The organism is Variovorax paradoxus NBRC 15149 (genome assembly GCF_001591365.1).
GTDB classification, from domain to species: domain Bacteria; phylum Pseudomonadota; class Gammaproteobacteria; order Burkholderiales; family Burkholderiaceae_C; genus Variovorax; species Variovorax paradoxus.
Map to the genome: position 1 here is coordinate 1 of NZ_BCUT01000009.1, position 54,693 is coordinate 54,693.

At 68.1% G+C, this 54,693-nt stretch carries 57 protein-coding genes, 1 tRNA gene and 1 riboswitch (1 of these 59 only partly in view); of the genes, 24 read left to right on the forward strand and 34 right to left on the reverse strand.

The window, feature by feature from the left end; all coding sequences use genetic code 11:
- The first annotated feature begins 222 nt into the window (after positions 1-222).
- On the forward strand, positions 223-1,026 hold the full coding sequence (locus tag VPA02S_RS30210; RefSeq protein WP_062367176.1) for an ABC transporter permease: 804 nt from the start codon (positions 223-225) through the stop codon (positions 1,024-1,026).
- A gap of 7 nt (positions 1,027-1,033) precedes the next feature.
- Here the strand turns inward: VPA02S_RS30210 and VPA02S_RS30215 are convergent, their stop codons facing one another.
- The 3 genes from VPA02S_RS30215 to VPA02S_RS30225 form a co-directional block, all read right to left on the reverse strand.
- Positions 1,034-2,662 carry a peptide chain release factor 3 gene (locus VPA02S_RS30215; RefSeq protein ID WP_018906178.1) on the reverse strand — a complete coding sequence of 543 codons (1,629 nt, stop codon included), beginning with the start codon at positions 2,660-2,662 and terminating at the stop codon, positions 1,034-1,036.
- A 77-nt stretch (positions 2,663-2,739) separates the two neighbouring features.
- Entirely contained in the window at positions 2,740-3,228 is a 489-nt protein-coding gene (gene phaP, locus VPA02S_RS30220) for a TIGR01841 family phasin (RefSeq protein WP_062367178.1), read from the reverse strand.
- A gap of 147 nt (positions 3,229-3,375) precedes the next feature.
- Positions 3,376-4,023 carry a hypothetical protein gene (locus VPA02S_RS30225; protein WP_015867445.1) on the reverse strand — a complete coding sequence of 216 codons (648 nt, stop codon included), beginning with the start codon at positions 4,021-4,023 and terminating at the stop codon, positions 3,376-3,378.
- 117 nt (positions 4,024-4,140) lie between these two features.
- Positions 4,141-4,209, forward strand: a riboswitch (S-adenosyl-L-homocysteine riboswitch).
- A 66-nt stretch (positions 4,210-4,275) separates the two neighbouring features.
- Between VPA02S_RS30225 and ahcY the strand changes: the two genes are divergently transcribed.
- From ahcY to VPA02S_RS30245, 4 genes are all read left to right on the forward strand, one after another.
- Entirely contained in the window at positions 4,276-5,715 is a 1,440-nt protein-coding gene (ahcY, locus tag VPA02S_RS30230) for an adenosylhomocysteinase (protein WP_062367181.1), read from the forward strand.
- Positions 5,715-6,506 (forward strand): TlyA family RNA methyltransferase, encoded by a 792-nt coding sequence (locus VPA02S_RS30235; RefSeq protein WP_015867443.1) that lies wholly within the window; start codon positions 5,715-5,717, stop codon positions 6,504-6,506. Before ahcY ends, VPA02S_RS30235 begins: the two co-directional genes overlap by 1 nt.
- Before the next feature lie 9 nt (positions 6,507-6,515).
- Complete coding sequence (gene metF, locus VPA02S_RS30240; protein ID WP_018906181.1) at positions 6,516-7,340, forward strand: methylenetetrahydrofolate reductase [NAD(P)H]; 825 nt, start codon at positions 6,516-6,518, stop codon at positions 7,338-7,340.
- An 89-nt stretch (positions 7,341-7,429) separates the two neighbouring features.
- A complete protein-coding gene (locus VPA02S_RS30245; protein WP_062367267.1) occupies positions 7,430-8,032 on the forward strand; it encodes a septal ring lytic transglycosylase RlpA family protein in 603 nt (200 codons plus the stop codon).
- A gap of 21 nt (positions 8,033-8,053) precedes the next feature.
- Here the strand turns inward: VPA02S_RS30245 and VPA02S_RS30250 are convergent, their stop codons facing one another.
- Entirely contained in the window at positions 8,054-9,004 is a 951-nt protein-coding gene (locus tag VPA02S_RS30250; RefSeq protein WP_062367183.1) for a 23S rRNA (adenine(2030)-N(6))-methyltransferase RlmJ, read from the reverse strand.
- A 192-nt stretch (positions 9,005-9,196) separates the two neighbouring features.
- Between VPA02S_RS30250 and rplM the strand changes: the two genes are divergently transcribed.
- From rplM to mdtD, 4 genes are all read left to right on the forward strand, one after another.
- Positions 9,197-9,628 (forward strand): 50S ribosomal protein L13, encoded by a 432-nt coding sequence (rplM, locus tag VPA02S_RS30255; RefSeq protein ID WP_015867439.1) that lies wholly within the window; start codon positions 9,197-9,199, stop codon positions 9,626-9,628.
- 12 nt (positions 9,629-9,640) lie between these two features.
- A complete protein-coding gene (gene rpsI / locus VPA02S_RS30260; RefSeq protein ID WP_015867438.1) occupies positions 9,641-10,033 on the forward strand; it encodes a 30S ribosomal protein S9 in 393 nt (130 codons plus the stop codon).
- Between the two features lie 179 nt (positions 10,034-10,212).
- The gene (gene erpA / locus VPA02S_RS30265; protein WP_007827949.1) at positions 10,213-10,578 is read left to right on the forward strand and encodes an iron-sulfur cluster insertion protein ErpA; all 366 of its coding nucleotides are present in this window, start codon (positions 10,213-10,215) and stop codon (positions 10,576-10,578) included.
- Positions 10,579-10,679: 101 nt separating this feature from the next.
- Positions 10,680-12,110 (forward strand): multidrug transporter subunit MdtD, encoded by a 1,431-nt coding sequence (gene mdtD / locus VPA02S_RS30270; RefSeq protein ID WP_062367184.1) that lies wholly within the window; start codon positions 10,680-10,682, stop codon positions 12,108-12,110.
- Between the two features lie 16 nt (positions 12,111-12,126).
- On the opposite strand, the gene VPA02S_RS30275 is transcribed toward mdtD, so the two are convergent.
- Complete coding sequence (locus VPA02S_RS30275) at positions 12,127-13,254, reverse strand: anhydro-N-acetylmuramic acid kinase (protein ID WP_062367186.1); 1,128 nt, start codon at positions 13,252-13,254, stop codon at positions 12,127-12,129.
- A 31-nt stretch (positions 13,255-13,285) separates the two neighbouring features.
- Entirely contained in the window at positions 13,286-14,626 is a 1,341-nt protein-coding gene (locus VPA02S_RS30280; RefSeq protein WP_015867435.1) for a M23 family metallopeptidase, read from the reverse strand.
- Positions 14,627-14,783: 157 nt separating this feature from the next.
- Between VPA02S_RS30280 and tyrS the strand changes: the two genes are divergently transcribed.
- Positions 14,784-16,016 carry a tyrosine--tRNA ligase gene (gene tyrS / locus VPA02S_RS30285; RefSeq protein WP_062367188.1) on the forward strand — a complete coding sequence of 411 codons (1,233 nt, stop codon included), beginning with the start codon at positions 14,784-14,786 and terminating at the stop codon, positions 16,014-16,016.
- A gap of 34 nt (positions 16,017-16,050) precedes the next feature.
- Here the strand turns inward: tyrS and VPA02S_RS30290 are convergent, their stop codons facing one another.
- A complete protein-coding gene (locus VPA02S_RS30290; protein ID WP_062367189.1) occupies positions 16,051-16,668 on the reverse strand; it encodes an OmpA family protein in 618 nt (205 codons plus the stop codon).
- Complete coding sequence (locus VPA02S_RS30295) at positions 16,665-17,171, reverse strand: FecR family protein (protein ID WP_062367191.1); 507 nt, start codon at positions 17,169-17,171, stop codon at positions 16,665-16,667. The genes VPA02S_RS30290 and VPA02S_RS30295 overlap by 4 nt, the downstream gene beginning before the upstream one ends.
- A 140-nt stretch (positions 17,172-17,311) precedes the next feature.
- Between VPA02S_RS30295 and VPA02S_RS30300 the strand changes: the two genes are divergently transcribed.
- Positions 17,312-18,226 (forward strand): cation diffusion facilitator family transporter, encoded by a 915-nt coding sequence (locus VPA02S_RS30300; RefSeq protein WP_174545108.1) that lies wholly within the window; start codon positions 17,312-17,314, stop codon positions 18,224-18,226.
- The gene (gene dtd, locus VPA02S_RS30305; RefSeq protein WP_015867430.1) at positions 18,223-18,663 is read left to right on the forward strand and encodes a D-aminoacyl-tRNA deacylase; all 441 of its coding nucleotides are present in this window, start codon (positions 18,223-18,225) and stop codon (positions 18,661-18,663) included. Before VPA02S_RS30300 ends, dtd begins: the two co-directional genes overlap by 4 nt.
- Before the next feature lie 18 nt (positions 18,664-18,681).
- Here dtd and ybeY read toward each other — a convergent pair whose 3' ends face one another.
- Both ybeY and VPA02S_RS30315 read right to left on the reverse strand, forming a co-directional pair.
- Positions 18,682-19,140 carry an rRNA maturation RNase YbeY gene (gene ybeY / locus VPA02S_RS30310; RefSeq protein WP_015867429.1) on the reverse strand — a complete coding sequence of 153 codons (459 nt, stop codon included), beginning with the start codon at positions 19,138-19,140 and terminating at the stop codon, positions 18,682-18,684.
- Between the two features lies 1 nt (position 19,141).
- The gene (locus VPA02S_RS30315) at positions 19,142-20,092 is read right to left on the reverse strand and encodes a PhoH family protein (RefSeq protein ID WP_174545109.1); all 951 of its coding nucleotides are present in this window, start codon (positions 20,090-20,092) and stop codon (positions 19,142-19,144) included.
- A gap of 20 nt (positions 20,093-20,112) precedes the next feature.
- Here VPA02S_RS30315 and ruvA point away from each other — a divergent pair, with 20 nt between their 5' ends.
- The gene (ruvA, locus tag VPA02S_RS30320) at positions 20,113-20,685 is read left to right on the forward strand and encodes a Holliday junction branch migration protein RuvA (protein ID WP_062367195.1); all 573 of its coding nucleotides are present in this window, start codon (positions 20,113-20,115) and stop codon (positions 20,683-20,685) included.
- A 28-nt stretch (positions 20,686-20,713) separates the two neighbouring features.
- On the opposite strand, the gene VPA02S_RS30325 is transcribed toward ruvA, so the two are convergent.
- Genes VPA02S_RS30325 through VPA02S_RS30355 form a run of 7 tightly spaced genes read right to left on the reverse strand, consistent with a single transcriptional unit; the run spans position 20,714 to position 27,199 of the window.
- Entirely contained in the window at positions 20,714-21,304 is a 591-nt protein-coding gene (locus VPA02S_RS30325) for a YdeI/OmpD-associated family protein (RefSeq protein ID WP_062367270.1), read from the reverse strand.
- Positions 21,301-22,254 carry a phosphatidate cytidylyltransferase gene (locus VPA02S_RS30330; protein WP_062367197.1) on the reverse strand — a complete coding sequence of 318 codons (954 nt, stop codon included), beginning with the start codon at positions 22,252-22,254 and terminating at the stop codon, positions 21,301-21,303. The genes VPA02S_RS30325 and VPA02S_RS30330 overlap by 4 nt, the downstream gene beginning before the upstream one ends.
- Entirely contained in the window at positions 22,251-22,931 is a 681-nt protein-coding gene (locus VPA02S_RS30335) for a lysophospholipid acyltransferase family protein (protein WP_080642545.1), read from the reverse strand. Before VPA02S_RS30335 ends, VPA02S_RS30330 begins: the two co-directional genes overlap by 4 nt.
- 47 nt (positions 22,932-22,978) lie before the next feature.
- Positions 22,979-23,419 carry a hypothetical protein gene (locus VPA02S_RS30340; RefSeq protein WP_062367199.1) on the reverse strand — a complete coding sequence of 147 codons (441 nt, stop codon included), beginning with the start codon at positions 23,417-23,419 and terminating at the stop codon, positions 22,979-22,981.
- On the reverse strand, positions 23,412-24,761 hold the full coding sequence (locus tag VPA02S_RS30345; protein ID WP_062367201.1) for a phosphatase PAP2/dual specificity phosphatase family protein: 1,350 nt from the start codon (positions 24,759-24,761) through the stop codon (positions 23,412-23,414). Before VPA02S_RS30345 ends, VPA02S_RS30340 begins: the two co-directional genes overlap by 8 nt.
- 19 nt (positions 24,762-24,780) lie before the next feature.
- Positions 24,781-26,553: a bifunctional alpha/beta hydrolase/class I SAM-dependent methyltransferase gene (locus tag VPA02S_RS30350; RefSeq protein ID WP_062367203.1), complete on the reverse strand. Its 1,773-nt coding sequence runs from the start codon at positions 26,551-26,553 to the stop codon at positions 24,781-24,783.
- A gap of 43 nt (positions 26,554-26,596) precedes the next feature.
- The gene (locus VPA02S_RS30355; protein ID WP_062367204.1) at positions 26,597-27,199 is read right to left on the reverse strand and encodes a CDP-alcohol phosphatidyltransferase family protein; all 603 of its coding nucleotides are present in this window, start codon (positions 27,197-27,199) and stop codon (positions 26,597-26,599) included.
- A gap of 86 nt (positions 27,200-27,285) precedes the next feature.
- Here VPA02S_RS30355 and ruvB point away from each other — a divergent pair, with 86 nt between their 5' ends.
- The 3 genes from ruvB (at position 27,286) to VPA02S_RS30370 (ending at position 30,276) form a co-directional block, all read left to right on the forward strand.
- Positions 27,286-28,350, forward strand: coding sequence for a Holliday junction branch migration DNA helicase RuvB (ruvB, locus tag VPA02S_RS30360; protein ID WP_062367206.1), 1,065 nt, complete (start codon positions 27,286-27,288; stop codon positions 28,348-28,350).
- Positions 28,351-28,356: 6 nt separating this feature from the next.
- Entirely contained in the window at positions 28,357-29,316 is a 960-nt protein-coding gene (gene dmeF, locus VPA02S_RS30365; RefSeq protein ID WP_062367208.1) for a CDF family Co(II)/Ni(II) efflux transporter DmeF, read from the forward strand.
- A 90-nt stretch (positions 29,317-29,406) separates the two neighbouring features.
- Positions 29,407-30,276 (forward strand): UDP-2,3-diacylglucosamine diphosphatase, encoded by an 870-nt coding sequence (locus VPA02S_RS30370; protein WP_062367209.1) that lies wholly within the window; start codon positions 29,407-29,409, stop codon positions 30,274-30,276.
- Positions 30,277-30,295: 19 nt separating this feature from the next.
- On the opposite strand, the gene VPA02S_RS30375 is transcribed toward VPA02S_RS30370, so the two are convergent.
- From VPA02S_RS30375 to VPA02S_RS30385, 3 genes are read right to left on the reverse strand one after another with little or no spacing between them, the layout of a single operon-like run.
- Positions 30,296-31,585 (reverse strand): c-type cytochrome, encoded by a 1,290-nt coding sequence (locus VPA02S_RS30375; RefSeq protein WP_062367210.1) that lies wholly within the window; start codon positions 31,583-31,585, stop codon positions 30,296-30,298.
- A 7-nt stretch (positions 31,586-31,592) separates the two neighbouring features.
- Positions 31,593-32,324: a c-type cytochrome gene (locus VPA02S_RS30380; protein ID WP_062367212.1), complete on the reverse strand. Its 732-nt coding sequence runs from the start codon at positions 32,322-32,324 to the stop codon at positions 31,593-31,595.
- The gene (locus VPA02S_RS30385; RefSeq protein WP_015867414.1) at positions 32,321-32,509 is read right to left on the reverse strand and encodes a DUF2970 domain-containing protein; all 189 of its coding nucleotides are present in this window, start codon (positions 32,507-32,509) and stop codon (positions 32,321-32,323) included. The genes VPA02S_RS30380 and VPA02S_RS30385 overlap by 4 nt, the downstream gene beginning before the upstream one ends.
- Before the next feature lie 101 nt (positions 32,510-32,610).
- Here VPA02S_RS30385 and VPA02S_RS30390 point away from each other — a divergent pair, with 101 nt between their 5' ends.
- From VPA02S_RS30390 to VPA02S_RS30400, 3 genes are all read left to right on the forward strand, one after another.
- Positions 32,611-34,065 carry an aminotransferase-like domain-containing protein gene (locus VPA02S_RS30390; protein WP_062367214.1) on the forward strand — a complete coding sequence of 485 codons (1,455 nt, stop codon included), beginning with the start codon at positions 32,611-32,613 and terminating at the stop codon, positions 34,063-34,065.
- A complete protein-coding gene (gene alkB / locus VPA02S_RS30395) occupies positions 34,062-34,724 on the forward strand; it encodes a DNA oxidative demethylase AlkB (RefSeq protein WP_062367216.1) in 663 nt (220 codons plus the stop codon). The genes VPA02S_RS30390 and alkB overlap by 4 nt, the downstream gene beginning before the upstream one ends.
- Positions 34,725-35,075: 351 nt before the next feature.
- Positions 35,076-37,028 (forward strand): 3'-5' exonuclease, encoded by a 1,953-nt coding sequence (locus tag VPA02S_RS30400; protein ID WP_062367217.1) that lies wholly within the window; start codon positions 35,076-35,078, stop codon positions 37,026-37,028.
- Between the two features lie 239 nt (positions 37,029-37,267).
- Here the strand turns inward: VPA02S_RS30400 and VPA02S_RS30405 are convergent, their stop codons facing one another.
- The 3 genes from VPA02S_RS30405 to VPA02S_RS30415 form a co-directional block, all read right to left on the reverse strand.
- A complete protein-coding gene (locus VPA02S_RS30405; RefSeq protein WP_062367219.1) occupies positions 37,268-38,566 on the reverse strand; it encodes a hypothetical protein in 1,299 nt (432 codons plus the stop codon).
- Between the two features lie 173 nt (positions 38,567-38,739).
- Complete coding sequence (locus tag VPA02S_RS30410) at positions 38,740-39,255, reverse strand: GNAT family N-acetyltransferase (RefSeq protein ID WP_244883822.1); 516 nt, start codon at positions 39,253-39,255, stop codon at positions 38,740-38,742.
- Between the two features lie 140 nt (positions 39,256-39,395).
- Positions 39,396-39,638 (reverse strand): helix-turn-helix domain-containing protein, encoded by a 243-nt coding sequence (locus tag VPA02S_RS30415; protein ID WP_062367220.1) that lies wholly within the window; start codon positions 39,636-39,638, stop codon positions 39,396-39,398.
- A gap of 290 nt (positions 39,639-39,928) precedes the next feature.
- Here VPA02S_RS30415 and VPA02S_RS30420 point away from each other — a divergent pair, with 290 nt between their 5' ends.
- Both VPA02S_RS30420 and VPA02S_RS30425 read left to right on the forward strand, forming a co-directional pair.
- Entirely contained in the window at positions 39,929-40,543 is a 615-nt protein-coding gene (locus VPA02S_RS30420) for a zinc metalloprotease (protein ID WP_062367222.1), read from the forward strand.
- A gap of 13 nt (positions 40,544-40,556) precedes the next feature.
- The gene (locus VPA02S_RS30425; RefSeq protein ID WP_018906225.1) at positions 40,557-40,976 is read left to right on the forward strand and encodes a hypothetical protein; all 420 of its coding nucleotides are present in this window, start codon (positions 40,557-40,559) and stop codon (positions 40,974-40,976) included.
- 201 nt (positions 40,977-41,177) lie between these two features.
- Here VPA02S_RS30425 and VPA02S_RS30430 read toward each other — a convergent pair.
- Positions 41,178-41,254 (reverse strand) — tRNA-Met (locus VPA02S_RS30430).
- 148 nt (positions 41,255-41,402) lie between these two features.
- On the opposite strand from VPA02S_RS30430, the gene VPA02S_RS30435 reads away from it, so the two are divergent.
- Together VPA02S_RS30435 and VPA02S_RS32265 are read left to right on the forward strand one after the other, a co-directional pair.
- Positions 41,403-42,071 (forward strand): sigma-70 family RNA polymerase sigma factor, encoded by a 669-nt coding sequence (locus VPA02S_RS30435; RefSeq protein WP_018906226.1) that lies wholly within the window; start codon positions 41,403-41,405, stop codon positions 42,069-42,071.
- A complete protein-coding gene (locus VPA02S_RS32265; RefSeq protein WP_244883823.1) occupies positions 42,068-43,330 on the forward strand; it encodes a hypothetical protein in 1,263 nt (420 codons plus the stop codon). Before VPA02S_RS30435 ends, VPA02S_RS32265 begins: the two co-directional genes overlap by 4 nt.
- 10 nt (positions 43,331-43,340) lie before the next feature.
- On the opposite strand, the gene VPA02S_RS30445 is transcribed toward VPA02S_RS32265, so the two are convergent.
- Genes VPA02S_RS30445 through VPA02S_RS30460 form a run of 4 tightly spaced genes read right to left on the reverse strand, consistent with a single transcriptional unit; the run spans position 43,341 to position 47,914 of the window.
- Positions 43,341-44,120 (reverse strand): enoyl-CoA hydratase, encoded by a 780-nt coding sequence (locus VPA02S_RS30445; RefSeq protein ID WP_015867408.1) that lies wholly within the window; start codon positions 44,118-44,120, stop codon positions 43,341-43,343.
- A 58-nt stretch (positions 44,121-44,178) separates the two neighbouring features.
- The gene (locus VPA02S_RS30450; RefSeq protein ID WP_062367224.1) at positions 44,179-46,035 is read right to left on the reverse strand and encodes a M61 family metallopeptidase; all 1,857 of its coding nucleotides are present in this window, start codon (positions 46,033-46,035) and stop codon (positions 44,179-44,181) included.
- Positions 46,035-46,757 (reverse strand): DsbC family protein, encoded by a 723-nt coding sequence (locus tag VPA02S_RS30455; protein ID WP_018906230.1) that lies wholly within the window; start codon positions 46,755-46,757, stop codon positions 46,035-46,037. The genes VPA02S_RS30450 and VPA02S_RS30455 overlap by 1 nt, the downstream gene beginning before the upstream one ends.
- 20 nt (positions 46,758-46,777) lie before the next feature.
- Positions 46,778-47,914 (reverse strand): FAD-dependent monooxygenase, encoded by a 1,137-nt coding sequence (locus tag VPA02S_RS30460; RefSeq protein WP_018906231.1) that lies wholly within the window; start codon positions 47,912-47,914, stop codon positions 46,778-46,780.
- A gap of 97 nt (positions 47,915-48,011) precedes the next feature.
- Between VPA02S_RS30460 and VPA02S_RS30465 the strand changes: the two genes are divergently transcribed.
- Positions 48,012-48,893, forward strand: a complete 882-nt coding sequence (locus tag VPA02S_RS30465) for an MOSC domain-containing protein (RefSeq protein ID WP_062367227.1) — start codon at positions 48,012-48,014, stop codon at positions 48,891-48,893.
- A 10-nt stretch (positions 48,894-48,903) separates the two neighbouring features.
- Here VPA02S_RS30465 and rbsD read toward each other — a convergent pair whose 3' ends face one another.
- The 6 genes from rbsD to VPA02S_RS30495 form a co-directional block, all read right to left on the reverse strand.
- A complete protein-coding gene (gene rbsD / locus VPA02S_RS30470) occupies positions 48,904-49,302 on the reverse strand; it encodes a D-ribose pyranase (RefSeq protein ID WP_018906233.1) in 399 nt (132 codons plus the stop codon).
- On the reverse strand, positions 49,299-50,273 hold the full coding sequence (rbsK, locus tag VPA02S_RS30475) for a ribokinase (protein WP_062367229.1): 975 nt from the start codon (positions 50,271-50,273) through the stop codon (positions 49,299-49,301). Before rbsK ends, rbsD begins: the two co-directional genes overlap by 4 nt.
- A complete protein-coding gene (locus tag VPA02S_RS30480) occupies positions 50,270-51,343 on the reverse strand; it encodes a LacI family DNA-binding transcriptional regulator (protein WP_062367231.1) in 1,074 nt (357 codons plus the stop codon). The genes rbsK and VPA02S_RS30480 overlap by 4 nt, the downstream gene beginning before the upstream one ends.
- Positions 51,344-51,369: 26 nt before the next feature.
- Positions 51,370-52,353 carry an ABC transporter permease gene (locus VPA02S_RS30485; protein ID WP_062367233.1) on the reverse strand — a complete coding sequence of 328 codons (984 nt, stop codon included), beginning with the start codon at positions 52,351-52,353 and terminating at the stop codon, positions 51,370-51,372.
- Complete coding sequence (locus tag VPA02S_RS30490; protein WP_062367235.1) at positions 52,350-53,981, reverse strand: sugar ABC transporter ATP-binding protein; 1,632 nt, start codon at positions 53,979-53,981, stop codon at positions 52,350-52,352. The genes VPA02S_RS30485 and VPA02S_RS30490 overlap by 4 nt, the downstream gene beginning before the upstream one ends.
- Positions 53,982-54,090: 109 nt before the next feature.
- Positions 54,091-54,693, reverse strand: the 3' portion of a protein-coding gene (locus VPA02S_RS30495) for a sugar ABC transporter substrate-binding protein (RefSeq protein ID WP_062367237.1). 354 nt of this gene lie beyond the right edge of the window; 603 of the gene's 957 nt are visible here — the last part of the coding sequence; the start codon falls outside the window, past its right edge — the gene reads right to left on this strand; the stop codon is at positions 54,091-54,093.

The following is a 54,693-nucleotide window of genomic DNA, read 5'->3' on the forward strand; positions in this document are numbered from 1 at the left end:
GCAAGGCACCCCATCGACGGGAGCGTTATGCGGAGCAGTCGTTGATCAGCGATGCACACCGAGCGTGCCCCAGTGCACAGGGCATCGGGTGCTCCCCGCAGCGAAATCAAGGAGGAGCCCGAAGGGCGGGGGACATTCGCGGAGGGGAGTACCCGGTGGCCTGTGCACGCGCCCTGAACAAGAACAGCAGCGCAAAAAACACAACCAGCGGAAGCCACTGAAATGGGTTCGCTCCCTCTTTTTTTCCGCCTCATGGCCGCCTCGATCAGCGGCCAGGCGAGATACCCCGTCTCGGCCCTGCTGCTGACCCTGGGCCAGTTCCTCGGCACAGGCATCGAGGTGGTTGCCGTCTGGGCGCTGTTCCATCGCTTCGGCGAAGTGCAGGGCTGGGCCATCGGCGAAGTGGCGCTGTTCTACGGTCTGGTCAACTGCATGTTCGCGATTGCCGACGCGCTGGGGCGCGGCTTCGACGTGCTCGGCACCGAGTTCCTGCGCACCGGCACTTTCGACCGGTTGTTGCTGCGCCCCCGCCCGCTGGCGTTGCAGCTCATGGGCCACGACGTGCGCATCAGCCGCCTGGGCCGTCTGCTGCAGGGCCTGCTCGTGCTGGTCTTCGCAACCGTGCAGGCCGACATCGCATGGACGCCCGGCGCCGTGGCCGTCGCGCTGTTCGCCATGGCCGGCGGCATCGCGCTGTTCCTCGGCATCCTGGTGCTGCAGGGCACGCTGTCGTTCTGGACCGTCGAGAGCCTGGAGATCGCCAACGTGCTCACCTACGGTGGCGTGCAGGCGGCGCAGTACCCGCTGGCGCTCTATGCGCAGTGGTTCCGGCGCGTGCTGACCTTCATCGTGCCGCTGGCCTGCGTGGCGTACTACCCGGCGCTCGTGATCCTCGGCAAGCCGGATCCGCTGGGCGCGCCCGCCTGGGTGGGCATGGTGTCGCCGCTCGCGGGCTTTGCGTTCCTCGCGGCGGCTTTCGGCGCATGGCGCATCGGGCTGCGCCACTACGCCTCGACGGGCAGCTGAGCCCGCGTCAGCCCGCGTTCTGCAGCGCCAGCCCCGCGTGCTCCCGCAGCGGATGGAAATGGATCTTCGGAAAGCGCTCCTGCGCCAGCCGCACGTCGTAGGGCGAAGTGCACAGGAAGGCCAGCGTATCGGCCGCGTCCTTGGCCATGCGCTGCGGGTACGCGTTGACGAACTCGCGCAGCTCGGCCGGCGAATCGGCGGTGATCCAGCGTGCGCCGGTGTACTGGCAGCCTTCGAGCCGCACGTCGGCGTCGTACTCGGCCTTCAGGCGGTGCTGCACCACCTCGAACTGCAGCTGCCCGACGGCGCCCAGCAGCATCGGCCCGCCGATCTCGGGGCGGAACACTTGAATGGCGCCTTCCTCTCCGAGCTGGGCCAGGCCCTGCTGCAGCTGCTTGGTGCGCAGCGGGTTCTTCAGGATCACCGTCATGAACAGCTCGGGCGCAAAGAAGGGCAGGCCGGTGAACTGCAGGCTCGCGCCGTCGGTGATGGTGTCGCCCAGCTGCACGCCGCCGTGCGTGGTGAAGCCCACGATGTCGCCGGCGTAGGCCTCCTCGACCGCCTCGCGGCGCTGGCTCATGAAGGTCACGACGCTGGTCGGCCGCAGTTCCTTCGACGTGCGCTGCACCTTGAGCTTCATGCCCGGCGTGTACTTGCCCGACGCCATGCGCACGAAGGCGATGCGGTCGCGGTGATTGGCGTCCATGTTGGCCTGCACCTTGAACACCACGCCCGCGAAGTCCCGGTCCTCGGGCTGGATCTCCTTCACCACCGGCTGGCGGTTGACCATCGTGGTGCTGGTGCGCGACTGCGGGGAGGGCGCGAGGTCGACCAGCGCATCGAGCACCTCCATCACGCCGAAGTTGTTCACGCCCGAGCCGAAGAACACCGGCGTCTGCTTGCCGGCCAGGAAGGCCTCGCGGTCCCAGGTGGGCGAGGCGCCGGTGGCCAGTTCCATGCTGTCCATGGCGGATTCGAAATCGGCGCCGAAGCGCTTGGTGAGCGTGTCGCGCTCCGTGAGAGCGATGGTCTCGAAGTCGTGCGGCAGCCGCTCGCTGCCCGACTCGAACACCGTCATCGTCTGCGTGCGCAGGTTCATGATCCCGCGGAAGCTCTTGCCCTGGCCGACCGGCCAGGTCATTGGCACGCAGGGCATGCCGAGCTCGCGCTCCACTTCGTCGAGGATGTCGAGCGGCTCGCGCACTTCGCGGTCCATCTTGTTGACGAAGGTGATGATGGGCGTGTCGCGTTGGCGGCAGACCTCGATCAGCCGGCGCGTCTGCGCTTCCACGCCGTTGGCCGCGTCGATCACCATCAGGGCCGAGTCGACCGCCGTGAGCACGCGGTAGGTGTCTTCCGAGAAGTCCTTGTGGCCGGGCGTGTCGAGCAGGTTGATCACGTGGTCGCGGTACAGCATCTGCATGACCGACGAAGCCACCGAAATGCCGCGCTGCTTCTCGATTTCCATCCAGTCGGAGGTGGCGTGACGCGAGGCCTTGCGCGCCTTCACCGAACCGGCGATCTGGATCGCGCCCGAGAACAGCAGCAGCTTCTCGGTCAGCGTGGTCTTGCCGGCGTCGGGGTGGGAAATGATCGCGAAGGTGCGACGGCGGCGGGTTTCGGAGAGAAAAGACAAGATGGGGCAATCTGCGGGGGGATGGCCCGATTTTAGAAGGCAGCCCCGAGCCGCCTGCCCGACCCGCCGAAAACGCCTTACTTGCGCTGCAGCAGCTTCGTCACTTCATCCACATTGGCCTGGATCCGCTGGCGCACCAGCTCGAACGCATCGGCCTGCGACTTGGCGGCCAGGTTGGCCAGCTCCTTGATGTCGTCGATGGCGCGCTGGAACGACTGGCGGCCGAGTTCGTCGAGCTTGGCGAGGTTGGCCTTGGCGTCCTTGCCGGGCATTTCCTTGGCGGCCGTCTGCCATTCGGCGATGGCGCTCTTGATCATCTCGGTCTGCCGCTGCACCACGGTCTGCAGGCCCTGGTAGGACTTCTGGTTCGCCTGCATCAGCGCCTGGAGGTCCTTTTGCCCGCTCTCGAGCAGCTTGCTCGCGCCGCCGGTCAGGTTGAGATCCTGCAGGCGGTCGGTCATGGCCTTGAGATTCTTCAGGGGGTCGAGCATGTCGGCGGCGTCGGGAGCCGCTCGGGTGCTGCTGCTGGCGGTGGTCTTCGCGGCGGCTTTCTTGGCAGTGGCCATGGTGCGGTATCTCCTGTGTCGGGTGAGGAACGAACGGGTGAGTGGCAAGGACCGGCCGGACGGCCGACAGTCCCTCGCCACGATACGCCGCGGCAGCCCGCCCGCGGCGCCGCGGCGGCAGGATTTGCCTGCGGGATTTCCCTTGGGCTACATCGGCGGCGCGAAGCCGTTGCGCCCGGCAGTGACGCGCAGCGCCGTGGGCACGCCGTTCCTTTCCTGCGCATTGACCAGCACCTTGGCGCCGGGCACCAGCAGCGCCTCGGTACCGGGGCGGAAGGTCACGACCGGCACGTCGGGCGGCACGATGACGGTTTTTTCGCCGCCCTTGTAGGTCAGCCGCAGCTGCTGCCCGCCGCGCACGGTTTTCGGCGCCGCGGCCAGGTCGGCCACGGTGGCGTTGGTCATGGTGCTCTGCGGCAGCAGGTCCCAGGGGCGGTGGCCTTCGCCTGTGCCGCGCGCGGCCTCGGGGAACACCACCACCTCGAGCGCCTTCTGCGTGCCGTCGGCCTGCGGCATGGCGGCGGTGCCGATGAAGCTGCCCTGCCTGATGTCGGACAGCTTGATCGGGTAGACCTCCGACACGGCCATGTCGGCCGGCCGCGCCAGGCTGACGACCTCGCCGCCGCGGTCCTGGACCACGAGGGCCTTGGCGTCGACGCGCACGATGGTGCCGCGGATGCGCACCGGATCGGAGGCGGCCTGCGCAGAGGCCGGGACCGGCGCGCCGGCGGCAAGAAGAAGGAAGGCGGCCGAGGCCAGCAGGGCAGGGGCAGTGGAGAGTCTGGACAAGCGCATGGGTGGAACTTCCGGGGTTGGGGTCAAGTCAATGTACGCCCCGGATGCGAATTGCGCTTTCCGGCATGTGGGATGCCCCGGCGGTTGGCTCGCCTTGGCGCCCCGTCTACAATCCGCGGTTCCGAGGAGCGTTGCAGCGCCGCCAGGCGTGAGGCTCGGACCACATCGCAACCACGCTCACCCGCTGTTCTCGCGGTGAGTCTTTTCCCCGAACGCAGTGGCACCTTTCAAACTAGCTTTGTTGGAGTTCTCATGAGCGCTGTTCTCAAGCCCACCCCCGTTTCCACCGCCGACCAGGCGATTGCCGACCTTTCCCTGGCCGCCTGGGGCCGCAAGGAAATCAAGATCGCGGAAACCGAAATGCCCGGCCTGATGGCCATCCGCGAGGAATTCTCGAAGGCGCAGCCGCTCAAGGGCGCGCGCATCACGGGCTCGCTGCACATGACGATCCAGACGGCCGTGCTGATCGAGACGCTGCAGGCGCTCGGCGCCACCGTGCGCTGGGCCTCGTGCAACATCTTCTCGACGCAGGACCATGCCGCCGCCGCGATTGCCGCCGCCGGCACGCCGGTGTTCGCGATCAAGGGCGAGTCGCTGAAGGACTACTGGGACTACACCCACGCCATCTTCGACTTCGGCCCCAAGGGTTCGCAGGGCGAAGGCCCCAACATGATCCTGGACGACGGCGGCGACGCCACGCTGCTGATGCACCTGGGCCAGCGCGCCGAGAAGGACCTGGGCGTGCTCGCCAAGCCCACCAGCGAGGAAGAACGCATCCTCTACGCCGCCATCAAGGCCAAGCTGGCGGTCGATCCGACCTGGTACACCCGCAAGTCGGCCGAGATCATCGGCGTGACCGAGGAAACGACCACCGGCGTGCACCGCCTGAACGAGATGAGCGCCAAGGGCACGCTGCTGTTCCGCGCCATCAACGTGAACGACTCGGTCACCAAGAGCAAGTTCGACAACCTCTACGGCTGCCGCGAATCGCTGGTGGACGGCATCAAGCGCGCGACCGACGTGATGATCGCCGGCAAGGTGGCCTGCGTGGCCGGCTACGGCGACGTGGGCAAGGGCTCGGCCCAGGCGCTGCGCGCGCTGAGCGCCCAGGTGTGGGTCACCGAAATCGACCCCATCAACGCGCTGCAGGCCGCAATGGAAGGCTACAAGGTCGTCACCATGGAGTACGCCGCCGACAAGGCCGACATCTTCGTGACCACCACCGGCAACAAGGACGTCATCACGCACGACACCATGGTCAAGATGAAGGACCAGGCGATCGTCTGCAACATCGGCCACTTCGACAACGAGATCGATGTTGCATCGATCGAGAAGTACGAGTGGGAAGAGATCAAGCCGCAGGTCGACCACATCACCTTCCCCGACGGCAAGAAGATCATCCTCCTGGCCAAGGGCCGCCTCGTGAACCTGGGCTGCGGCACGGGCCATCCGAGCTTCGTGATGTCGTCGTCGTTCGCCAACCAGACCATCGCCCAGATCGAGCTCTTCACCAAGCCCGACGCCTACCAGGCCGGCAAGGTCTACGTGCTGCCCAAGCACCTCGACGAAAAGGTCGCGCGCCTGCACCTGAAGAAGGTCGGCGCGATGCTGACCGAGCTGACGGACGAGCAGGCCGCCTACATCGGCGTGAGCAAGAACGGCCCCTACAAGCCGGACACGTACCGGTACTGATGCGCGCCGACCAATTGCTGGTGGAGCGTGGCCTGGCCGCGTCGCGTTCGCAGGCCGTGCGGCTGATTGCCGGCGGCATGCGCTGGCGCGATGCGGGCAGCGCGGACGCGTGGCGCTCGGTGGTGAAGAACCGCGACGAGGTGCCCGAGTCCGCCGAGGTCGAGCTCGACGACGCCGCCGAGGCGCGCTATGTGTCGCGCGGCGGGCTCAAGCTCGAAGGCGCGCTGGCGGCGAGCGGCGTCAGCGCCGCCGGCAAGCTGTGCCTCGACGTGGGCCAGTCGACCGGCGGCTTCACCGACTGCCTGCTGCAAGCCGGCGCGGCCAAGGTGGTGGGCGTCGACGTCGGCCACGGGCAGCTGCATCCGAAGCTGCGCGAGGACGAGCGCGTGGTGGCCATCGAAGGCGTCAATGCGCGTGCGTTGTCGCCGGACGACCTGCAGGAAGAAGAAGGCGAAGCGCCTTCCGACCTGCGCTTCGACCTGATCGTCGGCGACCTGTCGTTCATCTCGCTCACGCTGGTGCTGCCGGCCGTGGTGCCGTTCCTGGCCGGCGACGGCCAGCTGCTGATGCTCGTCAAGCCGCAGTTCGAGCTGCAGCCGGGACAGGTCGGCAAGGGCGGCATCGTGCGCGACGCGTCGATGTACGCGGTGGTCGAGAAGCGCCTGCGCGACGCCTGCGAGGCGCTCGGGCTGCGCGTGCTGCGGTGGTTCGACAGCCCGATTGCGGGCGGCGACGGCAACCGCGAGTTTTTCATTCACGCCGTTCGCGCGGACACTGCGAACGGTTCCTAGGAGACGCAGGTGCGCCTTCCATTGAGTTTCGAGTTCTTTCCGACCAAGACGCCCGAAGGCGCGGTCAAGCTGCGCGCGGTGCGCCAGCAGCTGTATGCGCGCAAGCCCGAGTTCTGCTCGGTGACCTACGGCGCGGGCGGCTCCACGCACCAGGGCACTTTCGGCGCGGTGCAGGAGATCCTGTCCGAGGGTGTCGATGCCGCCAGCCACTTCTCGTGCATCGGCGCCACGCGCGCCACGGTGCGCGAGCAGTTGGCCGAGCTCAAGGCGATGGGCGTGAAGCGCCTGGTCGCCCTGCGCGGCGACCTGCCGAGCGGCTACGGCATCGGCGGCGAGTTCCAGTACGCGAGCGACCTCGTGGCCTTCATCCGCGAGGAGACCGGGCGCGACTTCCACATCGAGGTGGCCTGCTACCCCGAGGTGCATCCGCAGGCACGCTCGCCCGAGGCCGACCTGCAGGCCTTCGCCGCCAAGGTGAAGGCCGGCGCCGACTCGGCGATCACGCAGTATTTCTTCAGTCCCGAGGCGTACTTCCGCTTTGTCGACGACAGCCGCAAGCTCGGGCTCGACCTGCCAATCGTGCCGGGCATCATGCCGATCACCAGCTCGACGCAGCTCATGCGCTTCTCCGATGCCTGCGGCGCCGAGATCCCGCGCTGGATCCGCCTGCGGCTGCAGGGCTTCGGCGACGACACGGCCTCCATCAAGGCCTTCGGCCTCGACGTGGTGACCGACCTGTGCGCGCGCCTGCAGGGCGGCGGCGCACCGGCGCTGCACTTCTACACGATGAACCAGTCGGCGGCCACGCTGGCTGTACTGGAGCGCCTCGGTTGAAGGGGTGGCGTCCTGGAGCAGGCCATCGGCTGCTCACTTCGCTTCGCATTGCGCTCGTCGCGGCCACCTGCGTGCTGGCCGGCTGCGCCATGCCGCCGGCCACCGAGGGTGGGCCGGCCGACAAGGAGGACGCCAAGCTGCTGCCCCTGCCGCGCAAGCTGGCGGTGCCGCCGGGCGCCCCGGCCCGCTCGAGCGTGCCTTCGGTGCGCTACGACCTCGCGGTATCGGGAATTGGCGAGGCCGACGACGGCGTGCCCGGGGACAGCGGCCCGCGCGAGATCTTCGAGCGCGGCGGGGCCTCGTGGTACGGCATCCAGTTCCACCAGCGCAAGACCGCGAGCGGCGAGCGCTTCGACATGATGGCCATGACGGCGGCCCACAAGACCTTGCCGTTCAATACCCGCGTTTGCGTGCGCAGCCTCGTCAACGGCAGCGAGGTGCTGGTGCGCATCACCGACCGGGGGCCCTATGCGCAGGGCCGCATCATCGACCTGAGCCGCGGCGCGGCCGAGCGCATCGGGCTGATCGGGCTCGGCATCAAGCAGGTGGCGCTGACGATCATCGACCGCGAGGGCATGCGCTGCGGCGGCTCCGAGGTGGAGGAAGACGTGGCGCAGGCCCAGGCGCCGGCGGCTGCTGCGCCCGCACCCGCGCGCCGCCAGGTGAAAGTGCCACAGCGCCGCCGCCGCTGAAGCAGCGAAAGACCGCCGGGACTAGCCGCCCGCGTCGAGCGAGAAGGTGGCGTTCCGGTCCTGCGCCAGCCGCTCCGCCAGCTGGGGCAGCGCGGCCGCAAGCAGCGGCTTCAGCGTGTAGGGCGGATTGATCAGGAACATGCCGCTGGCCGGCAGGCCCGGACGCTGGGTTTCACCCGTGGGCGTGGTGGTCAGCTTGCTCGACTTGACCGTGAGCGTGGCGTGCAGCCAGGGCTTGCCTGCCTTGGTGGCCAGGGTCTTGAGCCGGCGCGGCAGGTCGTGCGCCTCGGGGCGCGGGATGATCGGATACCAGATGGCGTAGGTGCCGGTGGCAAAGCGCTTGAGCGCCTCGGCCGCGAAGTCGAGCACGCGGCCGTAGTCGCTCTTGATCTCGTAGCTCGGGTCCATCAGCACCAGCGCGCGGCGCGAGGGCGGCGGCAGGAACTTGGTGGCGCTGCCGAAGCCGTCCTCGCGCAGCACCGCGATCTGCCGGCCCGCCTCGAGCTGGGCGATGTTGGCGTCCAGCGTGCGGGCATCGGTGGGGTGCAGCTCGAACAGCTTGAGCTTGTCGTGGTCGCGCAGCAGGTGCTGCACGATGAAAGGCGAACCCGGATAGATGCGGGCGCCGCCCTTGGGGTTGAAGTCGTGGATCACGCTCAGGTAGCGCGAAATCGCATCGGCCAGGGGCGCCTCGGCTTCGGGGGCGGCCTTCTTGGCGGCGGATTTGGCGGCAGGGGCCGGGGCGGCAGGTGCTTTCTTGTCCGCCAGCAGGCGCAGCACGCCTTCGGCGGCCTCGCCGCTGGTGCCGGCGTAGTCGCCGTCCAGGCGGTACAGGCCGGCGCCGGCGTGGGTGTCGACCACGGTCAGAGCTGCCTCTTTTTCGAGCAGGTGGTCGAGCGTGGCAATCAGCACCGTGTGCTTGAGCACGTCGGCGTGGTTGCCGGCGTGGAAGGCGTGGCGGTAACTGAACATGGGGTCGATGGTAACGGCTTGGACGGCCGCTGGGCCCAAATTTGCCCCGATTGGCCGATTCTTCGTATAATCGCGGGCTTCGCAGCGTTTTTGTAGCCCCGCGGCGGAGATTATCCCCACCTAAGAGATTCCCGTCAGAGGAACGCCGACCGTGGAAAAGGGCTCGCCAAACCCTCTTTATAGAGAAAACTCATGACCAAAACGTTCAGCGCCAAGCCCGCTGACGTGACGCACGAGTGGTTTGTGATTGACGCGACCGACAAGGTCCTCGGACGAGTAGCCAGCGAAGTTGCTCTCCGTTTGCGCGGCAAACACAAGGCCATTTACACGCCTCACGTCGATACCGGTGACTTCATCGTCATCATCAACGCAGCCCAGCTGCGCGTCACCGGCGCCAAGCCGATCGACAAGGTCTACTACCGTCACTCGGGCTACCCGGGCGGTATCACGGCCACGAACTTCCGCGACATGCAAGCCAAGCACCCGGGCCGCGCCCTGGAAAAGGCCGTCAAGGGCATGCTGCCCAAGGGCCCGCTCGGCTACGCGATGATCAAGAAACTCAAGGTGTACGGTGGTGCAGAGCACCCGCATACCGCCCAACAGCCCAAAGTGCTGGAACTGTAAGGAGCCTTGAGAATGATTGGTGAATGGAACAATGGCACCGGCCGTCGCAAATCGAGCGTCGCCCGTGTGTTTCTGAAAAAGGGCACCGGCAAGATCACGGTCAACGGCAAGGACATCCAAGAGTTCTTCGGCCGCGAAACCTCGATCATGATTGCCAAGCAGCCCCTGGTGCTGACCAACAACCTCGAAGCATTCGATGTCATGGTCAACGTCAATGGCGGTGGCGAATCGGGCCAGGCTGGCGCAACGCGCCACGGCATCACCCGTGCGCTGATCGACTACGACGCAAGCCTCAAGCCGGTGCTGAGCCAGGCCGGCTACGTCACGCGCGATGCACGTGAAGTCGAGCGCAAGAAGGTCGGTCTGCACTCTGCACGCCGCCGCAAGCAGTTCAGCAAGCGCTGATCCTGTTCATTGCGAACAAAAGCCGCCTCCGGGCGGCTTTTTCATTGCCGCGGCCTTGGCGGATGTGCGTTCGACCCCACTTGCGTTGGGTGCTCGCTGCCATCCGCCAGCCAGGAATGCGGCATTGCAGTAGCATTGGTTCATTGGCCGCATGTACGGCCCCCAAGGAGTTATCCCCCATGAGCGCTGTTGCCGAAAACATCCAGACCCAGATGCCCGAACCGATCGTCTTCACCGACAGCGCGGCTGCCAAGGTGGCCGACCTGATCGCCGAAGAGGGCAATCCCGACCTCAAGCTGCGCGTGTTCGTGCAGGGCGGCGGGTGCTCGGGCTTCCAGTATGGTTTCACCTTCGATGAAATCACCAACGAAGACGACACCACCATGACCAAGAACGGCGTGTCGCTGCTGATCGATGCCATGAGCTACCAGTACCTGGTCGGCGCCGAGATCGACTACAAGGAAGACCTGCAGGGCGCCCAGTTCGTGATCAAGAACCCGAACGCCACCAGCACCTGCGGCTGCGGATCGAGCTTCTCGGCTTGATGCCGGGCTGATGCTGCCCCCGCCAGCCTTCGTTCCTTGAAAAAAGCCGCCTTCGGGCGGCTTTTTGCTGCCTGCCGCTTTTCCTTCCCCCTCGCTGCCCCATGACATCCGCCGCCACGGCCATCGATCCTGCCCGCAAGAGCCTGCTCTGGCTCGTGGCGATCGGCTTCTTCATGCAGACGCTCGACGCCACCATCATCAACACCGCGCTGCCCGCCATGGCCGCGAGCCTTGGCGAAAGCCCGCTGCGCATGCAGTCGGTGGTGGTGGCCTACGCGCTGACCATGGCAATGCTGATTCCGGCCTCGGGCTGGATCGCCGACCGGTTCGGCACGCGGCGCGTGTTCTTCTCGGCCATCGTGCTGTTCGTCGTCGGCTCGGTCCTGTGCGCCTTGTCGGTGGGCGTGGGGCAGCTGGTGGCTGCGCGGGTGGTGCAGGGCCTGGGCGGCGCCTTGCTGCTGCCGGTAGGGCGGCTGACGCTGCTGCGCACCGTGCCGCGCGGGGAGTTCCTGCAGGCGATGAGCTTCGTTGCCATTCCGGGGCTGATCGGGCCGCTGCTCGGGCCCACGCTGGGCGGTTGGCTGGTGCAGTACGCCTCCTGGCACTGGATCTTCCTGATCAATGTGCCTGTGGGGTTGGCGGGCTGCCTGGCAACGCTGCGCTTCATGCCCGACCTGCGTGGGGCCATCCAGCGGCGCTTCGACGGCGCGGGCTACGCGATGCTGGCCTTCGGCATGGTCGCGATCTCGCTGGCGCTCGACGGTGTCTCGGGCGCGGGGCTGCGCCAGGTCAGCGTGCTGCTGTTGCTGGTGTTCGGCTTTGCGAGCGTGGTGGCCTATTGGCTGCATGCCGCGCGCCGGCCCGAGCCGCTGTTCTCGCCCTCGCTGTTCGGCGTGCCCACGCTCAGCATCGGCTTGCTCGGCAACCTGTTCTCGCGGCTCGGCAGCAGCTGCATGCCGTTCATGGTGCCCCTGCTGCTGCAGGTGTCGCTGGGCTATTCGCCGCTTCGGGCGGGGCTCATGATGCTGCCGATCGCACTGGCCGGCATGGCCATGAAGCGTTTCGCGACCCCGCTGATCACGCGCCACGGCTACCGCAAGGTGCTGGTGGCCAACACCGCGCTGGTGGGCCTGGCGATGGGCAGCTTCGGCCTGACCGGGCCGGACCAGCCGGCTGCGCTGCACATCCTGCAGTTGCTGGCCTTCGGCGCCGTCAACTCGCTTCAGTTCACGGCCATGAACACCATCACGCTGAAGGACCTGGACGGCAGCATGGCCAGCAGCGGCAACAGCCTGCTCTCGATGGTCCAGATGCTTGCAATGAGCCTTGGCGTGGCGGCTGCGAGCGCAGTGCTGGCCGGCTACAACGGTGTTTTTGGCCTCGAGACGGCAAAGCAGACGCTCGATGCCTTCCAGGCCACTTTTGCCACCATGGGGCTCGTCACGATCGCTTCTGCGCTGATCTTCTGGCATTTGCCAGCAGAAGTGCGCGCCGCCCATCCCGCCCAGCCCGAAGTTTCAGGCCAGGGGTGAGGGCAACTTCGCCCGGTCAGGCCGGATAGATCGCCCCGAGCACGCGCCCGCCTCTTGCGCCTGTCACGCTGGCCAGGTTGCCGGCTTCGCGCCGCAGGGTGCTGCGGGCCAGCCAGGCAAAGGCCGCGGCCTCGACCTGCAGCGGAGGCAGGCCGTGGGCCGTGGAGGCGGCCACTTCCACGCCGGGCAAGTGCGCGCGCAGGCGCTCGATCAGATGGCCGTTCAGCGCTCCGCCGCCGCAGACGATCAGCAGCTTGCTATCGCTTCCATAGCGGAGGACGTCGGCTGCACATACGCTGGCGGTGAATTCGGTCAGGGTGGCCTGCACGTCGGCGGGCGCCGCGCCGATGGCCGGGGCCAGGCAGGCGGAAAGCCATGCGGGATTGAACAGGTCGCGCCCTGTGCTCTTGGGAGGCGCCTTCGCAAAATACGGATCGGCCTGCAGCCGCGCGAGCAGGCCGGGCAGCACCTGCCCGCTGGCGGCCCATTGGCCGCCGCGGTCGAAGGGTTGGCCGGTATGGAGCTGGCTCCAGTGGTCCATCAGGGCATTGCCGGGTCCGCAGTCGAAGCCGAGCACCGCCGGCTCCCCCGGCGCATCGGCCGCGGGCAGCAGGCTCAGGTTGGAAATGCCGCCGATGTTCAGCACCGCCACGGGTTGGCCCGCGCGCGCGAACAGTGCGCGGTGGAAGGCCGGCACCAGCGGCGCGCCCTGTCCGCCGGCGGCCAGGTCGCGGCTGCGGAAGTCCGCCACCACGTCGATGCCGGTCAGCTCGGCCAGCAGCGAGGGGTTGTTGATCTGCAGGGTGTAGCCGACGCCGTCGAACTCGGTGGGCCGGTGGCGCACCGTCTGTCCGTGCGCGCCGAGGGCCGCCACCTGGCTGGCGGGAGTGCCGCTGTCCGCCAGCAGCTGGCTGGCGACGCCGGCATAGATCCGGGCCAGGCCGTTGCCGGCCAGCGCGGCGCGATGGAGTTCGTTGTCGCCGGGGGTGTTGAGCGCCATCAGCTCGGCGCGCAAGGCGGCGGGAAAAGGCGCCGTGGCATAGGCCCGCACGGCGATGCGGCCATCCGGAAAATCGGCCAGCACGCCGTCGACCCCGTCGAGCGAGGTGCCAGACATCAGGCCGATGAACAGTTCGCCGGCCACGTCGATGGGAAGGCGAGCCGCGCGCCGGGGCTCAGTCCGCGCTGGCCTGGATGACCGAGAAGGCGGCCGCCAGCTCGGTGCGCGCGCCGACCGCAATGCGCTCGAAGGCCGGGCGCAGGGAAGCCGTGATGGGCGCGCCGCCCTCCTGGGCGATGGAGGTCGGATCCTGGTATTCGCCGTTCACGCGGAACTCGAAGTGCAGGTGCGGGCCGGTGGCCCAGCCGGTGGAGCCCACGGCACCGATCGTCTGGCCCTGGGTGATGCTCTCGCCGGCCTTGACGTTGATGCGGCTCAGGTGGGCGTAGGCCGTCTGCTGGTTGTTGCGGTGCTTGATGATGACGATGTTGCCGTAGCCGCTTTGCGTGCCGGCGAAATCGACCGTGCCGTCGCCGACGCTGCGCACCGCGGTACCCGTGGGGGCTGCGAAGTCGATGCCGTTGTGCTGGCGCCAGCTGTTGAGGATCGGGTGCATGCGCATTGCGAAGCCGCTCGACACGCGCGAGAACTCGACCGGCGAGCTCAGGTAGGCCTTGCGCAGGCTATCGCCGTTCGGGCGGTAATAGCTGCCCTTTTGGCCCTGGGGCTGGAACCACACGGCCTGGTGCACCTTGCCGCCGCTCTCGAACTCGGCCGAGAGCACGCGGCCGCTGCGCAGCGCCTGGCCGTCGGCCTCGAAGGTTTCGTAGACCACGGCGAAGCGGTCGCCCTTGCGCAGCGCGCGCACGTCGACGTCGCCCGCGAAGATGTCGGCCAGCTGGCTGGCCACCGCGTCGGGCACGCGGGAGTCGTCGGTGGCGGCGAACAGCGAGGTGCGGATGACGCCGCTGGCCAGGCGCGTGCCCGGCGTCAGCGTGTCGCGCTCGGTGAGCGCCACGAAGCCGACCGGCGTGCGCTCGATGACGAAGCGCTTGAAGCCGCCGTCGCCATCGGGAATCCAGCGGGCGCTCAGCTTCTTGAGCTGGTTTTCCTGCGTGGCTTCGGCTGTGACGGTGCGCCCGGCGCGGGCGAACAGGGCATTGCGGGCTTCGCTGCTGCCGCGCACGAAGGCGGTGGCGGCCGGGTCGGAGATGCCCAGGCGCTTCAGCAGGGCCTCGGCCGTGTCGCTGGAGCGCGTGATGTCGGTGCGAAACAGCGTGAAGCTGAAGTTTTCCAGCGATTCGCTCTGTTCGGCGAAGGACAGCGGAGCGGTCGCTTCGAGGACCTGCTGCACCGGGAGGTCGGCGGCGTCGGGGCCCAGGGAGGCCACCGCCAGGGTTCCGGCGCTCAGCAAGGCAGCCGCGATGAGCGCGGTGATCTGCTTGGGATAGGTCCGGAATGTATAGGCCACGCGAGAAGCCAAAAGCTCCTCGGCGGCGAGAATGCCGTTGATCAAACTATGAATTCCAGCTCAGGTTCTGCAAATCCGCGCTGCAAAGCCCAGGTCGGACGGGGCGGCAGGGCGGTGCGGAAAAAGCGCCGCTTAGAATTCGGCGCTAGAAAAGTCGGGCTGAGTATAGCTTCGGCAACCTGAAAATCAGCTAAAAAAGCCTATGAATGCCGAATCTGTTACATCCACAAGCCTCTCGGATGGTGTAAGACGAGCGCTCGAAATATCGCTCAGGGGCACCGACGAACTGCTGCCGCAGGATGAATGGGTGCGCAAGCTGCAGCGCTCGGAAGCCAGCGGGACGCCGCTGCGCATCAAATTCGGCCTGGATCCGACGGCCCCCGACATCCATCTTGGGCACACCGTGGTCTTCAACAAGCTGCGCCAGCTGCAGGACCTGGGCCACACGGTGATTCCCCTGATTGGGGACTTCACGACCACCATCGGCGACCCTTCCGGGCGAAACAGCACGCGGCCGCCGCTGACGCGGGAGCAGATCGAGGCCAACGCGACCACCTATTTCGACCAGTTGCGCCTCGTGCTGAACGTCGACCATGCGGAAGTTCGCTACAACTCCGAGTGGAGCGACCCGCTGGGCGCCCGCGGCATGATCCAGCTGGCCGCCAAGTACACGGTGGCGCGGATGATGGAGCGCGACGACTTCAACAAGCGCTTCAAGGCCGGCCAGTCGATCTCGGTGCACGAATTCCTCTACCCGCTGATGCAGGGCTACGACTCGGTGGCCCTGAAGAGCGACCTCGAGCTGGGCGGCACCGACCAGAAGTTCAACCTGCTCGTCGGCCGGCATCTCCAGCAGGAATACGGTCAAGAACCGCAGTGCATACTCACTATGCCGTTGCTGGAAGGGCTCGATGGCGTCGAGAAGATGTCCAAGAGCAAGAACAACTACATCGGCATCAGCGAAGACGCCAACACCATGTTCGCCAAGGTGCTGTCGATCTCCGACGAGCTGATGTGGCGCTGGTACACGCTGCTGAGCTTCCAGTCGCTCGCGCAGATCGAGGCGCTCAAGGCCGAGATCGCGGCCGGCCGCAATCCCAAGGATGCGAAGGTGGCGCTGGCCAAGGAAATCACCGCGCGCTTCCACAGCGCGGCCGCGGCCGAGACCGCGGAACAGGATTTCATCAACCGCAGCAAGGGCGGCGTGCCCGACGACATTCCCGAACTGTCGCTGGGCGGGGCCCCGCTGGGCATTGCGCAGCTGCTCAAGCAGGCCGGGCTCGCGCCTTCGGCCTCCGAAGGCAACCGGCTGATCGACGGCGGCGGCGTGCGCGTCGACTCGGTGGTGGTCAGCGACAAGGCGCTCAAGCTGCCCGCGGGCCGTTACGTGGTGCAGGTCGGCAAGCGCAAGTTCGCGCGCGTGACCCTCGGCTGAGGGGCCGCCGTCCGGCGCACCGCGCGCCTGGCCGTCAGCGGACTTCGATCGTGACGCGCCGGTTGCGCGGCTCGTCCACTTCGTCGGCGGTGGGTACCGCGAGTTCGCGCTCGCCGCGGCCCACGGCCTCGATGCGCTTGGCCGGGAACTGCCGTTCCACGAAAAGCTGCACCACTTCCTGCGCGCGCCGCTGCGAGAGCATGTCGTTCTGCTCGAGCGCGCCCTTGGTGTCGGTGTGCCCGGTCACCACGATGTCGCTGCCGCTGCGGCTTTGCGCGGCCATCAGCGCTTCGTTCATGACCTGCTGCGACGCAGGCGTGAGCGTGGTGCCGCCCACTTCGAAATACACCGTGTAGCGCTGCGGTGCGGGCGGCCGCATGTCGAACAGGACCTTGTGGTCCGCCTGCACCTTGGCCGGGTCGGCCTGGTCGACCACCGGTGCGCCGGAGGCGCCTACCGCAGCGGTTGCGCGCTGATAGGGCTTGGAAAGAACTTCCTCGCCGTCCTTTGCGCGCACGATCACGGCAGAAGGCTTGTCGTCCGCCTGGGGCAGCAGCACCACGCGGGTGCCCGGCGTCGAGCATGCGGCCAGCAGCGCAGTGGCCAGCGTGGCAGCAAGAAGAAAGGCCCGGTCCGTCGTCATCTTCCTCATGGCTGGCCGTCGCTCTGCACGATGAAGTCGGTTCCGCGAATGCCGATGGTGGCGGTTTGCGTCTCCACCCGTATCGCGTCGGGGTTGGTCTTGCCGATCAGGCCGGTGATCATGCGCATCGAGCCGCGCAGCAGCGAGACCAGCACGCCGCCTTCGTGCGTGGTGGCGTTGAAATGGAATTCCTTCAGGTCCAGCCGCGACGAAGGCCCGACCACCAGCGTGGTGTCGTCGCGCAGGACCACGGAGGCGGAAGAATCGGGGCCGGTCACGATGCGGTCCACGGCGGCCAGCGCATCGCCCGCATTGGCCGCGCGGGGCGTGCCGGCGGTACTGAGCAGCTGCACGTTGCCCCGCACCGATTTCACGAACCCTGCCTGTGGTTCTGCAGTGGGCATGGAGCCTGCAGGACGCGCAGGCGCAGGCGCAGGCGCCTGCGCCTGAGCCAACGCCGCTGCGCCCCAGAAGGCGAAGCCTCCCACGGCGATCAGGATTTTTTTCATCATCGTTCTTCTGCGAATGTCTCGCGGTGCCACAAATATTAAATACATGGAGTCGGCAGATGGAGGCCGCGCTCGATAATTCGATCGCGGATGCGGACCTTTGCCGCATTCTTGCCGACTTTTATCGCCAACGCCTTTCCTGCATGACTTTCACGCCCAAGACGCTGCTTCGTGTTTCCGTGGCGGTTGCGCTCGTCACCATCCTGCTCAAGGGCCTGGCGGGCTATGTGACCAACTCGATGGGCCTGATCTCCGATGCGATGGAGTCCTTCGTCAACCTTGCCAGCGCGATGTTCGCACTGGGCATGGTGACCATCGCCTCGCGGCCGGCCGATGAAGACCATCCCTACGGCCACCACAAGGCCGAATATTTCTCTTCGGGCTTCGAGGGCATCCTGATCGTCGGCGCTGCAGCCGCCATCCTCTGGGTCTCGGTGCAGCGGCTGCTTGCGCCGCAGCCGCTCGAGCAGCTGGGCTGGGGGCTCGGGCTCTCGGTGGTCAGCTCGGGCTTCAACGCGGCCCTGGCTTTTGCGCTGTTCCGCGCCGCGCGGACGCACCGCTCGATTGCGCTCGAAGCCGATGCGCGGCACCTGATGACCGACGTGTGGACCTCGGCCGGGGTGGTGATCGGCATCGTGGCCGTGCACTTCAGCGGCTGGCTCTGGCTCGACCCGGTGCTGGCCATTGGCGTGGCGCTCAACATCGTGCGCGAAGGCGTCAGGCTGGTGTGGCGCTCGTCGCAGGGGCTGATGGACGAGGCGCTCGACGCAGAGACCATTGCCACGCTGCGCGCCACGCTCGACCAGTTTGCCGCACGCATGCCGGAAGGCACGCGCATGCGCTTCGACGACATGGTGACGCGGCGCGCGGGCCAGCGCCGCTTTGCCGACCTGCACATGCATGTGCCCGGCGAGTGGACGCTGCAGCATGCCGCCGCGATGCGCGACGAGCTGGAGCAGGCGCTGATGGACGCCGTGCCGGGCCTGCGCGTGACCATCCAGCTGCTGCCGCTGGGCATGGAAGCGCGCGGGCCGCGCATCGAGGAAGAAGCCGCATGAAAGCCATCGTCCAGCGCGTGGCCAGTGCGCGCGTCGACATCGCAGGGCAGACCGTCGGCGCGATCGGCGCCGGCCTGCTGGTGCTGCTGTGCGCCGAGCGCGGCGATGCCGATGCCATGGCCGACCGCATGCTTGCCAAGCTCCTGAAGCTGCGCATCTTTTCGGACGAGGCGGGCAAGATGAACCGCAGCGTGCAGGACATCGGCGGCGGCCTGCTGGTGGTGAGCCAGTTCACGCTGGCGGCCGACGTGAGCGGCGGCAACCGGCCCAGCTTCACGCAGGCGGCCGCGCCCGACGAGGGGCGGCGGCTCTACGACTATTTCGTGCACCGGGCCCGCGCCGCCCATCCGTTGGTGGCCACCGGCGAATTCGGCGCCGACATGCAGGTGCACCTGGTCAACGACGGGCCGGTCACCATCCCGCTGCAGATGGCGTAGCGCCGCCGCGCGCGGGCCTCAGCGGCCGTACGGATTGCGGATGCCGAGGCCCGCGAGGATCTCGATCTCGCGCGCTTCCATGGCCTCGGCGTCGGCCTCGCCGGTCTCGTGGTCCCAGCCCTGCGCGTGCAGCGTGCCGTGAACCAGCAGGTGCGCGTAATGCGCGGCCAGGGTCTTGCGCTGCTCCTTCGCCTCGCTCGCGACCACCGGCGCGCACAGCACCAGGTCGGCCATCACCATCGGGCTCTGGGTGTAGTCGAAGGTCAGCACGTTGGTGGCGTAGTCCTTGCCGCGGAACTCGCGGTTCAGGCGCTGGCCTTCCTCGGCATCGACGATGCGCACCGTGATCTCCGCGTCGATCTCGAGCGCATGGCGGATCCAGCGCGTGACGCTGTGGCGCGGCAGTGCGGCGCGGTGCCGTTCCACGCCCTTGAAGCGCGCGAACTGCAGCGAAAGGGACAGTGCGGGCAATGCCATCTCAATGCGCCCCGCTGCGCTTGCGCTGGCCGTCGTAGGCATCGACGATCTTGGCCACCAGCGGATGGCGCACCACGTCGGCGCTGGTGAAGTGCGTGATCGAGATGCCGTTCACGCGCCTGAGCACGCGCTCGGCATCGATGAGCCCGCTCAGCTGCTGCTTGGGCAGGTCGATCTGGCTCACGTCGCCCGTCACCACCGCCTTGGCGCCGAAGCCGATGCGCGTGAGGAACATCTTCATCTGCTCGACCGTGGTGTTCTGCGCTTCGTCGAGGATGACGAAGGCGTTGTTCAGCGTGCGCCCGCGCATGAAGGCCAGCGGCGCGATCTCGAGCGCATTGCGCTCGAAGGCCTTCTGTACCTTCTCGAAGCCCATCAGGTCGTAGAGCGCGTCGTACAGCGGGCGCAGGTAAGGGTCGACCTTCTGCGTCAGGTCGCCCGGCAGGAAGCCGAGCCGCTCGCCGGCTTCCACCGCCGGCCGCGTGAGCACGATGCGCTGCACCGCGGCGCGCTCCAGCGCATCGACCGCGCAGGCCACCGCGAGGTAGGTCTTGCCGGTGCCGGCCGGGCCGATGCCGAAGGTGATGTCGTGCTTGGCGATGTTGTCGAGGTACAGCGCCTGCGTGGGCGTGCGCGCGCGCAGGTCGGCGCGGCGGGTGACGAGCAGGGCCGCGTCCTCGTCGCTCATCGAGCCGTCGCCCGCGAGCGTGAGCTGCACCACGGCCGGATCGATCGGGCGCTGCGCGATCTCGTAGAGCGCCTGCAGCACGTCCATGGCGCGCTGTGCGGCGGCCTTGGGGCCGTCGACCTTGAACTGCTCGTGGCGGTGCGCGATCTTCACGCCCAGGGCCTCTTCGATGCGGCGCAGGTGCGCGTCCAGCGGGCCGCACAGGTGGCCCAGGCGCGAGTTGTTGGGAGGAGCAAAGGTGTGTCGCAGAATCACGCCGGACATTTCAAGGAAAAAGGGCACCCATGATAGGCAAACTCACCGGCGTATTGGCCGAGCGCAACCCACCGCAGGTGGTGGTGGACTGCAATGGCGTCGGTTACGAGGTCGATGTGCCGATGAGCACGTTCTACAACCTGCCCGGCACCGGGGAGCGCGTTTCGCTGCTCACGCACTTCGTGGTGCGCGAGGACGCGCAGATTCTCTACGGTTTCGGCACCGCCGAGGAGCGTGCGGCCTTTAGGCAACTCATCAAGATCAGCGGCGTGGGCCCGCGCACCGCGCTCGGCCTGCTGTCGGGCATGAGCGTGGGCGAGCTGGCGCAGGCGATCACCACGCAGGAGCTCGGCCGGCTCGTGAAGATCCCAGGCATCGGCAAGAAGACCGCCGAGCGGCTGCTGCTCGAACTCAAGGGCAAGCTGGGCGCCGACATCGGCCTGCCCGCCCATGCCGCCACCGACGCGCAGGCCGACATCCTGCAGGCGCTGGTTGCGCTGGGCTACAGCGACAAGGAAGCCGCGCTGGCGCTCAAGGCGCTGCCCAAGGACGCGACGGTGAGCGAGGGGATCAAGCTGGCGTTGAAGGCATTGGCGAAATAACCGGGCGCGTGCGCGGCGCCGGACCCGCTCAGGGATGGATCTTCTCGCCCTTGGCCAGCATTTCCACGAACTGCGCAATGCGCTTCGCCCGCGTCTCGGGCTTCTTCGCGCCCTGCGTGCGGAACAGCACCGCATAGCGGTTGCGCGAATCGAGCGTGGCGAAGAAGGCGGCGGCCTTGGGGTTGGCGTCGAGCGCGGCCTGCAGGTCGGGCGGCACGCTGGCGATGCTCTGGGCATCGTAGGCCGCGTCCCAGCGGCCGTCGGCGCGGGCGCGCTCCACCTCGGCCAGGCCTGCGGGCTGCATGCGGCCTTCGTCGATCAGCTTCAGGGCCTTGTCGCGGTTGATCTTCGACCAGGTGCTGCGCGGCGTGCGCGGCGTGAAGCGCTGCAGGAAATACTGCTCGCCGTCGCCCTTGCGCTGGCCGTCGATCCAGCCGTAGCACAGCGCCACCTCGAGCGCCGCGGGGTGGTCGATGGAGGCGATGCCGCTGGCCTTCTTGGCCATGCGGATCCACACGCCGGCCGCGGTGGCATGGTGGCGCTTGAGCCAGCGCTCCCATGCGGCGGCGCTGGTGCATTCGATGGGCGTGTCGTGCGGAACGCGCTGGCTCGTGCTCACGGCACCCACCAGTAGCGCAAGGCGTGGAAGTAGATCGGCGCCGCGAAGATCACCGAGTCGAGCCGGTCGAGCATGCCGCCGTGGCCTTCGATCATCGAGCCCCAGTCCTTCACGCCGCGGTCGCGCTTGATGGCCGACATCACGAGCCCGCCGAAGAAGCCCATGAGGCAGATGGTGAGCGCCATCAGCGCGGCCTGCCAGGGGTTGAACGGCGTGGCCCAGTAGAGCGCCGCGCCCAATGCCGTCGCGCTGGCCACGCCGCCTACCAGGCCTTCCCAGGTCTTGGAAGGCGAGAGCTCGGGCGCCACCTTGCGCCGGCCGAAGAGCTTGCCCCACACGTACTGCAGCACGTCGCTGCCCTGCACCACGATCACGAGAAACGCGATCAGCAGCAGGTTACGGCCTTCGAAACCGGGGATCTGCAGCGTGAGCAGCGCGGGCACGTGGCTGATGCAGAACACGCAGACCATCAGGCCCCACTGGATCTTGGAGGTGCGCTCCAGAAAGCGCTGCGTGTCGCCGCCCACGGCCGCGAGAATCGGCAGCACGAGGAAGGCGTAGACCGGGATGAAGATCGAATAGAGCCCGTACCAGTCGATCCACACCAAGAAATACTGCACCGGCAGCCCGATGTAGAAAGCCGCCGCAATCGCATGATGGTCGCCGCGCCGGGTGTAGGCCAGGCTGATGAACTCGCGCAGCGCATAGAACGAGATCAGGTAGAACAGCACGATCACGCCGCCCTTGCCGAACGCGAAGGACAGGCCGATCACCGCGACCATCACCCACCAGGCATTGACGCGCGCATTGAGGTTGTCGATCACCGAGTTCGGCTGCCCCGCCGCCACACGCCACTTGAGCAGCGCGCCGATGGCCGAGGCGAGGATCAGCACGCCGGCCACGCCGCCGAACAACTGCAGCGTGGTCTGGGTGGAAGCGGAGATGTTCATGGCGTTGCTGTTGCTGCTGCTGCTTTTTCTTGTTCGGGCAGGCGGTCGTACTCGGGCCGCAGGTCGAGCATGGCGGCGCGCGCGCGGGCGATGAAGGCATTCTTGTCTTCGCCTTCTTCGAGCCGGATCGGCGTGCCGTATCGCACCGTGCAGGCCAGCGGAATCGGCACCAGCGTGCCCTTGGGCAGCACGCGCTTGAGGTTCTCGATCCACACCGGCACCAGCCGCACATTGGGGCAGGCGCGCGCCAGGTGATAGAGGCCGCTCTTGAGCGGCAGCAGGATCTCGTCGCCGGTGTTGCGCGTGCCCTCGGGGAACATGATGAGCGAGTCGCCGCCGTCCAGCGCCTCCTTCATCTGCTCGACCGGGTTCTCGCCCTGGCCCGAGCCGTCGCGCCGGATCATGAGCGCGTTGAACACGTCGGCGCCGATGAACTGGCGCAGCCTGGAAGCCATCCAGTAGTCCTGCCCGGCCACCGGCCGCGTGAGCGCGCGCAGGTCGGGCGGCAGCGTGGCCCACAGCAGCACGAAGTCGCCGTGGCTCGTGTGGTTGGCGAAGTAGAGCGTCTGCTCGGCCTTGGGCGTGGTGCCGCTCCAGATGGCGCGCACGCCGGTCAGGAGGCCGGCCGCGCCGATGATGAGCTTGCCCGCGACCACGGCCAGCGCGCGGCGCAGCACCGTGCTTTCGGGGCGGCGGTCTTTTTTGTTGTTGTGGTCTTCTTCGGTCAAGAGAAATCCTGTGTCATCAAGGCAAGAAGAAACATCGCGCTCTGGCAGGCGACCACGATGGCATGCCGCTGCATGAGCTGGCGCGTGCCCTGCACGCGGTCCTCGAGCGAACGCAGCGCCTTCGACGCTTCGGCGTTGCGAAGGCCGAGCCGGTCGAGCGCGGTGTCGAGCGCGTCCAGCGAGGCGATGGCGCCGCGCGCCAGGTCGGCGAACAGCGCCTGGTCCAAGCGCAGCCTGAACGCGAAATAGCGCTCCAGCGCACCCAGCACCAGTACCGCGCCAAACCCCATGGCGGCCGTGCTTGACAGCGAGCGCAGCGTGAGCGCGAGCACCAGCGCCGCGATGCATGTGAGCGCAAAGCCCCATGCCGCCAGCACCGCCGCGGCACGCAGCAGCGCGGCGAGCGATGCGCAGGTGGCGCGTTCGTCGTCAGTCATGGGGTGGTGCTCCCGAAGCGGCGGTGCCCAATGGCGCGAGCGATATCCGCCACGCCGGCCGCAGCACGACCTGCGGACGCGCAAGCCGCACGGCGTCCTCGGCCTGCGCCAGTCCGCCCATCGCGCCATAGCGGCCCAGCCAGGCGATCACGACGGCGGCGCTACGCGAAAAGCCCAGCGCGCAGCACACCCAAACGGCCGCGCCGTCGGCATTGCGGCGCTGCCCTTCGATGACCGCGGCCGCGCGCTGCAGGCGCACGGTCGGCGGCACGGTCAGGTCGAGCATCGGCACGCAGCGCGCATGCGGCACGCCGGCCGGCATCTGCAGTTCGGCGCACAGGCTCACCAGCCGAGGCCGGCCGGCGGCGATCCATTCGGCGCGCGTGGGCCGCCGCCCGAGCAGCAGGCCCGGCACCACTTCGACGAAGGCCGGCAGCTTGCGCGTCCAGAGCCATGCGTTGACGGCTGCGCCGATCCGATAGGGCGCGAGCAGCCAACGCGCCGCCCAGCCCATGCGGCCTTGGCCGTCCATCTGGAAGCCGCGGGCACCGAAGCCGACGTAGTTGAGCGCCACCAGCGCCAGCGAGGCCGAAGGCCAGGCGAGCCACAGCGCAACGCCGCCCAGCTGCATGGCCACTGCGAGGAACAGTGCCGCACCCACGGCGTAGAAACCCGCGAGCTTCCAGCGCTGCGCATCGCGCGTGCAGCGCCAGGCGCGCGGCATCGAAACCGTGCGCTCCAGCGGCCAAAGCCACACGCAGAACAGCCCGAGCAGCGCGCCGGTCGGGATGTCGATGAAATGGTGCTGCCAGGTCGTGAGCACCGAGGCGCAGATCGCGAACGCCCACACATGCAGCACCAGCCTGGCCCATGCGGCGCGCAGGAACTGCCGATACCAGTCCCACAGGATCACCGCCAGCGCGATGTGCAGCGACGGCGCCTGGTTGTAGGGCTGGTCGAAGCCGCGCAGCGCGTTGAACAGGAAGGCCGGTGCGCCCTCGACCGCCGGCTGGCCGAAGCTGAAATGCAGCGGCCAGATGACGAAGCAGGTGCAGGCGATGAGCGTTGCGCTCACCAGCCGCAGCGCGTGCCGGTCGAGCGTGTGCCTGCTGCGCGCCAGGAAGAGCGAGAGCGCGTAGAAGACGTTGATCGTCCAGTACGGAAAGATCGTCCAGGCCCAGAACGGCAGCTGCCGCTCCCACTCGAAGGCCATCGAGGGCACCTGCGCGCGCGTGGTGGCCCACCAGTTGGCCAGGCCGTAGGTCGCATAGAACAGCGGTCCCAGGAACACGAGCCAGGCGGCTGCGCGCTTCCAGGGCCGGTGTGCGGGCGGGGGTTTCATCTGGTGCGCGGCCCGTGGCTCACGCGACCCTCACCGCGAGCGAGACGGTGAAGATGCCCCATTCGTCGATGCGCTGGTCGATCTTGCGGAAGCCCGCTTCCTCCACCAGCTGGTCCATCTCGGCCTGCGTGCGGCGGCGCATCACCCAGGCTTCTCCCTGGCGGTGGCTGGTGAGCGCGCGCGCAATCATCTCGAGCTGCGGATGCCAGGGCTGGCCGGTGTAGACCAGGTAGCCGCGGTCTTCCACCGCATCGCCGACGCCCGCGAGCGAGCGCCGCACCATTTCGTTGTCGGGGAACAGCTCGTAGAGGCCCGACACCACCGCCAGCGTGGGGCGCGGCGTCACGGTGGCCAGGCTGATGCGGTCGAAGGCGTCGGCCTGCACGAACTGCGCCACGTCTTCCAGGCCCTTCTCGGCGATGAGCGCGCGGCCGTCGCGCACGTTGATGTCGCTGTAGTCGCGCAGCAGGATCGAGCTGGCCTTGACGGGGCTCGCAAGCACCGCGTCGAGCACGTAGCGGCCATGGCCGGCCGCGATGTCCATCACGCGCACTTCGCGGTGCATCTCGGCCAGGCGCTCCATGGCGATGCGGATCAGCTCCTCGACGTGGATCTTGCGCTGCCTGATGCCGCGCCAGCCGATCGACTCCAGGTAGGTCTTGTCGACGGAGCGGCCCAGCGCGCCCTTGCCCTTCGGCTCGTTGCGGTAGACGTAGTCGAGCGTGCTGCCCGAATCGAAGCCGGTGTCGTGCCCGAGCTTCACGCCGCGCGAGAGCACACCCCCCAGGCGCAGGCCGGCGCGCGTCATGCCCCAGTAGGCGCCGCGCAGCGAGAGCGGCGCCAGCGGCTCGGCCAGCGCACGCGACTCGTCGGCGGTGTTGCCAGCCAGGTGCGCGGCGCGCAGGTCGACCGGCGCGGGCGGCTGGTCGAACAGCTGCAGGATGAATTCGCGGATCGCCTGCACGGCCGGCGCGCGGTCCTTCTCGCCCAGCGTGTCGTGGAAGAAGCCCGGCAGCTCGAGCTTTGTCTTGACGGCGCTGCCCAGCCGCTCGAAGAACTGGTGCTGCGGCTTGTGGTGCACCACCCAGTCCGATCCCGAGATCAGCAGCTGCACCGGCAGCGTGATGGCGTTGGCGTCGGCCACCACGCGGTCGGCGGCTTCGTAGAGGCCGAGCAGGATGTTGACCGCGATCGGCCGCGAGATCAGCGGATCGCTCTCGTAGCTTGCGATGCGCTCGGGGTCGTGCGTGAGGAACTTCGCCTTCACATAGCTGTTGACGAAGAACAGGCCGCGCAGCTTGTGCATCAGCCCGAGCCCGGCGCGTGCAAAGGGCACGTAGAGCTTCACCTTGAAGGCCGGCGAGGCCAGCGTGAGCCCGCGCACCTTGGGCGCGTAGTCGTGCGCCCAGGTGGAGACCAGCACGGCACCCACGCTCTGCGCGATCACGTGGACGTCGTGCTCCGCCACGCCGTGCGCACTGCCGATGTGCTGGACGAAGGTCTGCACGTCGCGCACCGAGGTGGCAAAGCTCGGGCTGTAGCCGCGCTGGCCCGGCGAGCGGCCGTGGCCGCGCGCGTCCCAGGCGAAGAAGTCGAAGTCGGGCAGGTCGAGCTCGTCGACCAGGTGCGCCATGCGCGCCCCGTGCTCGTGGCCGCGGTGGAACAGCACGATGGCGCCGCGCCGTGCGCCGCCCGTGGCCGGCCAGTGCCGGTAGAAGAGCGATTCGCCGTCGTGCGTGCGGAACTGGCGCTCCTGCGGACTGCGTTGTGGATGGGTGCTTGTATCGGTCATCGGATCCCTGTCGCTATTCATATGTTTGTTCGTCGTGTGCGGTCTACGCCGCCTCGGCCAGTGCGCGGCGCACGCGGTTGGCCACCGTCCAGGCCACGAGCGCCGCGGCCAGCGGCATCAGCCATGCCGCCCAGCCCGGCAGCGGCCAGCCCAGCGCCACATAGAGACCGAGCGCGCCGAACACGAAGGCGCGGTCGCTCTTGCCGAGCGGCCCGTCGTAGCGGCGCGAGGCACCTACCGTGGAGCCCAGCGCACCCGCGAATTCGCTCAGCCCCGCGAGCACGATCACCGTGCCGACCCAGAACGGGCTGAACGGCGGCACCAGCGCGAACGGAAGGTACAGCGCGGCGTCGGACACCACGTCGGTCAGTTCGTTGAGGAAGGCGCCGAGCCGGCTTTGCTGGCCGTGCTCGCGCGCCAGCATGCCGTCGATCGCGTTGAACGCCATGCGCACGAACATCCAGGCCGGGATCAGCCCGAAGGCGGCCGGCGACGGCGCCGCAAAGAAAAGCCAGAGCCCGAGGGCGACCGAAACCACGCACGCGGCCAGCGTGACCTGGTTCGCGGTGACGCCCCAGGCATGCAGGCGCCCCACGAGCGGCCGCAGCAGGCCCTGGAACCGGGGTTTCAGTTCGTAGATCGACACGTGCCGGCTTCCCCTCGTTTGTTATATGGCCGAAGCATTCTGCCAGTGTGGCAGGCACTAAACTTGCCCTTGCAGCCTCTCATTCCATGACCATCCAGACCGACGATTTCGCCCCAGCCCCGCCCCGCGTGGTGTCCGCCGCCCCCGCTTCGCCCCAGGAAGAGGCCATCGAACGGGCGCTGCGCCCCAAGCTGCTGGACGAATACGTCGGCCAGGCCAAGGTGCGCGAGCAACTCGAGATCTTCATCGGCGCGGCGCGCAAGCGCAAGGAAGCGCTCGACCACGTGCTGCTGTTCGGCCCGCCGGGCCTGGGCAAGACCACGCTGTCGCACATCATCGCGGCCGAGCTGGGCGTGAACCTGCGCCAGACCTCCGGGCCGGTGCTCGAGAAGCCCAAGGACCTGGCGGCGCTCCTGACCAACCTGGAGCCCAACGATGTGCTCTTCATCGACGAGATCCATCGCCTGAGCCCGGTGGTCGAGGAAATCCTCTACCCCGCGCTCGAGGACTACCAGATCGACATCATGATCGGCGAAGGTCCCGCGGCGCGCAGCATCAAGCTCGACCTGCAGCCCTTCACGCTGGTGGGCGCCACCACCCGCGCCGGCATGCTGACCAACCCGCTGCGCGACCGCTTCGGCATCGTGGCGCGGCTGGAGTTCTACACGCCCGAGGAACTGGCGCTCATCGTGCGGCGCAGCGCCGGCCTGCTCAAGGTCGACACCGACGCGGCCGGCGGCTTCGAGATCGCGCGCCGCTCGCGCGGCACGCCGCGCATCGCCAACCGCCTGCTGCGGCGCGTGCGCGACTATGCCGAGGTGAAGGGCAACGGCCGCATCACCGAAGAGATCGCGCACAAGGCGCTCGCCATGCTCGACGTCGACCCGCAGGGCTTCGACCTGATGGACCGCAAGCTGCTCGAAGCCGTGATCCACCGCTTCGACGGCGGCCCGGTGGGGCTGGACAACGTGGCGGCCAGCATCGGCGAGGAGCCGGGCACCATCGAGGACGTGATCGAGCCCTACCTCATCCAGCAGGGCTACCTGCAGCGCACGCCGCGCGGGCGCATCGCCACGCTGGCGGCCTACCGCCACCTGGGCGTGACGCCGCCTTCGAGCCGCTCCGACGGACAAGACCTATTCGGAATCTGACGACCCATGCATACCCATGACCTGAGTGCCTGGCAGCACGACCATCATTTCGGCGCAGGCAACGAATCGGCCGAGCGCAGCACCCGCCTCGTGATGTGGATCACCGCCGCGATGATGGTGGTCGAGATCGGCGCCGGCTGGTGGTTCAACTCCATGGCGCTGCTGGCCGACGGCTGGCACATGAGCTCGCATGCGCTGGCCATCGGCCTGAGCGCCTTCGCCTATGCGGCGGCGCGGCGCTATGCACGCGATCCGCGCTTTGCCTTCGGCACCTGGAAGATCGAGGTGCTGGGCGGCTTTGCGAGCGCGCTGATGCTGCTCGGCGTTGCGGCGCTGATGGTGGTGGGCTCGATCGAGCGGCTTCTCTCGCCCTCGGTCATCCTCTACCGCGAAGCCGTGGCGGTGGCCGTGCTCGGGCTGGTGATCAACCTGGTCTGCGCACGGCTGCTGGGATCGGCGCACCACCACGGGCATGGGCACGGCCATCGCCATGACGCGCACCATCACCACGACCACCATGGCCACGCGCACGGCCACGACCTGAACCTGCGCTCCGCCTACCTGCACGTGGTGGCCGATGCCGCCACCTCGGTGCTGGCCATCGGCGCGCTGCTCGGCGGCTGGTTCTTCGGCTGGTCCTGGCTCGACCCGGTGATGGGCATCGTCGGCGCGGTGCTGGTGGCCGTGTGGGCCAAGGGCCTGCTCAAGGAAACCGGCAAGGTGCTGCTCGACCGAGAGATGGACCACCCCGTGACGGCCGAGATCCGCGAAGGCGTCGAAACGATGCTCGCCGATTCGGAAACCCGCGTGGCCGACCTGCACGTGTGGCGCGTGGGCCGCGAGGCCTATGCCTGCGCGCTCACGGTGGTGACGCATTCGCCCACGCTCACGGCGGACGAGGTGCGGGCCTGCTTCTCGATGCACGAGGAGATCCGGCACTCGACGGTGGAAATCCAGCGCTGCTGAGGACGCCGCCCGAAGCGCGGGCTTCGGCGTCACCGATATGTCACGGGACCGCCATCGCCCGGTCACGCGTTGGTGGGAGCCTACCCGTCCATGCAACGCGACGATGCTTTCCTGCGCGCATGGCGCGACACCGCGACCCGGGCCCCCGAGCCGGAGGACGACGATCTTGCGCGCGCGCCGCTGCGCTGCCGCACGCTCTGGATCTCCGACCTGCACCTGGGCACGCCCGGCTGCCAGGCCCGCGCGCTGCTCGACTTTCTCAAGCACACCGAGTGCGAGACCCTGTTCCTGGTCGGCGACATCATCGACGGCTGGCAGCTCAAGCGGAACTGGTACTGGCCGCAGGCGCACAACGACGTGATCCAGAAGCTGCTGCGCAAGGCGCGCAAGGGCACACGCGTGATCTTCATCCCGGGCAACCACGACGAGTTCGCGCGCAAGTACCTGAACCACAACTTCGGCGGCATCGACGTGGCCGAGGAATGGATCCACGAGACCGCCGACGGCCGCAAGCTCTGGATCATCCACGGCGACCTGTTCGACGGCGTGATCCAGTGCGCCAAGTGGCTCGCGCACGTGGGCGATTCGCTCTACGAATTCACGCTCAAGCTCAACCGCCACCTCAACTCGCTGCGCGCGCGCATGGGGCTGCCGTACTGGTCGCTTTCCAAGTACCTCAAGGGCAAGGTCAAGCGCGCCGTGAGCTACGTGGGCGACTTCGAGAACGCCGTGGCGCGCGAGGCCCGCAAGCGCGGCGTGCAGGGCGTGGTCTGCGGCCACATCCACCATGCCGAGATGCGCGACATCGACGGCATTCTCTACTGCAACGACGGCGACTGGGTCGAGAGCCTGACGGCGCTGGCCGAGCATGCCGATGGCACGCTGGAGATCATCGACTGGGCGCAGCACATGCCGGTGCCGGCCAAAGCGGGCGCGCCGCGCGAGGCCGTCACAGCCTGAGCAGGCGCCCTGCGGTTCTTCAGCGCCGCATCGTGTCGAGCTGCGTCACGGGCGCACTGTCATTGCCCCACGACCCGCGAATGTAGGTCAGCACCGCGGCCACGTCGCCCGCATCGAGTACCTGCCCGAACGGCGGCATGCCGTAGGGCCGCGGATTGCCTGCGGTGGAGGGCAGGTAGCCGCCGTGCGCGATCACCTGGATCAGGTTCGTCGTCTCGGCCATGTTCACGGCGCGGTTGCCCGCCAGCGGCGGAAAGGCGCCGGGCGCGCCCTGGCCCTGGTCGCCGTGGCAATAGGCGCATTGCTGGTCGTAGATTTTGGCGCCGCGGGCCATGGTGCCGGCGTCGCGGCGCGTGGTTGCGGCGGCCGTGCGCACGGGGGCCGCGGCTTGCGCCGGCACGCCGGGCAGGTCCTTCAGGTAGCTGGCCATGGCGGCCAGGTCGGCCTCGCTCAGGTGCTGCGTGCTGCGAAAGACCACGTCGGCCATCGGCCCCATGACCGAGCCGCGCGGCGCCACGCCGTTCTTGAGCAGCGCCACCACGTCGGCCGTCGGCCAGTCGGCCACGCCGGCCTGGTGCGGGTCGGCAAGCGATGGCGCATACCAGTTCTCCGCCGCGATCAGCCCGCCCGAAAGGCCCAGCTTCACCTGCGTGGCGCCGAGCGAATCGCGGCTGCCGTGGCAGGCGATGCAATGGCCCAGCCCGCCGACCAGGTAGGCGCCGCGGTTCCATTCGGCCGGCTTGGCCGTGTTGGCCACGAAAGCCTCGGGCTTGAAGGAGAGCGCTCGCCAGACCGCCAGCGCGGCCTGCGTGTCGTAGGGAAAGCGCAGCCGGTGCGCCAGGTTGGGCGCCGGCGCGGGCGGCAGGCTGCGCAGGTAGGCGTAGATCGCGTCCGAGTCTTCGCGCGTGACCTGCGTGAAGTTCGGATACGGGAACGCGGGGTACAGCAGGCGGCCGTCCTTGCTGCGGCCGTTGTGCATCGCGCGCCAGAAATGCGCGCTGCTCCAGCTGCCGATGCCGTTCTGCACGTCGGGCGTGAGGTTGCTCGAATACACGGTGCCGAAGGGCGTCTCGATCGGCAGCCCGCCGGCATAGGGCTGGCCGCCGCGCGTGGTGTGGCAGCCGGCGCAGTTGCCGGCCAGCGCAAGGTAGCGCCCGCGCTCGACCCGCTGCGGCGTGGCATTGAAGGCTTCGGCCTGTTCGGGCAGCGGGTCTTCGCCGCGCAGGTTCAGCGCGACGATGCCGCCGGCCGCGGCGCCCAGCAGCAGCACCAGAACCAGCAGCGTCCAGCCGAGGTGTCGCATCTTCATCGGCGCCTCACTTCGGCATGCCGCCGCAGCGCATCGGCAGTGCGGCGGGCAGCGATGCGGCAGGCTTCGGATCGGCCGGCATCGGCTGCACCGCGAGCCAGCTGGCCACGGCGTTGATGTCGGCCGTGGTCATGCGGCGGCCGATGTCGGCCATGCAGTCGGGTGCGAGTGCATGCCGCTCGCTGGTGAGCCAGGCGCCCAGCTGCGAAGACACGTAGAGGCGGGGCAGCCCCAGCAGCCCCGGAATGGCCGGCTGCACGCCGGTGAGCGCGGCGCCGTGGCATTGCACGCAGGCGGGAATTTGCCGCGCCGCATCGCCTTCGAGCGCCAGCTGGCGGCCGCGCGCCAACTGCGCGGGTGGCGCGTCGCTCACGGGCGAGACGGGCGGGTAGGGCAGGTCCAGGCCCGCGAAGTATTCGGCCATTTCCATCAGGTAGGCATCGGAGAGGTGCTGCACCATGTAGTTCATGTCGGCATTGAAGCGCCGGCCGTCGCGAAAGCTGCGCAGCTGGTTGAACAGGTAGCCCGCGGGCTTGCCCGAGAGGCGCGGAAAGTAGCCGGCATTGGTGGTCGCGCCTTCGCGCCCGTGGCAGGCGATGCAGGCGGCCACGCGCTGCTCGATGCCGCTCGCGGAAGGGGCGGCTGGCGTGGCAGGTGTCGCCGCCATGGCGCAGATGCCGTGGCCCAGCAGCAGCAATGCAATTGCGACGATGCGGCGGACGACGTTGTTCTTCGTCATGTGCCGGCTGCGAAGTGCGCCAGCGCCAGCAGCCCCGCAATGAGCAGGAGCACCGTGGCCAGCGCGACGCCGACGAGTGGCAGCAGCCCGACTTGTGCGGTGCGCCGGTCGGCATCCGCGCGGCGGCCGCCCAGCCCGATGAAACTCCAGAGAACCGCGCGTACCGCGCGCATGAGATTGGACATGCACCGACTGTGCCGCAAGCGCAGCCAAAAAAACAGATGCAGTTCCAAACCAAATCACCGGAGCAGATAAAGTCCCATCACCGAATGGAGACCGCCCCGCCATGAAGCGCTATGAAGCCCTTGCCGCCGACATCGAGGCGTCGATCCGCCACGGCACGCTCAAGACCGGCGACCGGTTGCCCTCGGTGCGGCACACCGGCGAGAGCCGGGGCGTGAGCGCCTCCACCGTGTTCCAGGCGTACTACTTGCTGGAGGCGCGCGGCCTGGTGCGCGCGCGGGACCGCTCGGGCTACTACGTCACCGGCGGCGGGCTGCGCGATGCGCCGCCCGAGGCCAACCTCACCTCGCGCCCGGCCGAGGGGCCCAGGTCGCTCGACGTGAGCGACCACGTGTTCGACATCCTCGAAGCCAGCATGTCGCGCAAGGTGGTTCCCTTCGGCTCGGCGTTTCCGAGCCCGCTCTTGTTTCCGCTGGCGCGGCTGGGCCAGTTCATGGCCGCGAGCGCCAAGTCGCTCGACCCGTGGAGCACCGTGGACGACCTCACGCCCGGCAGCGCGGCGCTGCGCCGGCAGATTGCGCTGCGCTACCTGGGCGACGGCATGCAGGTGGCGGCCGATGAGATCGTCGTCACCAACGGCGCGCTGGAGGCGCTCAACCTGTGCCTCGCGGCGGTCACGCGCCCCGGCGATTCGGTGATCGTCGAATCGCCCACCTTCTATGCGGCCCTGCAGGCGCTGGAGCGCATGGGCCTGCGCGCCATCGAGGTGCCGACCCATCCCGGCGAAGGCATCGACCTGGCCGCACTGGAGCTTGCCATCGCGGCCCACCAGCCCAAGGCCTGCTGGCTCATGACCACCTTCCAGAACCCGCTCGGCAGCCTGATGCCCGACGCGAAGAAGAAGGCGCTGGTCGAACTGCTCGCGCGGCACGCGCTGCCGCTGATCGAGGACGACGTGTACGCCGAGCTCTACGTCGGCGACCGCCGCCCGCCGCCGGCCAAGGCCTTCGACACGCAGGGCCTCGTGCTGCATTGCTCGTCGTTCTCGAAGTGCCTGGCACCGGGCTACCGCATCGGATGGGCATCGGCCGGGCGCTTTGCGCGCAACGTGGCGCGCTTGAAGCTGACGACCACGCTCAGCACCTCGGTGCCCGCGCAGCTCGCGCTCGCAAGCTACCTGGAAAAAGGCGGCCTCGACAAGCACCTGCGCAAGCTGCGCCAGGTCCTGGCCGTGCAGCAGGCGAGCTTTGCGCAGGCAGTGGGCCACTACTTTCCCGCGGGCACGCGCGCCACGCGGCCGCTGGGCGGCTACTTCATGTGGGTCGAGCTGCCGGCGCAGGTCGATGCGCTCGCCATCCACGCGCAAGCGCTGGAGCGCGGCATCAGCGTGGCGCCCGGGCCCATCTTCTCGGCCACGCGCGGCTTCGCGCACTGCCTGCGCCTGAACTACGGGCATGCCTGGGACGCGCAGAGCGAAAAGGCGATGCAGACCCTGGGGCGATTGGTGGCAGCCGCCGCGGCAGGCAGCCCGCCGCGCGAGAAAATCGCGCTGCCGTGACCTTCGACCTTTTCTCCGATGCCCTCGAAGACGCCGCACTGCCGCGCGGCAAAGAGGCGATCGGCCCTGGCGCGTTCGTCCTGCGCGGGTTTGCGCTGCCGTATGTCGACGAACTGCTGTCCGCGCTGCACGAGGTCGAGCAGCGCGCCGCCTTCCGCCACCTCGTGACCCCCGGCGGCTTCACGATGTCGGTTGCCATGACCAACTGCGGCCGGCTCGGCTGGATCTCGGACCGGCGCGGCTATCGCTATGGCGAGCACGATCCCGAAACCGGCCTGCCCTGGCCCGCCATGCCGGCGGCCTTCGCGCGCCTGGCCCAGGCCTCGGCCGCCGAGGCCGGGTTTGCGGGCTTCGAGCCCGACGCCTGCCTGGTGAACCGCTACGAGCCCGGCACGCGCCTGTCGTTGCACCAGGACAGGGACGAGCGCGACTACGGCGCGCCCATCGTCTCGGTGTCGCTCGGCATGCCGGCCACCTTTCTCTTCGGCGGCCTCGCCCGCAGCGACAAGGCCGCACGCATTCCGCTGGTGCACGGCGACGTGGTGGTGTGGGGCGGGCCCGACCGGCTGCGCTACCACGGCGTGCTGCCGCTCGAAGACCGACCGCACACGCTGCTGGGCAGCCGGCGCATCAACCTGACTTTTCGCAAAGCGGGATGAAACGGCCGCTCAAGTCAAATTGATGACTTGTTCCTTTTTTCTGTGCACAACTCTGTGGGTTGTCTGAGGACCGGAGTCGCCAGAGCCAGCATTGACGGGGGTTGGCACTAGGTTGCCCGCGGAATGGGCAGGGGAGCGGGGCGGTGGAAAAACGGGGGCTGCGTGGAACGGGCGTCTCGAAAAAGCGGTCTGGATTCGTGACATACATCACGAATTCAGCCAAGGGCCGGCGGTCGGGACGGAGGCCTTTGCCGCTTCGATCACAATCAGTTACCGATCGATGACGGAGCCGTTGCCCGCTAAGCCCTTGGTCCTCCGGCGGCGAGCGGGCTCGGTCTTAAGGGCGCACGCATGGCTTACTTCCCTCAGGGCAAAACAACCGTTCATGCCCGCTGCAACACAGGTGAGCGCAAGCTCTTCGAGGCGCTGAAACGCCACTTGCCAGACGACCATCTGGTTTGGCACGACCTCCCGATTGGCGATGCCGGCCTGCAGCCTGACTTCGTGATCCTGAGCCCGCGACAGGGCTTGCTGGTGCTGGAAGTCAAGGACTGGAAGCGAAGCACGCTGGCCGGTGCTGACAAGCATCGTGTGCAGCTCAACGTGGAGCGGGGCGTGGTGACCAGCCCCCATCCGCTGGCCCAGGCGCGCCAGCACGTGCTCGCGCTCGTCGATCGAATGCAGCTTGACCCGGCGTTGGTGGCCGCGGAAGGCCGTTTCAAGGGAAAGCTGCTGTTCCCGTGGGGCTGGGGCTGCGCCTTGGTGAATCTCAAGCGTGACAGTGTGTCGGACCCCGGCTTCGCGGAAATCTTCCCGCCAGAACGAACGCTGCTGCGTGACGATCTGGAGGACGACACCGACACAGAAACCTTCAGCCAGAGGCTGTGGTCGATGATGCAGGTGAACTTCCCGCATACGCTGACTCTGCCGCAACAGGATCGTGTGCGCTGGCACTTGTTCCCGACCCTGCGCGTGGAGCCGCAGCAAGCGGCGCTTCAGCTGGGCGAGGCGAAGCCCAACGGCCCCATTCGCATGCACGACATGATGCACGTCATGGACATGCAGCAGGAACGCGAAGCGCGCCGCATGGGTGATGGCCATCGGGTCATCCACGGTGTCGCCGGATCGGGCAAGACCATGATCCTGGTGTTCCGTGCCCAGCATCTCTCCAAGGCGGCCGCGGCGGTCGGGCGGCCTGTACTGGTTCTCTGCTACAACCGCGCGCTTGCCGAGCGCATCGCCTACCTCTTGCAGCAGCGGGGAGTCGACGGAGCCGACCAAGGTGTGGTGGTGCGCTCCTTCCATAGCTGGTGCGAGGACATGGCGCGCACCTACCAACTGGAAGTGAAGGCGCCGCGCAGCCCGGCCGACGCCTACTTCACCGAATTGGCCGCCACCGTTGAACGTGCACTCGCAAGCGGCTTCGTACCCAAGGGCCAATACACGGCCGTGATGATCGACGAGGCGCACGACTTCGAGGACGCCTGGCTGCGGATGGCGGTAGAACTGGTCAACCCCGCCACAAAGGCACTGTTGGTCCTGTACGACCATGCCCAGGCAATCTACAAGAAGCAGAATCGAAAAACGCCCTTCAAGGCCCTTGGCATCGATGTGGTTGGCGGCCGTCGCAGCACCATCCTGCGCACCAACTACCGCAACACAGCGGAAGTGCTGAGCCTTGCGCTGCGGTGCGCAGGCGAGTTGATGCCTCAAGGTCCGGCATCGGACTCCGCTGCCGACATGAACGACAGCGAACTCGGCGCGCTGCTGGATGGCGCAAGCGGTGACGCGCCGGTATCCGTCGTTCGGCCGGACTCGGCGGGACGCCGCGGCCCGATGCCAGTGCTCCACGAAGCAGACTCCGCCCGGACTGAAGCGCTTTGGCAGGCCCAGCGCATCGCGCAGTTGCAGGCCGAGGGCGTGCGGCTGGGACAGATCGCGGTGGTCTTCCGCTACAAGGCGGCGATGGAGCCTCTGGAAGAGGCCCTGCGTGTGCATGGCATTCCCTTCCAGTCAATGCGCACCATCAAGCCGCGCGACCTGCAATGGGCTGACGATGCGGTGCGGATCTTGACTGCCCACAGCGTCAAGGGACTGGAGTTCTCTCACGTCCTGGTCGGTGCGATTGATGCCTTCGAAGAGGCCAAGCATCAGGCCGCTGCGGACGAGTTGCGATTGCTCTATGTGGCAATGACTCGCGCCACCCTGTGGCTGGCGCTTTCGGCGCGCCGGGCGGGTCCGTTGGTCGATCAAGTGCGCGGGCAGTTGGAGAGGCTTCGGGTGGAGTGGGCGGAGTTGGGTTGAGCGTTGGTTGAAGACGCATCCTTGTGGCAGCTTCGCGAGCCTTCTCGTGATCCGCCCGGTATTGCGAAGGCGCCTACGCAGCGGAAGCGGACTGTCGCTGCTCAAGGCTAGACTTTCGAGTCCGGCCATGAGCTGACCGTCATAGGCCCCTTTCCGGTTGCCTGGCCGGCAAGGCCAACCCCAATATTGGGGAGTGCATCGGTTCTACCGGACAATGCGGAAGGAGAAGACGGTAGCGCTCAGGCCGCGACAAGTGCTCGTACGTCTGGGTCGGCATCGTGCGCAGCTTCTGTCAATACCCAGGCCGGAGCGGCACTCGTGTCGATCAGGGCCTTTAAGGCTCGCTTGCGGCATATCGAGCAAGGTGAAAGCTCATAAACGTAGAGAAGACAGTGGGATGCGCCTGCGTCCGGGTGCGCTTCGCACAAGTCCAGAAGTTCTCCGACGAGACGATGGGCCTGATCGGCGTCGTGCAACGGTTCTAGATACTCCGCACATATCGCAAAGTCGCCAGCTTCGAAATTGTTCACCAGCAAGGAGACGCCGTTCGCCAATTCGCCGGCAGCAAGCAAGCGCATGGCAGCTTGCCGCAACTCCCCGTGCGTGAGCGGGGCCACGGCTCTCACAGCGGCCCGCCGAATCTGCTCATCGGGATGAGCAATCCATGGGAGCAACCGACTGTCGAATCGCGGAACGCCCTTCTGTGCAAAGCATCCGAGTAAGCGCTTGACATGCTCGGGCTCATCTGACGCCAGCAGCGCAGCGAATACCGTATCGAGATGGTCGCTGGCCGCTTTCGCGCCCCACCGCCGGAACCAATGACATTGATCCCCTAGGTTCTTGCTGACGTGCGCCACGATCTCGTCGCCTGTATAGGCCGGGATGTTGAAGCGGCTTGAAGAGGCGCTGCGACTCTCGCGTGTTCTGCGCATGCCTGCAAGGTAGTTCGCAATATCCGAGTCGACCGCAGCCTCGCGTTCGAGTGCGGCTAGCCCTCCCTTGATGCCCGTGAGCGAATCGAACTGCTCGCTGGGACAGTCATCAACCCAGAAGTCCGGATCTGTCCGCAGCCATTGTCCTAACTGTCGAGCGACATGGATCAGTCCGTCCACGCCGTCCAGAGCCAATATTTGATCGACACCAATCACGTCAGACGTATGCGACAGTCGGACCAGCGACCGATACAACAAGCTTCTCGCGTCTTCCGAACCCGAACTGGCAAGCTCTTTCAGGATCGCACTGCGATGACTCATGTCGCGATGGTTCTCTGGCAATGACGTATCCGCCATCGCCTCGAGCGCCCGAAGTACCTTCTTGCTCAGCTTCGCGCGATCGACAATCGAAAGCAGCCACGGAGCTCGCTGCGCCTCGCACTGAGGATCGTAGGAGAGACACGACACACATGCCTGTGTGATCTCGTCTTCGAATCCATTCGGTCCATGGCTTGCAACCTGCTGCATGGCGCGCCCGTGACCTGTTCGCAGAGCGGCCGCAAACGCGGCTGTGGTCAATGGAAAGGTCGGTTGTTTTATTTGCATTGAGCGTCCTGTGCGAGCACTGCGCCGAAGGTCAGCTTTCAGACGACCAGTTGCTCGGCGCGAGTGTCGCAGAAGGGCCCGATTTCGACGTTCAGGCTTCGCGATCGAACTAGCAGACCTGAGAACAGTACCTCGGCCGCATCTGACGGACAAGATGCGGATGAACGCGACGCTCAGCCCCCGCGCGCAAGCACCTTGCGCATCAACGCGTTCTGAAGTGTGAAGCCCCGAAGGACTGGAAACCGTCGCTCGACCACATGAAATCCGTGGAGAGCGAAAAAGGGCTCGGCGGTCTTGCTCACGTCCGACGTCAGTTCGGCCAGACCAAGAGACCTGGCCTCCTCGTGGATGCGGGCCATCAGCCTGGTTCCGATTCCCTGCCGCGGACGAGCGCCCGATACAAAGAAGTGGTCGACGTAGCCATCCTGCTGAACGTCTGCATAGCCGACGATTTCGTCGCCAAGCACAGCGACGAAGGGCTGGATTCCCCGGACTCGATTTGTCCAAAGGTCCGCGTCAAGGTCCGCTGGAGCCCATGCCTCGACTTGCTCGGGTGAGTAGTCGCGACAGGCAATCTCGTGGATGGCCGTGAAGTACACGCGGAACAGCGCAGCCTCATCACCAAGCCTGAACCGACGAATCTCCATGAAGTCCTCACGATGCGGCAACTTGAGCCACGAGTCTGTCATATCTGATCCGTGAGGCGAATGTCCGCACCTGGCCGCATCTGTCTGGTCGGGATGCCAAGCTGCCATTCATTGCTGACCCAGCAAACCCGTAGGCCGCCATCACGCGCGGCATGGTTGACCGCATGTGCAGCCGTGGACCGCTACGCCCCCGCCTTGATCAAATCCACGATAGTGCTCTCCGGCCGGAGTTTGCAGGCGCGGCACCAGTCCAGATAGAACAGGACATCCATGTACCGCTCGCCCCGTTCGACTTTCGAAACATAGGACTGGTCGACCTTCAGCCGTGCGCCCAGTTCAGCCTGCGTCAGCCCTGCGGTAAGCCGTACCGCACGCAGGTGCTTGCGCAGGACTTCGTATCGGCGATGGTGGATGGACAGCAGCATTCATCGATGCTCATTGCCGCCCTGGAAAAGGCCATTTTGACCTTTTATGATTATGATTCTCTCGAGCCAAAAATGTCACTTTGGCCTTTTTATCGATAGAAATCAGGGATCAAAAAATGAAAAGCAGAATGGTTTTCTTGAGCACCGCCCTCGTATTGGCGGCTTGCGGCGGCGGAAGTGGAGGCGGCAGCGCCCAAATGGGGCCTGTCGCGGGGCTTCCCTCCACCCCGGCGCAAACGACGACGCCCACGGCGCCGGCTACACCTGAGGCACAGGCTCCGGCCGAGCCTGTGGCGCCAGTCGCTTCCGCCGGCCCGACCGATGCCGAAATCCTCGGCCTCGTCGATTCCACCAATCTCTCCAGCGCCGGCTACCCGTGGAACGGCCGGTACGCAGGCGTGGTGAAGCGCTGGAGCCTGCCCATTCCGGTCAAGACCAATGGCGAAGCCCGCGCGGTGCCTGCGATGGACGAGATCGAAGCCAAGCTCGGGTTCGCCGTCTTCGACCGCACCAGCATCGCCGCCGCCGACGAGGCGACGATCACCCGCGGCATCGTGTTCCGCCAGGGCACGGCCTACCTGCCGGCCGGCGCCAATGCGCAGGGCTTCTGCGCGAACGTCAGCGATGCGCCCTTTGGTGGCGGCTGGTCCGCTTCATTGCTCAGTCCTGGCGAACTCACCGGGCGGATGTACGTGAACCTGGACAACCCGCAATGCGTGGCAGACGGCGCCATCGTCATCCACGAGATCGGGCATGCCTTGGGCTTGGCAACCCACTTCAGGGGCTTTGGCGACGACGACGGGGCTGTCGGGCCGGAGTTCTGGCCCGTGCTGGCGACGCTCTATGCGAACGCCATCGGTACGCCCAAGGCGTCCGTCCTCATCAAGCAGATCGACAAGAACTGAAGGAGGGGACGCAATGAAACTGATCGAAGGCAGGCTCACGCGGCTGGGCGAGTCGACCGTGAACATGAAGAACGAGGTGGTCAAGTATTCGCTCATCCAGATCGGCGACAAGACGCTGACGAACGTGATGATCGACCGCAAGCTCAACAACTTCCTGCAGGACGGGGTCGAGACGGAGAAGGCCACGCGGCTTTGGTTTCTCAACGGCGGCAAGATCGTGATGGGTGTGCAGGTCGGCGACGACACGCGGTACTACGGCACGATCAATCCGTTCTTCTACTTCGCGATGCTGTTCAATGTGGTGTTCACCGGCATCGTGTTCACGTATCAGCCACTCGGCGCTTTGGCGTGGGCCGTGCTCATCTACGCGATCGGCGGACGCCGATGGCTGGACTACCGCAGGGTGGCGGCTGCCGGCGGCATGAAGGTGTGAGGGGCACGGCCAGGAAGCCAATTTCCATTTGGATGAATCCGGCTGGGTGCTGGTGAGCCTGGGCGGCGAATAGGCCGCCGCCAGGCTTTGCTGCGCCGCCGGGCCCTTGCTCGGGGCGTGCGAAGCCCCAAACAAAAAAGCCCTAAGTAGTTGATTTACTTAGGGCTTTTTGACTTTTGCGGAGCACCGCAGAAGTGGTGTTGGTGGCTCTTCACGGACTCGAACCGCGGACCTGTGGATTATGATTCCATCGCTCTAACCGACTGAGCTAAAGAGCCGTTCGGCACAGTTTTGTGCCGAGCCCAAGATTATAGCGCAGGCTGCGGGCCCGGAATCAAGCCCGCCGAGCCGCACACGGTGTCTTTTTTGCGATGGCCAACCCCGAAGCCGGCCGCCGCCCGTACAACCCCGGGTGAAAATCCGCCGATGTCTGCGCTGCCCCGCGCCCCTTCCGCCAAAGCCGCCACCGAGCGCGACGCCATGCCCGACGACCAGTTGATGCTGGCCTACGCGCGCGGCGACGGCGCGGCGTTCGACGTGCTCTACGCGCGCCACGAGGGCGGACTGTTCCGCTTCGTCAAGCGGCTGCTGGGCGCCCGGCTGGCCGCGCAGGCGGACGAGGTGTTCCAGGACACCTGGGTGCGCATCATCTCGGCGCGCGACAGTTTTTCGCCGCAGGGCGCCGCCTGGCGCACCTGGGCCTTCACGATCGCGCACAACCTGGCGATGGATCGGCTGCGCGTGAGCGGGCGCGAGGTGGCGCTCGACGCCGCGCATCCGGACGATGGCGAGGACGCCTTTCCCACGCTCGACCGCGGCGTGCGCGGCGCGATGGATGCCGCGGCGCATCCGTCGGCCGAAGAACTCGCGTTCTGGCGCGCCGCCGGCCGGCGCCTGCTGGCCTGCCTCGACGAACTGCCTGCCGAGCAGCGCGCCGCGTTCCTGCTGCACCATGAAGACGGGCTGACCGTCGAAGCGCTCGCGGCCAGCCTGCAGATCGGCTTCGAAACCGTGCGCAGCCGATTGCGCTACGGGCTGCAGAAACTGCGCGGCTGCATGGAACGCTACCTGTCGGTGCTGGAGCAGCGCGCATGAACACCGGCAGCGGCAACGGCACCCCTGGCTTCGACGATGGCGCTGAGGACGCGGCGCTGCGCGACCCCGCACTTCGCCGTGCGCTCGACCACGCGCCCGACAGCGACGCACTGCCTGATCCGCGCACCCGCGACGCGATCCGGAAGATGGCGCACAACCTCGCACCGGTTCCCGCGGCGGCGCCGGCGGCTGAAGACGAGGGTGCCGCGCCCTGGTGGCGCCGGCTGTTCGGTGGCGGCGGGGGATCGCATGCGCGCATGCCGTGGAACGCCGCCTTCGCGACCGTGCTGCTGGCCACCTTCGTGACCGTGCTCTGGCATCGCGAACCGGTGCCCGATGCGCGGCTGGATGGAGAGGCGCGAGTTGCCTCCGCGCCTGCGGCCGCTCCGGAGGCGGCGCCGTCTGCGGCTGCGGTTCCGGCGCCGGCCGCGGCACCCGCGCCCGCGCCAGCTACCGCATCGGCCCCGCCACCGGCACCAGCTCAAGCCCAGCCGCAGCCGCAGGCCGAAGCGGCGCGAGACACGGTGAGCGAAGAGTCCATGCGAAGCAGGGAGATCGCAGTGCGCCGATCGGCGCCGCCGCCCTCCGGCAAGCAGGCTGCTGCACCAGCGCCCGAGCCCCAGGCCAGCCAGGCCGCGCCAGAGCCGCCGCCGCTGCCAGCGCCGCTTCCCGCACCTGCGCCACCTGCAGCAGTTCCACCGGCACCAGCATCATCACCAGCAGCAGCGATCGCGCCGCCGCCACCTCCTGCGCCCATGGCCCCCGCAGCGCCGCCCGCCACCCGCGAGGCCGCCAGCGGCGGCACTTCTGGTTCTTCTCCAGCCCTGTCGGCACCGCAGCGCAGCCCCAGCGCCGACGCCGCCTCCGGCATGCTGCGCTCGGCCCCCGCGCCGCGCGCGGCCGTGATGGCAGGCAAGGCCGCGGCAAGTCCGGCTGAAGGTGCGTTCTCGGCGCTCGACCAATGGACGTCGCTGAACGCAACACGCGCCGGGCAGAGCGTGCGCCATGCGCGCGGCGACACCGAGGGGCTGGCCGCGTTGGTCAACACGCTGGCTCGTTCGGCCACCGCGCCGGGCGCTGAACCGGCCGCGCCCGTCGAGGCGCGGCTGGAGCTCTACCGCGGCGGCGCCCTGCTCGCGGTGCTCGAGATCGCGGGCGACCAGGTGCGCTGGACGCCGCAGGGCACGGCAGCCGGCGCCTCGGTCGGCACGCCGCCGGCGCAGGCGCTGGCCGAGTTGAAGGCGCTGCTCGCGCGCTGATCCTGATCGCTCAGGCGTTCTTGAAGTCCGGTTGGCGCTTGGCGAGGAAGGCGTCCATGCCTTCCTTCTGGTCGGCCGTGGCAAACAGCGCATGGAACAGCCGGCGCTCGAACATCACGCCGTCGGAGAGGCCGCTCTCGAACGCGCGGTTGACCGACTCCTTGGCCGCCATCACCGCGATCTGCGAGTAGCCCGCGATGATCAGCGCAGCGCCGAGCGCTTCGTCGGCCAGCTGCGCATAAGGCACCACGCGGCTCACGAGGCCCGCGCGCTCGGCTTCGGCGGCGTCCATCATGCGGGCGGTGAGCGCCATGTCCATCGCCTTGCTCTTGCCCACCGCGCGCGGCAGGCGCTGCGTGCCGCCGGCGCCGGGGATCACGCCGATCTTGATTTCGGGCTGGCCGAACTTGGCGTTGTCGGCCGCAATGATGAAGTCGCACATCATCGCCAGCTCGCAGCCGCCGCCCAGTGCAAAGCCGCTCACGGCCGCGATCACGGGCTTGCGGATCGAGCGGATGGTCTCCCAGTTGCGCGTGATGTAGTCGCCCTTGTAGGTGTCGATGAAGCTGTACTTGGCCATCGCGGCAATGTCGGCGCCGGCCGCAAAGGCGCGTTCGCTGCCGGTCAGGATGATGCAGCCGATGGCGTCGTCGGCATCGAAGGCCTTGAGCGCGGTGCCCAGCTCGGTCATGAGCGCGTCGTTGAGCGCATTGAGCGCCTTGGGCCGGTTGAGGGTGATGATGCCGACCTTGCCTGCTTCGGTCCGCACTTCGATGTTTTCGTAGCTCATGGGTGTCTCCAAGGGAAGGTGAAAACGCGATTCACTGTATACAGGCCATAGGCGCGGATCAGCGCCGCGCGCCCGGCGCGAGCCAGGCCGCGATCTTTGCCGCGTCGTGCGAGAACAGGCGCCAGGTGGTGGCGCCCTCCGGCAGCACCAGCGGCAGCCTCAGCAGCTTGCGGTCGCGCGCCACCAGCGCGGTGCAGCGGGTGGCGTCGCCAAGGTACAGCGCCAGGTCGTCGAGCTTGGCGATGCGCCAGGCCTGCGCGGGGCGCTGCTGGCCCTTGCGGCCGACGGCCGGCAGCTCGATGCCGATCCATTCGTCGTTGGCCGAGAAGCCGGCCTTTTCGGCGGCGCCGCCGCGCAGCACCACCTTGACCTGGACGCTGCCGTTGGCCTCGGCCACGCGCAGGCCCAGCGCCTGCGCCTGCTGCGACGGGTCTTCGAGCGCAGCCACGCCGTGCGCGCGCAGCAAATCTGCCAGCGGCAGCTCGTCGGTCGAGTGGATCCACTGCGCGATTTCCGCCGCATAGGAGCGGCCGCCCACGGCCTGGAGCGCCGCGGCCACGTCGGCTTCGCTGATCGGGCCGCCGCCGCCTTGGGTCCACAGGTGGCGCATCACGTCGTCGAGCGTGCCCTTGCCTTCGCGGCGCAAGCTGAGGTCGAAGCACAGCGCCACCAGCGCGCCCTTGGTGTAGTAGCTGACGGTGCCGTTGGGCGTTTGCTCGTCCTGCCGGTAGTACTTGACCCAGGCATCGAAACTCGCCTCGGCCACCGACTGCACGAGCCGGCCCGGCGTCTGCAGCACCTGGTTCACGGTCTTGTTGAGCAGGCGCAGGTAGCCCGCGTCGTCGATGCGGCCGGCGCGGCGCAGCAGCAGGTCGTCGTAGTAGCTGGTGAAGCCCTCGAAGAACCACAGCATCTGCGTGTAGTTCTCGCGGCTGTAGTCGTAGTGCGCGAACTCGGCCGGGCGCATGCGCTTGACGTTCCAGGTGTGGAAGTACTCGTGGCTGATGAGGCCCATCAGCGTGGTGTAGCCCTCGGGCTGCTTCTTCGCGCCGCGCTGGGGCAGGTCGCGCCGGTTGCAGATCAGCGCGGTGGAGTGCCGGTGCTCCAGGCCGCCGTAGCCGTCGTCCACCGCGTTGAGCATGAACACGTAGCGGTCGATCGGCAGCTTGGGGCCGCCTCGCTTGCCGGCCTTGTCTCCATGCCAGAAGCGGATCTCGGCTTCGCAGATGGCCTGCGTGTCGGCGATCAGGCGCTCGCCGTCGAACGAGGCAGCGGCACCTGCGATGACGAAGCGGTGCGGCACGCCGCAGGCCTCGAACTCGGCGCTCCAGAAGGGGCCCATCTCGACCGGGCTGTCGGCCAGCTCGTCGTAGCCGGCCGCGAGGTAGCGGCCGAAGCCATGCTTGTCGATCTTCGAGGGCACGAGCGCGGTGGCGCAGGACCAGCGCGCATCGTCGCCGGGCGGCAGGGCGGGAGCGCTGATGTCCAGTGCATGCGGCGCATCGGTCTGGCCCTCCACGCGCAGGCACAGGCTGGTGCCGTTGAAGAAACCGCGGCTGGCGTCGAGCCAGGCGGTGCGCACCGAGTTGTCGTAGGCGCAGACCTGGTAGTGCAGCACCAGCGGCTGTCCCGGCACGCAGTCGACCTGCCAGCTGCACTTGTCGAGCTGCGTCAGCGCGGGCTTGCGGCGTCCCTGCGTGGCGCGCAGGCCCTGCAGGTTCTTGGCGAACTCGCGCACCAGGTAGCTGCCCGGAATCCACACCGGCAGCGCCACGCACTGCTGCGCGGCGGGGGCCTCGATGGTCAGGGTGACGGCGAAGAGGTGCGCATGCAGGTCGGCGCACTCGATGCGGTAGTGCACCGCGGCGGCCGGCGCAGCCGCTCGCGCGCGCCGGGAAACAGTCGGCGCGGCCATCAGTTGATGGAGGCGGCGAGTTGCTTCTCGACCTGGTCCGCGGGAATGGCGCCCGGCGTGCGGGTGCCGTCGCTGAAGATCAGCGTGGGCGTGCCGGTGATGTTGTACTTGCGGCCGAACTCGACGTTGCGCTGCAGGGCCGTGACGTCGCAGCCGGTTGCCGCGGTGGCGGGCTTGACGCTGGTTTCCATCCAGTCGCCCCAGGCCTTGCCCTTGTCCTTGCTGCACCAGATGTCGCGCGACTTGACGGCCGAATCGGGACCGAGCACCGGGTAGAGGAACAGGTAGACGGTGACGTTGTCGACCGTCTTCATGTCTTTCTCGAAGCGCTTGCAGTAGCCGCAGTTCGGGTCTTCGAACACCGCGAGCTTGCGCTTGCCGCTGCCGCGCACGATCTTGATGGCGTCTTTCATGGGCAGCTTGTCGAACGAGACCTGGCTGAGCTTCTCGATGCGCTCCTCGGTCAGGTTCTTGCGCGCATTCACGTCGATCAGGTTGCCCTGCAGCAGGTAGTTGCCCTGCTCGTCGGTGTAGTAGATCTGGAAGCCGTTCACGCGCACTTCGTAGAGGCCCGGCAGCGGCGACTTGGTGACTTCGTCGATGGCCGGGAACTGCGGAATGCGCGCCGGAAGGTTCTTGCGGATCTCGGCCTCACCGGCCAGGGCCGTGGCGGCCGCGGCCAGGGTGCAGGCGGCGAGAAGAAGGTTGCGTGCGAGTTTCATGGGAAGTCCGGTCGATGGATTCATGCCTTCAAGCCCATCGCCTGGTTGGCGATCCAGTGCTTGAGGAGGCGCGTGCGGTCGAAGCCGCGCATGCCCCAGTTGCGCAGCGCGGGCAGGGGGCCCACGCTGTGCGAGAACAGCTGCTGCAGGCCGTCGGTGGCCAGGCTCATCTGCAGCACGTCGGCGCGGCGCGCGCGTTCGTAGCGGCGCAGCAGGCGCGGGTCGCCCACGCTGCGCCAGTACTCGCGCTGCCGGATCACGTCGGCCAGCATGGCCGCATCGGCGAGGCCGAGGTTGAGGCCCTGGCCCGCGAGCGGATGCACCGTGTGGGCCGCGTCGCCGGCCAGTGCCCACGACTGCGCGGCCGCGCCCTTCGCCTGCGGCAGGGTGCCGGTCCAGCGGTCGGCGATGGCGCGCGCGAGCGGCCAGGCGGCACGTTCGCTGGTGAGCCGAAGCGGGCCGAGCGCGCCATGGCTGGCTTCGCTCACCGCGGCGTTGAATTCCTCGTCGCCTTGCGCCAGCAGCGCGGGCGCGCGAAGCTGGTCGACCGACCACACCAGCGCCAGCGAACGGCCCTGCACGCCGCCCATCGGCAGCAGCGCCAGCACCTCGCCCGTGTCGTTGAACCACTGGCGCGCCACGCCGTCGTGCGGCTGCGCGGCTTCGAGCCGCGCCGCAATCGCATGCTGCGGATAGCGCGTGACCGCGTAGCTCACGCCGAGGGCGTCGCGCGTGGCGCTGGCCTTGCCTTCGCACACCACGGTGAGCGGCGCGGACACCGGCTCGGAAACGACTTCGACCTGGGGCTGGAAGCGCACCGCATCGGCCAGCTGCTGCTCGAGCGCCGGCACGTCGACGATCCAGGCCAGCGCATCGACCTTCTGCCGCACGGCGCTGAACTGCACGCGCCCGCCTTCGTCGCCGTGCACGAGCATCTCGCGCACCGGCGTGGCATGCGCGGCGTCGGGCCAGGCGCGCAGCGATTCGAGCAGGGTGCGGGAGGCGGTGTTGAGCGCATAGGCCCGGATGTCCTGCTTGCCGGCCGCGGCGGGCGGAACCACCAGCGCGACGCGCACTCGCTCGCGTGCGAGCAGCAGGGCCAGCGTGCGGCCCACGATGCCGGCGCCGCGAATGCAAACTTCAGGAGGGAGGGCCATCCGGCCATTGTAAGAACAAGCCCGTTCCCGGGCTGAGCCCCCGGCGGCCGATGCGGGACAATCGCTGCCCAATTCCAAGGAATCCAAGGAACCCCACGTGCCACAGCCCGCCTTCGACATTGAAGCCACCATTGCGCGCCTGTTCGTCTACCCCGTGAAATCGTGCGCGGGGGTCGAGCTTCCCGAGGCGTTGCTGACCGAGACCGGCCTGGAATTCGACCGCGCCTGGATGGTGGTCGATGCAGAGGGCGAGTTCGTGACCCAGCGTCAATTGCCGCGCATGGCGCTGATCCGCCCGCAGATGAAGCACATGGAAGTGGTGCTGCGCGCGCCGGGCATGCTGGCCCTGCACCTGGCGTTCGACCGGGTCGAGCAGCCGGTGCGCGTGCGCGTCTGGAAGGACGAGGTCGCGGCCTACGACATGGGCGACATCGCCGCCCAGTGGTTCAGCGACTTTCTCTCCGAGCCGGGCAAGCCGCAGGCACTGCGGCTGGTGCGCTTCGACCCCGAGCACAAGCGCCTGTCGAGCCTGCAGTGGACCGATGGCGTCGAGGCGACGAACCAGTTCGCCGACGGCTTTCCGCTGCTGGTGGCCAGCGAGGGATCGCTGGCCGAACTCAATGAGCGGCTGGCCGCCGCGGGCCACGATGCAGTGGGCATCGAGCGCTTCCGGCCGAACATCGTGCTGGCCGGCATCGAGTCGCACGACGAGGACCGGGTCGACGCGCTGCACGTCGCCACCGGCGAAGGCGAGGCCGAGCTCAAGCCGGTCAAGCCCTGCACCCGCTGCCCGATCCCGGACATCGACCCGGCCACCGCCACGAGCAGCCCCGAGGTCGGCGACATGCTGCGCACCTACCGCGCCGACCCGCGCGTCGACGGGCGCATCACCTTCGGCATGAACTGCATCGTGCTGCAAGGGGTGGAGCACATGCTCAAGGTGGGGCAGGCGGTGGGCGCGAACTACCGCTTCGAATAGCGGGCTCTATCTAGAAGGTCACGCCGGCGTACAGGACGATGTTGGCGTAGGGCGTGCATTCGCCCGTGCGGATCACCGCCTTGGCGCGCGCGCTCAGGCGCTTGAGTTCCTCGTGCGACACCGTCTCCGGCAGGGCGGCCAGCTGGCCTTCGCACCATGCCGGCAGCTGTCCCACCGGCAGCTGCCCGATGGCTTCGCGCGCGATCAGCGCGCGCTCCACCTGCATCTCCGAAAGCACGACCTTGAGCACGTCCGCGACCCGCGGAATCCCCGGCGTGAGCGCCAGGTCGATGCGCCGGGGGCCGTCCGGGATCGGCAGGCCCGCATCGCCGATGACCACCATGTCGCCATGGCCCAGCGCGGCAATCACTTGCGAGAGTTCGGCATGCAGCAGGGCGGTACGTTTCACAGTGCGATCCAGTCGGGTGGCAGGGGGCTTTGCAGCACGGCGTCGCGCTGCGGAATGGAAGGCTGGGCGCCGGGCTGCTGGATGCACAGCGCGGCGGCGCGAATGCCCAGGCGCACGGCTTCGTCGAAGGACTGGCCCTCGCCCAGCGCCACGGCCAGCGCGCCCAGGAAGGTGTCGCCTGCGGCCGTGGTGTCGACCGCCTGGACCTGAGGCGCGGGATGGTGGCGCGCGCCATCGGCATCGATGGCCACGGCGCCGCGCGCGCCGAGCGTGACGACCACGCGCGCAATGCCCTTGGCGCGCAGGGCCTGGCCGGCCAGCGCGGCTTCCTGCGGGCTGTCGGCGGCCTGGCCGCACAGCGCCTCGGCCTCGATCTCGTTGACGACCAGCGTGTCGATGCGCGGCCACAGCGGCTCGGCGATCGGCTGCACCGGCGAGGGGTTGAGCAGCACCTTGCAGCCCGCCTCGTGCGCCACCGAAATGGCGCGCGCGACCTGCCCCATCGGTATCTCGAACTGCGTCACCAGGAAGGCCGCGCCCTGCAGCTGCTGCCGCAGCGCCGGCGCGTCGATCTCGGCCTGCGCATTGGCGCCGGGAATCATCACGATGCGGTTCTGGCCGCCGTCCTCCACCAGGATCAGCGCGGTGCCCGTGGGCTCGCCGGGGCTGGTGCGCAGCGCGGCGGTGTCGATGCCGTCGCGCCCGAGCGCATCGCGCAGCGCCTGGCCGTGCGCGTCGTTGCCGACGCAGCCGATCATGCCGACGCGGCCGCCTTCGCGCGCGCAGCTCACGGCCTGGTTGGCGCCCTTGCCGCCCGGAATGTGGGCGATCGAATGGCCCAGCAGGGTTTCGCCCGCGGCCGGTGCATGCGGCACGCGCAGCACGATGTCCATGTTCAGGCTGCCGAGCACCACGATGCGCGGCGGCGAGGCGGCGCTGGAAGAAGAGAAGAAAGAAGGCGTCGAACTCACGGGGTGCGGGACTTTCGGCTTGGCGTGGAAGAGGAAGACGGTGCGGCGGCCTCGCGGAAGCTCGCGTGCCGCGCGGTCGAGGCGCGCACGCGCAGCTCGGGCTGCAGCACCACCTTGCGCGCATCGCGCCGCTTGCCGCCCACGCGCTCCAGCAGCATGTCGACCGCGAGCGCGCCGATGCGCTCCTTGGGCTGCGCCACGGTGGTGAGCGGTGGGCTGGTGTAGGCCGAGAGCTCGATGTCGTCGAAGCCGACGATCGAGAGCTCGTCGGGCACGCGCACGCCGCTTTCATGCGCGGCGCGCAGGGCGCCGATGGCCATCAGGTCGTTGCAGACGAAGACGGCCGAGGGCGCCTCTTCGGTCCGCAGGATGGCGTGCATCGCCTCGTAGCCGCCCTGGCTCGTGAAGCCGCCGCGCCACAGCAGGGCATCGGCATTCGGCGCGGTGCCGGCCTCGGCCAGCGCCATGCGCCAGCCCTCGATGCGCTGCTCGCTCGGCATCACGCCCACCGGCCCGCCGATGCAGGCAATGCGCTTGTGGCCGAGCGACAGCAGGTGCCGCACCGCGAGCAGCCCGCCCTGCATGTGGGCGGTTTCGACCAGGTCGCAGGCCGGGTCGGCAATCTCGCGGTCGACCAGCACCGTGGGAATGCGCAGGCCGTCCAGCTGCGTGACGAGCGAATCGTCGTCGCCGGCGCCGGTCGACACCACGATCAGCCCGTCGATGCGGCGCTCGGCCAGCACCTGCAGGTAGACGCTCTGGCGGCGCGGCTCGTCGTCCGTGTTGCACAGCACCAGCGTGTAGCCGGCGCCGAAGCAGCGGTCCTCGACGATGCGCACGATCTCGGCAAAGTAGGGGTTCGAGCTGTTCGGAATCAGCATGCCGAGCGTCGAGGTGGTGTTGCTCTTGAGGCTGCGCGCCATCGCGTTGGGCACGTAGCCCAGCTCGCGGATGGCCTCTTCCACCCGCTCGCGCCCCTTGGCGCTCACATGGCGCGTGTCGTTGACCACGTGCGAGACGGTGGTGACCGAAACGCCCGCGCGCAGCGCGACGTCCTTGATGGTGGCCATGGTTGCTTCCCCCTTTTTATGCAGCGTCAGGCCAGGCGGCGATCGGCCCGGCGCTGGCGCAAGGTGTCGATGATCACCGCAACCACGATGACCGCGCCGGTGATGATGCGTTTGCTCGGCTCGCTGGCGCCCACCTGCGCAAGCCCGGCCTCGAGCACCGCGATGATCAGCACGCCGAAGAAAGTGTTGACCACCGAGCCGCGCCCGCCCATGAGGCTGGTGCCGCCGATCACCACGGCCGCAATCACCTGCAGCTCGATGCCGACGCCGGCATTGGGGTCGGCCGCTTCGAGCCGCGCCGACTGCATGAGTCCCGCGAGCCCGGCCAGCAGGCCCGTGGCGGCAAACACGATGATGCGGATCGGCCGCGGATCGATGCCCGCGAGCCGCATCGCTTCTTCGTTGGTGCCGATGCCCACCACGTGCCGGCCGAACACCGTGCGCGTGAGCACCAGCTGGCCGGCGGCCACCAGCACCACCGCGAGCACGAAGGCCGCGGAAATGCCGCCGATCCACGGCGCGGCCAGGCCCGAGATCGCGTCGCCCACGTACTGCGTGCGCGAATCGGTCACCAGGTAGGCGCCGCCGCGCACCGCCTCCAGCATGCCCAGCGAGACGATGAAGCTCGGCAGCCGCCATGCGACCGACACCGCGCCCGTCACGCTGCCGCACACCAGGCCGGTGGCCAGGCCCAGCGCCGCGGCCACCGGCACCGAGAGCTTCCACTGGAGGATGGCGGCGGCCGTGACGGCCGCGCTCAGCGCAAGCACCGAGCCCACCGACAGGTCGATGCCCGCGATGATCAGCACGAAGGTCATGCCCACGGCCATCACCGCGAGCGCGGGAATCTCGTTGGCAATGGAGATGAAGGTTTCACGCGTGAGGAAATATTCGCTCAGCGTGCCGAAGAGCGCGACCATGCCCACGAGCACGACGGTCAGGCCCACGTAGGTGCCCAGCTGGCCCTTCAGGGCGGAGGGCGGGGCGGAGGTGGCGGCGGCTGCGGTCATGGTGTGTCGGCGGTGGCCGGTTGGCCCGGATTCGGATCGGAAATGGCGGAGCCCGCCGTGGGGGGTGCCGCGCTGGCGGCGCGGCCTGCCGCATCGCTGAAGGCGGCGGCCAGCAGCGATTGCTCGCTCCACTGGCCGCGCTCGAACACCGCGACCAGCCGGCCGGCGCTCATCACGCCGATGCGGTCGCACATGGCCATGAGTTCGCGCAGGTCGCTCGACACCATCAGGAGCGCCTTGCCGGCGTCGGTCATGCGGTCGAGCTCGGCGTACAGGTCGGCGCGCGCGCCCACGTCCACGCCGCGCGTGGGCTCGTCGAGCAGCAGCACCTTGCATTCGCGGTGCAGCCAGCGCGCGAACACCACCTTCTGCTGGTTGCCGCCGCTCAGGGTGGCCACCGGCTGCTCGATGCTGCGCGAGCGGATGCGCAGCAGCTCCACCAGCCGCCGGGCGATGCCGCGCTCCTTGGCGCGCTGCAGCCAGCCGGCGTGCGAGATGGCGCCCAGGTCGCTCAGCGTGGCGTTGACGCGGATCGGCTGCGTGAGCAGCAGCCCCTGCGACTTGCGGTCTTCGGTCACCAGGCCGATGCCGGCGCGGATGGCCTGCATCGGCGAGCGCCAGCCCTTGCGCACGCGCAGCACCGGCTGCGTGGCGGCAATGCCGTCGTAGAGAAGAATTTCGCCGCGGTCGGCGCGGTCGGCGCCGAACAGCAGGCGCACGAGTTCGGTCCTGCCGGAGCCGACCAGGCCCGCCAGGCCCATGACTTCGCCCGCATGCAGGTCGATGTCGACGTCCTTCACGGCCTCGGCCCGGCCGATGCCGCGCGCGCTCAGCAGCACCGGCCCGGCGATGCGGCGGTCGCGGCCTTCATGCTCGTGCACCGCGCGGCCCACCATGCGCTGCACCAGCTCGGCTTCGCGCACGCCGGCCATGGCGCGCACGTCCACCAGCCGGCCGTCGCGCAGCACCGCCACGCGGTCGGCAATGCGCTGCAGCTCCTCGAGCCGGTGCGACACATAAATGATGGCCACGCCGCGCGCCTTCAGCAGCTCGATCTGCTCGAACAGGTGCGAGGTCTCGCGCGGCGTGAGCATGGCGGTGGGCTCGTCGAGCACCAGCACGCGCGTGTCGTCCTGCAGGTTGCGCGCAATCTCCACCATCTGCTGCTGGCCGATGCCCAGCCGCGCCACCGGCGTGGCCGGGTCGATGTGCTCCATGCCGATCTTCGCGAGCTGGCGCGCGGCCAGATCGTGCAGCTTGCCGCGGCGGATCCAGCCGGTCTGGTTGGGCAGCCGGTCGAGCAGCAGGTTCTCGGCCACCGACAGCGTGGTGACCAGCCCCAGCTCCTGCATGACCATGCGCACGCCCAGGCGCTCGGCGTCGCGGCGGGAAGCAGGCTGGAACGCCGCGCCGCCCAGCAGCATCTGCCCGCGCGTGGGCTGCACCAGGCCGCAGACGATCTTCGACAGCGTGCTCTTGCCCGCGCCGTTCTCGCCCGTGAGCGCGAGCACCTCGCCGGCGTTCAGCACCAGCGAGACGTCGTCGAGCACCGGCGCCGCATAGTCCTTGCCGAGCGCGCTCAGCGAGAGCACCGGCGTACTGTGATGGGCGTCAGTCACGATGACCACCTCATTCCAGAAACACCGAGGAACCGGCTTCGCCGGGCCTCAGGTGTTGCCCCCGGTAGGGGGTTGGCGAAGCGACACGAAGTGCGCGAAGACTGGGGGCGAGCAACATTTACTTGGCCGACGATTTGGTGACCAGCACCACGTCGGTCTTCACTTCGGCCGGCATGCTCGACTGCGGCTTCTTCTCGGCCAGCGCCTTGAGCGCGGTCTCGATGCCGAACACCGCCTGCTTGGCCGCGAACTGGTCGGCGGTGGCAAGCACGCGGCCGTCCTTCAGCATCGGCTTGATGGCGCCGATGTTGTCGTAGCCCACCACCAGCACCTTGCCGGTCTTGCCCGCGGCCTTGACGGCCGCCACGGCGCCCAGCGCCATGCTGTCGTTGCCCGCGAGCAGCGCCTTCAGGTCGGGGTGCTCGCGCATCATGCCGGCGGCCACCGTGTTGCCCTTGTCGATTTCCCACTGGCCCGACTGCACGCCCACCACCGTGGCGCCGGCGGCCTTCATGGCGTCCTGGTAGCCGAGGGTGCGCTGCTGCGCATTGAAGGTGGTCGACACGCCTTCGATGATGCCGACCTTGTCGCCGGCCTTCAGGCTCTTGGCGAGCTCGTCGCCCACCAGCTTGGCGCCGGCGCGGTTGTCGGGGCCGACGAAGGGCACCTGGATGCCCTTTTCCTTCAGCGCGGCGGCGTCGAACTGGTTGTCGATGTTGAC

Coding starts and splice junctions, on each gene's coding strand:
- VPA02S_RS30210 (WP_062367176.1), top strand. CDS start 223: ATGGGTTCGCTCCCTCTTTTTTTCCGCCTCATGGCCGCCTCGATCAGC.
- phaP (WP_062367178.1), bottom strand. CDS start 3,228: ATGGCCACTGCCAAGAAAGCCGCCGCGAAGACCACCGCCAGCAGCAGC.
- VPA02S_RS30225 (WP_015867445.1), bottom strand. CDS start 4,023: ATGCGCTTGTCCAGACTCTCCACTGCCCCTGCCCTGCTGGCCTCGGCC.
- ahcY (WP_062367181.1), top strand. CDS start 4,276: ATGAGCGCTGTTCTCAAGCCCACCCCCGTTTCCACCGCCGACCAGGCG.
- VPA02S_RS30235 (WP_015867443.1), top strand. CDS start 5,715: ATGCGCGCCGACCAATTGCTGGTGGAGCGTGGCCTGGCCGCGTCGCGT.
- VPA02S_RS30245 (WP_062367267.1), top strand. CDS start 7,430: ATGCCGCCGGCCACCGAGGGTGGGCCGGCCGACAAGGAGGACGCCAAG.
- VPA02S_RS30250 (WP_062367183.1), bottom strand. CDS start 9,004: ATGTTCAGTTACCGCCACGCCTTCCACGCCGGCAACCACGCCGACGTG.
- rplM (WP_015867439.1), top strand. CDS start 9,197: ATGACCAAAACGTTCAGCGCCAAGCCCGCTGACGTGACGCACGAGTGG.
- rpsI (WP_015867438.1), top strand. CDS start 9,641: ATGATTGGTGAATGGAACAATGGCACCGGCCGTCGCAAATCGAGCGTC.
- erpA (WP_007827949.1), top strand. CDS start 10,213: ATGAGCGCTGTTGCCGAAAACATCCAGACCCAGATGCCCGAACCGATC.
- mdtD (WP_062367184.1), top strand. CDS start 10,680: ATGACATCCGCCGCCACGGCCATCGATCCTGCCCGCAAGAGCCTGCTC.
- tyrS (WP_062367188.1), top strand. CDS start 14,784: ATGAATGCCGAATCTGTTACATCCACAAGCCTCTCGGATGGTGTAAGA.
- VPA02S_RS30290 (WP_062367189.1), bottom strand. CDS start 16,668: ATGAGGAAGATGACGACGGACCGGGCCTTTCTTCTTGCTGCCACGCTG.
- VPA02S_RS30295 (WP_062367191.1), bottom strand. CDS start 17,171: ATGATGAAAAAAATCCTGATCGCCGTGGGAGGCTTCGCCTTCTGGGGC.
- VPA02S_RS30300 (WP_174545108.1), top strand. CDS start 17,312: ATGACTTTCACGCCCAAGACGCTGCTTCGTGTTTCCGTGGCGGTTGCG.
- dtd (WP_015867430.1), top strand. CDS start 18,223: ATGAAAGCCATCGTCCAGCGCGTGGCCAGTGCGCGCGTCGACATCGCA.
- ybeY (WP_015867429.1), bottom strand. CDS start 19,140: ATGGCATTGCCCGCACTGTCCCTTTCGCTGCAGTTCGCGCGCTTCAAG.
- VPA02S_RS30315 (WP_174545109.1), bottom strand. CDS start 20,092: ATGTCCGGCGTGATTCTGCGACACACCTTTGCTCCTCCCAACAACTCG.
- ruvA (WP_062367195.1), top strand. CDS start 20,113: ATGATAGGCAAACTCACCGGCGTATTGGCCGAGCGCAACCCACCGCAG.
- VPA02S_RS30330 (WP_062367197.1), bottom strand. CDS start 22,254: ATGAACATCTCCGCTTCCACCCAGACCACGCTGCAGTTGTTCGGCGGC.
- VPA02S_RS30340 (WP_062367199.1), bottom strand. CDS start 23,419: ATGACTGACGACGAACGCGCCACCTGCGCATCGCTCGCCGCGCTGCTG.
- VPA02S_RS30345 (WP_062367201.1), bottom strand. CDS start 24,761: ATGAAACCCCCGCCCGCACACCGGCCCTGGAAGCGCGCAGCCGCCTGG.
- VPA02S_RS30350 (WP_062367203.1), bottom strand. CDS start 26,553: ATGACCGATACAAGCACCCATCCACAACGCAGTCCGCAGGAGCGCCAG.
- ruvB (WP_062367206.1), top strand. CDS start 27,286: ATGACCATCCAGACCGACGATTTCGCCCCAGCCCCGCCCCGCGTGGTG.
- dmeF (WP_062367208.1), top strand. CDS start 28,357: ATGCATACCCATGACCTGAGTGCCTGGCAGCACGACCATCATTTCGGC.
- VPA02S_RS30370 (WP_062367209.1), top strand. CDS start 29,407: ATGCAACGCGACGATGCTTTCCTGCGCGCATGGCGCGACACCGCGACC.
- VPA02S_RS30375 (WP_062367210.1), bottom strand. CDS start 31,585: ATGAAGATGCGACACCTCGGCTGGACGCTGCTGGTTCTGGTGCTGCTG.
- VPA02S_RS30380 (WP_062367212.1), bottom strand. CDS start 32,324: ATGACGAAGAACAACGTCGTCCGCCGCATCGTCGCAATTGCATTGCTG.
- VPA02S_RS30385 (WP_015867414.1), bottom strand. CDS start 32,509: ATGTCCAATCTCATGCGCGCGGTACGCGCGGTTCTCTGGAGTTTCATC.
- VPA02S_RS30390 (WP_062367214.1), top strand. CDS start 32,611: ATGAAGCGCTATGAAGCCCTTGCCGCCGACATCGAGGCGTCGATCCGC.
- VPA02S_RS30400 (WP_062367217.1), top strand. CDS start 35,076: ATGGCTTACTTCCCTCAGGGCAAAACAACCGTTCATGCCCGCTGCAAC.
- VPA02S_RS30405 (WP_062367219.1), bottom strand. CDS start 38,566: ATGCAAATAAAACAACCGACCTTTCCATTGACCACAGCCGCGTTTGCG.
- VPA02S_RS30410 (WP_244883822.1), bottom strand. CDS start 39,255: ATGACAGACTCGTGGCTCAAGTTGCCGCATCGTGAGGACTTCATGGAG.
- VPA02S_RS30415 (WP_062367220.1), bottom strand. CDS start 39,638: ATGCTGCTGTCCATCCACCATCGCCGATACGAAGTCCTGCGCAAGCAC.
- VPA02S_RS30425 (WP_018906225.1), top strand. CDS start 40,557: ATGAAACTGATCGAAGGCAGGCTCACGCGGCTGGGCGAGTCGACCGTG.
- VPA02S_RS30435 (WP_018906226.1), top strand. CDS start 41,403: ATGTCTGCGCTGCCCCGCGCCCCTTCCGCCAAAGCCGCCACCGAGCGC.
- VPA02S_RS32265 (WP_244883823.1), top strand. CDS start 42,068: ATGAACACCGGCAGCGGCAACGGCACCCCTGGCTTCGACGATGGCGCT.
- VPA02S_RS30445 (WP_015867408.1), bottom strand. CDS start 44,120: ATGAGCTACGAAAACATCGAAGTGCGGACCGAAGCAGGCAAGGTCGGC.
- VPA02S_RS30450 (WP_062367224.1), bottom strand. CDS start 46,035: ATGGCCGCGCCGACTGTTTCCCGGCGCGCGCGAGCGGCTGCGCCGGCC.
- VPA02S_RS30455 (WP_018906230.1), bottom strand. CDS start 46,757: ATGAAACTCGCACGCAACCTTCTTCTCGCCGCCTGCACCCTGGCCGCG.
- VPA02S_RS30460 (WP_018906231.1), bottom strand. CDS start 47,914: ATGGCCCTCCCTCCTGAAGTTTGCATTCGCGGCGCCGGCATCGTGGGC.
- VPA02S_RS30480 (WP_062367231.1), bottom strand. CDS start 51,343: ATGGCCACCATCAAGGACGTCGCGCTGCGCGCGGGCGTTTCGGTCACC.
- VPA02S_RS30485 (WP_062367233.1), bottom strand. CDS start 52,353: ATGACCGCAGCCGCCGCCACCTCCGCCCCGCCCTCCGCCCTGAAGGGC.